46 protein-coding genes and 3 pseudogenes (1 of these 49 running past the window's edge) are annotated in these 57,671 nt (G+C 39.8%); 34 read left to right on the top strand and 15 right to left on the bottom strand.

The features are described 5' to 3' along the window. The 6 genes from ACFIMG_RS01190 to ACFIMG_RS01165 form a co-directional block, all read left to right on the top strand. Nucleotides 1–269, top strand: the 3' portion of a protein-coding gene (locus ACFIMG_RS01190) for an ERF family protein (RefSeq protein WP_375678294.1). 523 nt of this gene lie to the left of the window's left edge; the window shows 269 of its 792 coding nt (coding positions 524–792); the start codon falls outside the window, past its left edge; its stop codon occupies nucleotides 267–269. A gap of 1 nt (nucleotide 270) precedes the next feature. Beyond that, a complete protein-coding gene (locus ACFIMG_RS01185) occupies nucleotides 271–894 on the top strand; it encodes a lambda exonuclease family protein (RefSeq protein WP_375678295.1) in 624 nt (207 codons plus the stop codon). A 110-nt stretch (nucleotides 895–1,004) separates the two neighbouring features. Continuing rightward, a complete protein-coding gene (locus ACFIMG_RS01180) occupies nucleotides 1,005–1,763 on the top strand; it encodes a hypothetical protein (protein WP_375678296.1) in 759 nt (252 codons plus the stop codon). Then, a complete protein-coding gene (locus ACFIMG_RS01175) occupies nucleotides 1,760–2,230 on the top strand; it encodes a hypothetical protein (protein ID WP_375678297.1) in 471 nt (156 codons plus the stop codon). The genes ACFIMG_RS01180 and ACFIMG_RS01175 overlap by 4 nt, the downstream gene beginning before the upstream one ends. 124 nt (nucleotides 2,231–2,354) lie before the next feature. Then, nucleotides 2,355–2,603 (top strand): hypothetical protein, encoded by a 249-nt coding sequence (locus tag ACFIMG_RS01170; RefSeq protein WP_375678298.1) that lies wholly within the window; start codon nucleotides 2,355–2,357, stop codon nucleotides 2,601–2,603. Nucleotides 2,604–2,605: 2 nt separating this feature from the next. Continuing rightward, on the top strand, nucleotides 2,606–3,643 hold the full coding sequence (locus tag ACFIMG_RS01165) for a tyrosine-type recombinase/integrase (protein WP_375678299.1): 1,038 nt from the start codon (nucleotides 2,606–2,608) through the stop codon (nucleotides 3,641–3,643). Nucleotides 3,644–3,997: 354 nt separating this feature from the next. Here the strand turns inward: ACFIMG_RS01165 and ACFIMG_RS01160 are convergent, their stop codons facing one another. The 4 genes and pseudogenes from ACFIMG_RS01160 to ACFIMG_RS01145 all read right to left on the bottom strand — a co-directional run bounded on the left by ACFIMG_RS01160 (nucleotide 3,998) and on the right by ACFIMG_RS01145 (nucleotide 7,488). Beyond that, nucleotides 3,998–5,056, bottom strand: a complete 1,059-nt coding sequence (locus ACFIMG_RS01160; protein ID WP_375678300.1) for a hypothetical protein — start codon at nucleotides 5,054–5,056, stop codon at nucleotides 3,998–4,000. Next, nucleotides 5,025–6,251 carry a hypothetical protein gene (locus tag ACFIMG_RS01155; RefSeq protein ID WP_375678301.1) on the bottom strand — a complete coding sequence of 409 codons (1,227 nt, stop codon included), beginning with the start codon at nucleotides 6,249–6,251 and terminating at the stop codon, nucleotides 5,025–5,027. Before ACFIMG_RS01155 ends, ACFIMG_RS01160 begins: the two co-directional genes overlap by 32 nt. Nucleotides 6,252–6,255: 4 nt before the next feature. Further along, a pseudogene (lexA, locus tag ACFIMG_RS01150) lies at nucleotides 6,256–6,867 on the bottom strand (transcriptional repressor LexA); the annotation flags it as partial. Between the two features lie 114 nt (nucleotides 6,868–6,981). After that, nucleotides 6,982–7,488 (bottom strand): GIY-YIG nuclease family protein, encoded by a 507-nt coding sequence (locus ACFIMG_RS01145; protein ID WP_375693554.1) that lies wholly within the window; start codon nucleotides 7,486–7,488, stop codon nucleotides 6,982–6,984. 563 nt (nucleotides 7,489–8,051) lie between these two features. On the opposite strand from ACFIMG_RS01145, the gene ACFIMG_RS01140 reads away from it, so the two are divergent. The 11 genes and pseudogenes from ACFIMG_RS01140 (at nucleotide 8,052) to ACFIMG_RS01090 (ending at nucleotide 12,802) form a co-directional block, all read left to right on the top strand. Continuing rightward, a complete protein-coding gene (locus ACFIMG_RS01140; RefSeq protein WP_375678303.1) occupies nucleotides 8,052–8,273 on the top strand; it encodes a hypothetical protein in 222 nt (73 codons plus the stop codon). Next, a pseudogene (locus ACFIMG_RS01135) lies at nucleotides 8,266–8,714 on the top strand (DUF2924 domain-containing protein). Before ACFIMG_RS01140 ends, ACFIMG_RS01135 begins: the two are co-directional and overlap by 8 nt. Continuing rightward, entirely contained in the window at nucleotides 8,711–8,923 is a 213-nt protein-coding gene (locus ACFIMG_RS01130) for a hypothetical protein (RefSeq protein WP_375678304.1), read from the top strand. Before ACFIMG_RS01135 ends, ACFIMG_RS01130 begins: the two are co-directional and overlap by 4 nt. Further along, nucleotides 8,905–9,252, top strand: coding sequence for a recombinase family protein (locus ACFIMG_RS01125; protein ID WP_375629542.1), 348 nt, complete (start codon nucleotides 8,905–8,907; stop codon nucleotides 9,250–9,252). The genes ACFIMG_RS01130 and ACFIMG_RS01125 overlap by 19 nt, the downstream gene beginning before the upstream one ends. 72 nt (nucleotides 9,253–9,324) lie before the next feature. After that, nucleotides 9,325–9,939 carry a recombinase zinc beta ribbon domain-containing protein gene (locus tag ACFIMG_RS01120; protein WP_375693553.1) on the top strand — a complete coding sequence of 205 codons (615 nt, stop codon included), beginning with the start codon at nucleotides 9,325–9,327 and terminating at the stop codon, nucleotides 9,937–9,939. Further along, nucleotides 9,939–10,085: a hypothetical protein gene (locus ACFIMG_RS01115; protein ID WP_375678306.1), complete on the top strand. Its 147-nt coding sequence runs from the start codon at nucleotides 9,939–9,941 to the stop codon at nucleotides 10,083–10,085. Before ACFIMG_RS01120 ends, ACFIMG_RS01115 begins: the two co-directional genes overlap by 1 nt. Then, nucleotides 10,078–10,488, top strand: a complete 411-nt coding sequence (locus ACFIMG_RS01110; protein WP_375612852.1) for a hypothetical protein — start codon at nucleotides 10,078–10,080, stop codon at nucleotides 10,486–10,488. Before ACFIMG_RS01115 ends, ACFIMG_RS01110 begins: the two co-directional genes overlap by 8 nt. 197 nt (nucleotides 10,489–10,685) lie before the next feature. Then, nucleotides 10,686–11,234, top strand: coding sequence for an RNA polymerase sigma factor (locus ACFIMG_RS01105; protein WP_375678307.1), 549 nt, complete (start codon nucleotides 10,686–10,688; stop codon nucleotides 11,232–11,234). 195 nt (nucleotides 11,235–11,429) lie between these two features. Beyond that, nucleotides 11,430–11,987 (top strand): hypothetical protein, encoded by a 558-nt coding sequence (locus ACFIMG_RS01100; RefSeq protein WP_375645430.1) that lies wholly within the window; start codon nucleotides 11,430–11,432, stop codon nucleotides 11,985–11,987. 87 nt (nucleotides 11,988–12,074) lie between these two features. After that, nucleotides 12,075–12,212 (top strand): hypothetical protein, encoded by a 138-nt coding sequence (locus tag ACFIMG_RS01095; RefSeq protein WP_375678308.1) that lies wholly within the window; start codon nucleotides 12,075–12,077, stop codon nucleotides 12,210–12,212. 152 nt (nucleotides 12,213–12,364) lie between these two features. Next, nucleotides 12,365–12,802, top strand: a complete 438-nt coding sequence (locus ACFIMG_RS01090) for a lysozyme (RefSeq protein WP_375612856.1) — start codon at nucleotides 12,365–12,367, stop codon at nucleotides 12,800–12,802. Here the strand turns inward: ACFIMG_RS01090 and ACFIMG_RS01085 are convergent. The 4 genes from ACFIMG_RS01085 to ACFIMG_RS01070 are packed head-to-tail and all read right to left on the bottom strand — an operon-like array spanning nucleotide 12,799 to nucleotide 19,039. Next, nucleotides 12,799–14,172: a DNA methyltransferase gene (locus ACFIMG_RS01085; RefSeq protein WP_375678309.1), complete on the bottom strand. Its 1,374-nt coding sequence runs from the start codon at nucleotides 14,170–14,172 to the stop codon at nucleotides 12,799–12,801. The two genes, ACFIMG_RS01090 and ACFIMG_RS01085, sit on opposite strands and share 4 nt — an antisense overlap. Next, complete coding sequence (locus tag ACFIMG_RS01080; protein WP_375678310.1) at nucleotides 14,156–16,063, bottom strand: DNA methyltransferase; 1,908 nt, start codon at nucleotides 16,061–16,063, stop codon at nucleotides 14,156–14,158. The genes ACFIMG_RS01085 and ACFIMG_RS01080 overlap by 17 nt, the downstream gene beginning before the upstream one ends. Then, nucleotides 16,051–18,834 carry a DEAD/DEAH box helicase family protein gene (locus ACFIMG_RS01075; RefSeq protein WP_375678311.1) on the bottom strand — a complete coding sequence of 928 codons (2,784 nt, stop codon included), beginning with the start codon at nucleotides 18,832–18,834 and terminating at the stop codon, nucleotides 16,051–16,053. Before ACFIMG_RS01075 ends, ACFIMG_RS01080 begins: the two co-directional genes overlap by 13 nt. Further along, complete coding sequence (locus tag ACFIMG_RS01070; protein WP_375612860.1) at nucleotides 18,827–19,039, bottom strand: helix-turn-helix domain-containing protein; 213 nt, start codon at nucleotides 19,037–19,039, stop codon at nucleotides 18,827–18,829. Before ACFIMG_RS01070 ends, ACFIMG_RS01075 begins: the two co-directional genes overlap by 8 nt. Before the next feature lie 92 nt (nucleotides 19,040–19,131). Between ACFIMG_RS01070 and ACFIMG_RS01065 the strand changes: the two genes are divergently transcribed. Genes ACFIMG_RS01065 through ACFIMG_RS01040 form a run of 6 tightly spaced genes read left to right on the top strand, consistent with a single transcriptional unit; the run spans nucleotide 19,132 to nucleotide 22,815 of the window. Next, on the top strand, nucleotides 19,132–19,386 hold the full coding sequence (locus ACFIMG_RS01065) for a hypothetical protein (RefSeq protein ID WP_375678312.1): 255 nt from the start codon (nucleotides 19,132–19,134) through the stop codon (nucleotides 19,384–19,386). Between the two features lie 15 nt (nucleotides 19,387–19,401). Next, the gene (locus ACFIMG_RS01060; protein WP_375678313.1) at nucleotides 19,402–20,499 is read left to right on the top strand and encodes a TM0106 family RecB-like putative nuclease; all 1,098 of its coding nucleotides are present in this window, start codon (nucleotides 19,402–19,404) and stop codon (nucleotides 20,497–20,499) included. Beyond that, nucleotides 20,474–21,643, top strand: coding sequence for a ribonuclease H-like domain-containing protein (locus tag ACFIMG_RS01055; RefSeq protein ID WP_375678314.1), 1,170 nt, complete (start codon nucleotides 20,474–20,476; stop codon nucleotides 21,641–21,643). Before ACFIMG_RS01060 ends, ACFIMG_RS01055 begins: the two co-directional genes overlap by 26 nt. A gap of 57 nt (nucleotides 21,644–21,700) precedes the next feature. Beyond that, nucleotides 21,701–22,156 (top strand): hypothetical protein, encoded by a 456-nt coding sequence (locus ACFIMG_RS01050; protein ID WP_375678315.1) that lies wholly within the window; start codon nucleotides 21,701–21,703, stop codon nucleotides 22,154–22,156. Beyond that, complete coding sequence (locus ACFIMG_RS01045) at nucleotides 22,140–22,499, top strand: AAA domain-containing protein (RefSeq protein WP_375678316.1); 360 nt, start codon at nucleotides 22,140–22,142, stop codon at nucleotides 22,497–22,499. The genes ACFIMG_RS01050 and ACFIMG_RS01045 overlap by 17 nt, the downstream gene beginning before the upstream one ends. Next, nucleotides 22,492–22,815: an HNH endonuclease gene (locus ACFIMG_RS01040; protein ID WP_375612865.1), complete on the top strand. Its 324-nt coding sequence runs from the start codon at nucleotides 22,492–22,494 to the stop codon at nucleotides 22,813–22,815. The genes ACFIMG_RS01045 and ACFIMG_RS01040 overlap by 8 nt, the downstream gene beginning before the upstream one ends. 721 nt (nucleotides 22,816–23,536) lie before the next feature. Here ACFIMG_RS01040 and ACFIMG_RS01035 read toward each other — a convergent pair. The 5 genes and pseudogenes from ACFIMG_RS01035 to ACFIMG_RS01015 form a co-directional block, all read right to left on the bottom strand. Beyond that, entirely contained in the window at nucleotides 23,537–24,757 is a 1,221-nt protein-coding gene (locus ACFIMG_RS01035; RefSeq protein ID WP_375693552.1) for an MFS transporter, read from the bottom strand. Then, nucleotides 24,750–24,995: a hypothetical protein gene (locus tag ACFIMG_RS01030; protein WP_375677673.1), complete on the bottom strand. Its 246-nt coding sequence runs from the start codon at nucleotides 24,993–24,995 to the stop codon at nucleotides 24,750–24,752. The genes ACFIMG_RS01035 and ACFIMG_RS01030 overlap by 8 nt, the downstream gene beginning before the upstream one ends. A 1,125-nt stretch (nucleotides 24,996–26,120) precedes the next feature. After that, nucleotides 26,121–26,450 (bottom strand): annotated as a pseudogene (locus ACFIMG_RS01025) (YqcI/YcgG family protein). A gap of 390 nt (nucleotides 26,451–26,840) precedes the next feature. After that, a complete protein-coding gene (locus tag ACFIMG_RS01020) occupies nucleotides 26,841–28,046 on the bottom strand; it encodes an ATP-grasp domain-containing protein (protein WP_375678318.1) in 1,206 nt (401 codons plus the stop codon). Then, complete coding sequence (locus ACFIMG_RS01015; RefSeq protein WP_375678328.1) at nucleotides 28,043–29,233, bottom strand: hypothetical protein; 1,191 nt, start codon at nucleotides 29,231–29,233, stop codon at nucleotides 28,043–28,045. The genes ACFIMG_RS01020 and ACFIMG_RS01015 overlap by 4 nt, the downstream gene beginning before the upstream one ends. A gap of 1,094 nt (nucleotides 29,234–30,327) precedes the next feature. Between ACFIMG_RS01015 and ACFIMG_RS01010 the strand changes: the two genes are divergently transcribed. From ACFIMG_RS01010 to ACFIMG_RS01000, 3 genes are all read left to right on the top strand, one after another. Then, nucleotides 30,328–30,534 (top strand): hypothetical protein, encoded by a 207-nt coding sequence (locus tag ACFIMG_RS01010; protein WP_375678319.1) that lies wholly within the window; start codon nucleotides 30,328–30,330, stop codon nucleotides 30,532–30,534. 73 nt (nucleotides 30,535–30,607) lie between these two features. Next, nucleotides 30,608–30,973, top strand: coding sequence for a dTMP kinase (locus ACFIMG_RS01005; protein ID WP_375693555.1), 366 nt, complete (start codon nucleotides 30,608–30,610; stop codon nucleotides 30,971–30,973). A gap of 600 nt (nucleotides 30,974–31,573) precedes the next feature. Next, nucleotides 31,574–32,785 carry an MFS transporter gene (locus ACFIMG_RS01000; RefSeq protein ID WP_375678320.1) on the top strand — a complete coding sequence of 404 codons (1,212 nt, stop codon included), beginning with the start codon at nucleotides 31,574–31,576 and terminating at the stop codon, nucleotides 32,783–32,785. A gap of 319 nt (nucleotides 32,786–33,104) precedes the next feature. Here ACFIMG_RS01000 and ACFIMG_RS00995 read toward each other — a convergent pair whose 3' ends face one another. Continuing rightward, a complete protein-coding gene (locus tag ACFIMG_RS00995; protein WP_375678321.1) occupies nucleotides 33,105–33,374 on the bottom strand; it encodes a hypothetical protein in 270 nt (89 codons plus the stop codon). Nucleotides 33,375–33,376: 2 nt separating this feature from the next. After that, a complete protein-coding gene (locus ACFIMG_RS00990; protein WP_375608751.1) occupies nucleotides 33,377–33,823 on the bottom strand; it encodes a hypothetical protein in 447 nt (148 codons plus the stop codon). A gap of 494 nt (nucleotides 33,824–34,317) precedes the next feature. Here ACFIMG_RS00990 and ACFIMG_RS00985 point away from each other — a divergent pair, with 494 nt between their 5' ends. The 8 genes from ACFIMG_RS00985 (at nucleotide 34,318) to ACFIMG_RS00950 (ending at nucleotide 57,520) form a co-directional block, all read left to right on the top strand. Then, the gene (locus ACFIMG_RS00985; RefSeq protein ID WP_375678322.1) at nucleotides 34,318–34,824 is read left to right on the top strand and encodes a helix-turn-helix domain-containing protein; all 507 of its coding nucleotides are present in this window, start codon (nucleotides 34,318–34,320) and stop codon (nucleotides 34,822–34,824) included. Between the two features lie 982 nt (nucleotides 34,825–35,806). Continuing rightward, nucleotides 35,807–41,524, top strand: coding sequence for a Vomp family autotransporter (locus tag ACFIMG_RS00980; protein ID WP_375678323.1), 5,718 nt, complete (start codon nucleotides 35,807–35,809; stop codon nucleotides 41,522–41,524). Between the two features lie 624 nt (nucleotides 41,525–42,148). Beyond that, nucleotides 42,149–46,873: a YadA-like family protein gene (locus ACFIMG_RS00975; RefSeq protein WP_375678324.1), complete on the top strand. Its 4,725-nt coding sequence runs from the start codon at nucleotides 42,149–42,151 to the stop codon at nucleotides 46,871–46,873. Between the two features lie 374 nt (nucleotides 46,874–47,247). Beyond that, complete coding sequence (locus ACFIMG_RS00970; protein WP_375678325.1) at nucleotides 47,248–47,529, top strand: hypothetical protein; 282 nt, start codon at nucleotides 47,248–47,250, stop codon at nucleotides 47,527–47,529. 49 nt (nucleotides 47,530–47,578) lie between these two features. Further along, entirely contained in the window at nucleotides 47,579–47,854 is a 276-nt protein-coding gene (locus ACFIMG_RS00965) for a hypothetical protein (protein WP_375611460.1), read from the top strand. Continuing rightward, on the top strand, nucleotides 47,844–48,161 hold the full coding sequence (locus ACFIMG_RS00960) for a hypothetical protein (RefSeq protein WP_375678326.1): 318 nt from the start codon (nucleotides 47,844–47,846) through the stop codon (nucleotides 48,159–48,161). The genes ACFIMG_RS00965 and ACFIMG_RS00960 overlap by 11 nt, the downstream gene beginning before the upstream one ends. A 435-nt stretch (nucleotides 48,162–48,596) precedes the next feature. After that, a complete protein-coding gene (locus tag ACFIMG_RS00955) occupies nucleotides 48,597–53,996 on the top strand; it encodes a Vomp family autotransporter (RefSeq protein WP_375693551.1) in 5,400 nt (1,799 codons plus the stop codon). An 827-nt stretch (nucleotides 53,997–54,823) separates the two neighbouring features. Continuing rightward, nucleotides 54,824–57,520, top strand: coding sequence for a hypothetical protein (locus tag ACFIMG_RS00950; RefSeq protein WP_375693550.1), 2,697 nt, complete (start codon nucleotides 54,824–54,826; stop codon nucleotides 57,518–57,520). Nucleotides 57,521–57,671: the final 151 nt, after the last annotated feature.

The raw sequence follows: 57,671 nt of genomic DNA, 5'->3' as shown, positions 1-57,671 counted from the left end.
AAGATGATGATACGGATGGGAACACACCTATTAAAAAGGCTTTTCCACAACAGATCAATGAAATCAGAAGACTCGTCGTACAAACCCAAACAGAAGAAGAAAAAATACTTGCTTATGTCAACGTCAAAAAGCTTGACGATATGTCTGAAGGACAAGCACAAACGGTGTTACATCTTTTGAAAGATAAACAGAACAAGCAAAAGGTAGAAACAGATTCTACACAAGATACCGATATAGCAACGCCACACGAACAGGGAACGGCGGTGTGAGATGGAACAAAGAACAGCAGAATGGTTTCAAGCGCGCTTAGGAAAAGTCACTGCTTCAAACGTTTACAACGTACTCAGTAAGACAGCAAAAGGTTTGCTTACAAGCAAATATGAAGACTACAAAACGAAACTCATGGCAGAACGCTTAATAGGGGAAATAAGCCAATCTTATACAACACCTGCTATGCAATGGGGCATTGAACATGAAGAGAATGCCTTAAGAGAATATGAATTCATTTATGACGCAGAAGTCACAAGATGCGGGTTTATCCCACACCCAAAAATGGAAATGGCGGGGGCAAGTCCTGATGGGTTGATTGGAGAGGACGGTTTAATCGAAGTCAAATGTCCACAATCAACAACCCATCTTCGTTTTTTTATTTATGACGAAATCAAGCCTGAATATATCGCACAGATGCAATTCCAAATGGCATGCACTGGACGCAAATGGTGTGATTTCATGAGCTATAATCCAAACTTTGTAGGCAAATCTACTGGTTTGAGAATGAAAATCAAACGCGTCCACCGTGATGAGCAATACATTGAAGAGATCAATAAAGCGGTCGAAATCTTTTTAGGGGAAATAGAACAAGAGATGCAAAAGATTTTGGCAAAAGCTGCTTAAACATATGGGGGTGCTCTCTCCTCCCAGCACCCCCGCCCTTTCCTAACAACTTTTAAATAATGCATGCTTCACGCTACGGGTGGATTGTGCGCAAATCAAGGAAATAAACCATGGAAAAGAAATACGAACTTACTGATGAAACAACTGAGGTTGATGGCAAAACTCTCCACCGCATTCGTGCCTTACGAGACTTTGGTGGTATTAAAGCAGACGACCTAGGCGGTCTTATAGAGCATGAAGGCAACTTATCCCATGAGGGCAATTGTTGGATTTGGTATAAGGCTTGTGTTTTTGGAGATGCCCGTGTTTATGGCAATGCACGTGTTTACGAGAGCGCACACGTTTTCGATGAAGCGCGCGTTTACGGTCGTGCAGAAATTTATGGAGAAGCAAAAGTTTACGGTGATGCATGCATTTACGGCAGGGCAGAGGTTTACGATTGTGCACGCGTTTACGATTATGCAAAAGTTTTAGAAAATGCACATGTTTACAGTTATGCATATGTTTCCGATAAGGCAGAAGTTTATGGCAATGCAAAAATTAAAGACGGGCATGTAGGCGATAGTGCAAGGATTTATGGTGATGCTAAAATTTATGATCATGCAGAAGTTTACGGTAATGCATGCGTTTCCCATAATGCAGAGGTTTATGGTTATGCCAAGGTTTTTGGTGATGCCTTGGTTTTTGGCAATGCACATGTTCATGGGCGTGCAAAAGTTTACGATGATGCACGCATTTACGATGATGCACGTGTTTACGATAAGGCAGAAATTTACGGAGAAGCAAAAGTTTACGGTGATGCAGAAGTTTACCGTAGCGCACACGTTGATGACTATAACGCCATATCAACTGGAGAAAAGACCAGATGAAAAAATATGAACTGACAGATGAAACAATCGAAGTTGGGCGCAAAACGCTCCGCCGCATTCGTGCATTGAGAGATTTTGGGGACGTCAAGCAAGGTGATCTTGGCGGCTATATCGAGAAAGAAGACAATCTAAGTCATGATGGCAATTGCTGGATTGGGGATTATGCAAAAGTCTATGGTTATGCCAAGGTTTTTGGTGATGCTAAGGTTTACGAAAATGCACAAGTTTACGGTTATGCACATGTTTACGGCAATTCTCGTATTTATGGCAAAGCAGAAGTTTATGGCAATGCACAAGTTTACGAAGAGCCATACATTTACGATAGGGCGCGTGTTTACGGCAATGCGCATGTTTACGGTGATGCGCATGTTTACGGTCATGCAAAAATTTACGGTGAAGCATGTGTATGTTGGGACGACTGGATTGATGACGATAGAAGAATCTCAACTAGAGAAAAAAACAGATGAGAAAATACGAACGACTAGTCTTATAGTATCTCTATAAGCCGTTTCTAACACTGAAAAACAAACTTTTAACACCAGCGTGATTCACGCCACGGGTGAATTACATCTAAAATGAAGGGGAATAAACATGCCACACCGCCCACCTACTATCACGCAACCAGCTATTGCTCGTGCTTTAAGAGAAGCTAAAAAACAAGGATGTGAACTCATAGAAATCAAACCTACAGGGGAATTATTAATTCATATCAATAAAACCATAACACCAACAACGATAGATAATACTTATAGCATTGACGATTTTCCACCGCTTGAAAACGAGCAAGAAGACTACGAGACCAGCAAAAGCTGCCCCTCTGTCGACGGTATAAAGTTTTAGCCATGCCAAAACGCCGTCCACCGCATCTTGTTCGTGAACGTACACGCCATGGTAAAGTTATATGGTATGTACGTATTGGTCATGGACCACGGTTTCGGATTGAAGGAACCTATGGAACGCAAGAATTTGTTGACAATTATACGCTGGCTATTAAACAAGCGCAAAATGGCTCCTCCAAAACAAAGAGATGTACCAGACTCACAGAAGGGTCTTTCGATTGGTTGTTGCATCAGTATTTACAAAGCATGCAATGGCATAATCAATCAGAATCTACTAAAAAAGTTAAATATCGAATTCTGAATAATGTTTCTAAACATATCGGTGATCGTGCATATAAAAGCATAAACAAACAACACATTCTTGAAGCCGTAGATAGAAGGCGAAAGACCCCCGCGGCAGCAAAACATTTTTTGACCTCTTTAAACGGTCTCTTTAATTGGGCGGTTGATAATGCCCTTTTAAATAGAAATCCTGCCTTTAATATAAAAGCACCAAAATCTTTAAACAGTGAGGGATTACTGCCATGGCTAGAAGAGGACATAGACAAATATTATCACCGTTGGTCACATGGTACACATGAACGCGTCTGGATTGATGTTCTTCTTTATACAGGCTTGCGTCGTGGTGATGCCGTTCGTATCGGCTGGAAAGACGTCAAAGATAATATCATTTATCTCAAAACAGAAAAGAGCCAATTTAAAACAGATGTTTTTCTTCCTATTTTACCAGAACTAGAGGAAACCCTTAAAATTGGTCCCATAGGTAATGAAACATTCATTTGTGGTAAAGGTGGAAATAAGCTTGTCAAAGAAAGTTTTGGCAACCTCTTTCGTGAAGCATGTAATGCGGCGGGTATTAAAAAATCAGCGCACGGATTGCGAAAATTAGCAGCAACACGTGCAGCCAATGCTGGTGCGACAGTTTCGCAAATGAAAGCGCTTTTTGGCTGGACAGAAGATAAAATGGCATCCCTTTATACCAAAACAGCTGATAGAAAACGACTTGCAATAGAAGCAATCAAAAAACTTCAAAAAAATTAGGGATAGGTGGAAAATAAGTTAAAAGAATCAACGGAATCAAAATTCCCGAACTTTTATATAACCTATTGATTTTATATAAATATAACGCTCCCTCTCTCTCCGCCATTAACCTAAAACGAACTTTCATATGCCTTATATGGCATAGCCTCAAAAGCCCAGCATTTGCGGGCTTTTTCGCTATTTGCAATTGACTTCCTCTCTATAAAAACACCCCGTTTTTCTCTAATTTTTCTCCTATATATGCCCCTTTCCTGAAAAACACCGTACTTGGAAAAACGAAGTACGGAGCTTTTAGTCATGGGAAATCAAGGGTTTGGCAATTGACCAGTTCGCAGCAGTCTATGCCTAGCATTGTCAACCAGTGAGCTGACGCAGGACATTATCATCTGCGCGAATGATGAAGCGGGCTTTATAGCACTCCTCTTTACGCGACCATCGAAGCGGGTTTTCAGAAAGGCCGAAGGTCTGTTTGAGTTTGTTTGCTAATTCCTGCTTCTGCTTTTTTAGCTTATCATCTGCATCGCTATCCTGCCACGAGAGGCTTCCCCCGGTTTTTGCAAGAACCAATAGGAGTGTCCACTGGTTCGTTCTTTTTCCAGATCTCTGATCTTTCATCTTCAGATGCTCAGGTTCCAGACGTTTCTGAGTTTGTCCGCATGTCACTGACAACATCTCTGTTGCGGTAAATTCGAACACAAACTGCTCCCATGTTGCGCCTGCTGGTGTCGGGAATTGGTACTCAGATCCCGGTTTAGCTGATTTCGGCAACACCGTTTCCAACCAATTGGAGATGATGGTTTGAGCGCTGTCTCTCGCCGTGACCTTGCCTGCAGCATCAACGACGAGCACATCATTTATGCCGATGAGCTTGGATTTATGCCTGATGCTTGCGTCAGAGCTGGCAGTGCTGATAAGACTGCTGGTGGAGGCAATTAACAGAAACGTCTGATCAGCCATGCAAAGCTGATTGACAATTTTATCCAATTGCGAGGATGTCTGGCCCAAAAAGCAATAGACAGGAAAGCTATGCTCGGCTTGTGGATTGAGCACACCAAATTTCCAAAGAGCCGTTTGGCCCGTGATCTTTTCATTTTCCTCAGTAAAACCAATGGCCTCAGCAATTTTGGTCGCCAGCTTTTTATGATCTATGCGATACAGCGCCAGTTCTGATTTTTTGAGCGTGCGTCGGTCGAACTGCTTGGTATCTGATGTGCAGATGCCAACAATATCGCTAGACCCATGTTGCACGACATTCATGTAGCACCCAGCTCGGCCATTACAGGGAATGGCAGATGCCTGCTCATTGGTGATGGCAAGCAGTTCTTCTGGAAAGTCTAGCCATTCAGCTTTTACACCCTTGCCACCAGAAAGCTCTATGAGTTTACGCCATGGCGGCGATTGATACGGCGTCATGACTCTCCTGATGTGCTACGGGTTGTTTGCTGTCTTCTTCCTCTTTCTGCTCATTTACAAAGCCACGTTTCCGCAGCCATGTTTCAATCAGGTGAGAATCTTCCTTGCGATCAAAGTTGGCCATATTCGGTGTTCGCACCTTGACCATGCGTGGACGTTTGGCATTTTCAAATTTCACCGAAAAACTGGCTGAGACTAGTCTGCCAAAGTTCGGGAATTCACGATCTCTTGAGGCTAAGGACGCAAACACATCATTTGAGCGTAGCGTCTGCTTGTCATTATACGGTCCAAGAAACTGGTGCTGGATTTCTACCAGCTTTATATCTTCCAGCCCATCAATATCGGCACAAGCCAAAGCATCAACGCCGTTATCGATCAGTGGCTGCAATGTATATTTTTCTGCGCCGGGGAAATATTCAGCCTGACCGAAGAGATGTTGGCTGAACAAATCTAAATACATGGTGCGCTCTTTCTTGGCACCGGACTTATTAAAGACGGCTAGTTCATTATTGGCACGATCATAGACAATCACGTCATGAAACTCTGGGCGGTAAAAAATGGTCTTGGATTGTCCAGATTCAATCTTGCCCTCACGCTTAAACGGCATGCCATGACGGATCAGGAAGTATGTCTTGTCTTCGTCCTCTGCGCTGACAGGCAAAATTCGACAGTCAGTGCCGCGTTTATTTTTCAAAAACCAAGCGTCCATATCAGCTTCCAGCGTTCGCATGGTTTCTGATTTTGAAAGAGTAAACGTATCAGGGGACCTTTGATCAGACTGGAAATACATGAATGATTTTGGCTTGAGGATCATCGCCTCTGCGTGAGGACGCTTTAAAAGCTCGGGATCGTGCAGCCATAATGCTAAGGCCAAATCAGCTGCTGTTGAATCTTCATGCGTGTCAATATTATTGGCTTCAGCCTGTTCACTCAACTCTTCAAAATGTTCACCATCGGACATTTCTTGAATGAAAAACAAGGCTTCAACGAATTCAATGTCCATATCCTCTGATGGATTCATCAGAACTTGGCAGAGCGTTTCAAAATCCAGCTCATTATCTTCATTCAGTTCAAAGCTGAACCCGCGTCCGGTCAGGTAGCTTTCATACCGTTTAAGAAAAGTAATCAGATTATCTTGTTCGATGTGTTTCAAAACATCAGGTTGGGCAAAACGTCGTAAATTATAGGTGCTCATGTAGTTATCTTCCTTGGGGTTCGTCTAGGAGGGCCTCGGTGTCAACACCCGAGCAGACGTGTAAGACCTTCCCAATTATTTTAAGTTCATCCTGTTGTCCTATGATGATGGGTTTTCGTTTCTGATTTTCAGGGCGCAGCTCAATATGCTCCCCTTCAATACTCAGCCGTTTTACAGTGGCCTCTTCGCCAACCATGGCCACCACAATATCGCTGTTTTCAGCAATAGATTGCTGGCGCACAACAACGTAATCTCCCTCGAAAATATCAGCATCGATCATGCTGTCGCCGTGCACTTTGAGCGCAAAGCACTTCCCGCGTAGAACATTATTCGGCACCATGACCTGACCAATCTTGTTTTCAAGAGCAAGAATCGGTTGGCCAGCCGCAACCATCCCCAAAACAGGAACAGCCGTCAAGTTGGTCTTATCCGGTGTTTGTGCATGGAGGATTTCGATGGACCGCGCTTTTCGCGCCTGTCTGCGAATATAGCCTTTATCTTCCAGTCGCTTGAGCCCTTCAAACACACTGGGTGCTTTCACCCCCAATTCCACAGCAAGCTCTTGTACCGTGGGCGACATCTCCATGGCACGTTTCAGGCGCTCAATGGCCTGTAATAAACTCTGGTGCTTGTGTTAATCTATCCATCTTACACTCAGTTATGGTTAAGCCCTTGCTCGCCTCTTGTGAGCAAAATGCGTTTCCAGAAGACTTCTCTTTCCAGTATTTTTTCATCGGGGGGGGGTGCTAAGCCGCTGCTCAAGCAACGCAAAACGGAAATGAGAACGGCAGTAATCAATTCGCGCTTTGTTTATCATATCATGAATGCTTTTGTTTTCCCCATGACCCGTTTCAATGTAACACTTCCATCGTGACCATATGCCTTGATCACCATAAGCAGAGCCGATGTAGCGTTTTCCCGTATGTGTATCGGTAATCGGGTAAATACCCTTAACGCATTCTAGTGCTGTTTTCCAATCTGGCCTGTCATTCTTGATCAAGACTTCGAGCTCTTCAAATGATAAGTCTATTTTATCGTATCCGCAGAATGCTCTCCCGGAATATGGCTCACGCAAAATCTCTTGCACTTCAAACTTATGGTAATGTGGCTCCATATTGGTCCTAGTCGTGCGGTTGCGATAAGATGATCGGATTTTCAGACGCCCAATAAACTCTTTGCCCAAATCAGTAAGCTCAACCTCATAGCGGTCTGCATGTTTCTCCAATACTCTGAACACACCACCGAACAGCCAGATGTCGGTTTCGTAGTGAAATTGCATGAGTGAGAAAATAAGCGGCCTGTTAAAATCATTGCGGCCCGGCCAGTATTCCTGCCAGCCTTGCCATTCTTCTTTGCTTCTTCCCCATACTTCTAGCGGCTGCGAGTGCTGGTTGTATCTCGCAAAGTGAATTTTATAGTCGGCCAAATTTTCAATCGGCCATATATCTTTGAGCAAAATTGACATTTTCAAACTTCAACTATATCTTAATTAACAACCTAATATAAATTAGGCTTATGATTTTCACAAGCCTAATTTGATTCAATGCACAGCACTGACTGAACCGACAGTTTTCAAGTCATTTCAGTAAGTAACTCCTTGAACGACGCAATAATTCTCAAGGAGGTTCGCCATGTCTTCACTTTCCCCAAACCTAATAAATGAACGAGATTGCCGCAATGAGGTAGCGCGTTTGCTGACACTTGGCATCCTGCGTCGCAAGATACGCCTGAACCGTCAGTTCGAGCCAACACATCCCTCTAATTCATTGGACTTCAGGTTTTTTCCAAGCGTTCATGTCCATGACGAAGAACCAAAAAACCAAGGAGTTCCTGATTAGTCATGAAAACAAAGAGCTCACCGAACGGGAGCGATTACAAATCAAGCTGGGCCAACTTCCTGCCGGACTTGTGTCCGATGCAGATCGGCAAAAGGAAGTTGCCCATATTGTCGGCTTGGGCTGGCAACGCCTCCGCTTGAAGCAAAAGAAAAAAGCAGAATCGCAGGAAGTGAAGAATGGATAAAACACTTCTGGCGCGTGTGGCGGCGCTCCCAAATATGCCGTTATCCGACTTAAAGGCTTTATGGCGGGATGTGTATCAGGACGAACCACCTGGTGGCCATAAAAGCCACATTGTCCGCAGACTGGCTTATCGCCTGCAGGAGCTTGCTTACGGCGTTGATCCACAGATTGAGAACCGGATCGAACAGCAGGCCAATGATTTATTCGGCTCTGGCAAAAAAGCCAAGCCGAAACGCAAGACACAATATCAGCGGCCCATCCCCGGTATCAAACTGGTGCGGGAATATAAGGGCATCAGGTCACCATTTTAGAGGAAGGTTATGAATATGCAGGCTGCCTATACAAAAGCCTGTCCAAGGTTGCACTGGCCATTACAGGCAGCAGCTGGTCTGGACCTGCCTTCTTCGGATTAAACAACAAAGCACAAAGAGACAAACATTGAGCACAACCACACCGAAAAAACGCTGCGCGATTTATACGCGCAAATCCACCGAGGAAGGCTTAGACATGTGGTTCAACAGCCTTGATGCTCAGCGAGAAGCTTGTGAATCCTACATCGCCTCACAAAAGCATGAAGGCTCTGGTTCCAGCTTCCCGATAATTACGATGATGGCGGCTTTACAGGCGGCAATATGGATCGCCCAGCTTTAAAACGCCTTATGGACGACATCAAAAGCAGCCTGATTGATACAGTTGTCGTGTACAAGGTTGACCGCTTGTCACGCTCCTTGGCTAATTTTGCCAAACTGATTGATCTGTTTGACGAGCACAAAGTGTCCTTCGTTTCCGTTACTCAGCAATTCAACACCACCACATCAATGGGCCGATTGACGCTGAACATCCTGTTTAGCTTTGCCCAATTTGAACGTGAAGTGATCGGCGAACGTATCCGCGATAAATTGGCAGCCTCCAAACGCAAAGGCATGTGGATGGGGGTGTCACACCTATGGGCTATGTGGTCAAAAACCGTGAGCTTGTGATTGAGCCCGATGAGGCTGAGGGTATCTGCAAAATATTCGATCTATTTTTGATGACCAGAGTCGCCCACGGAAATGGCAAAGATGTTGCCGCGCATGGGGGTAAGCAAAAAGCGCACAACCAAAAACGGACGTGTTATCGGTGGTAAAGCACTGGATAAAGACGGCCTTTATAAGATTCTGCAAAACCCCATCTATATCGGAAAAATCAAACATAAAGATAAAATCTACGAAGGCCGCCATCCAGCCATCATCGATATAGACACGTGGAATAAAGTCCGCGCCACCATGAAAGAAAATACCATCAACCGAGGCGCAATCACGCGGAAGAAAACCAAGGCCATTTTGATGGGGCTTTTGAAGTGCGGTGAATGCGAATGTGGATTGGTGGCAAGTCATACCCGTAAAAAAGGTGGCAGGCTTTATCGCTATTACACCTGTGAACATTACCGCAAAGGTATCAACCCGGATTGCAAGGTTCGCAATGTCAGCGCCAATGAAACGGAGGCATTGATATTGAATCAGCTTCAAGCTGTTTTTGCCTCGCCGGAGATGATCATGGAAACGTGGCGCGAAGCACAAAAAGAGGATGAGACCATCACGGAGCATGAGGTTTACAGCAACCTGAATGACATCGTCCCGATCTGGAAAGAACTTTATCCTGCTGAAAACAACGCATCCTTGAGCTGATGATTGAAAAAGTCATCGTCAATTATGAATTTGTCGATATCCGGATCAGGGCTGCAGGCATGGATAGTTTGGCTCGGGAATTGGACGAGCAAGACAAGCGGCTGCAAGGCATTTCAACAAAAAACTGGAGGAGAAAGCATGGATAAATGCGTAAATATGATGGCGAACAACAGCATTTCAATCCGGGTGCCAATGCGGATCAAGAAATATGGTGGCAAGAAAATGATTATTTTGCCCGAAGGCTACCAAATGACCCCGCCACAAGAAGCACCCAAGCAAGACGAAACATTCGTAACGGCCTTGGCCAAAGCCTATTACTGGCAAAACCTGCTTGATACGGGGCGCTATAAATCCATTGATGACATGTCACGCCAACGCCAGATCAACACCTCTTATATGTCGCGGATACTGCGCCTCAATCAACTTGCTCCCCAGATCAAAAAGGCCATCTTGGATGGCACGCAGCCGCGCCAGTTAAGCCTGCAGGATATACAAACCCCATTTCCCGATATTTGGGATGAGCAATTAAAGCATTTTGGATTTGCCTAATCTCCCTTCGGTGAAATTTCACCGACCACCCTGAAATTTTTTTCAAAAAAATTTACACCCACCAAAGCCCCGGCATGCGGGGCTTTTTTGTTTTTGCGCCTTGAGTAACGCACCGATTTTCAGGGTCTCCAGTGAGTTTTCGCCAGTCCCAGTTGACCCGCCCGCGTGGCGGCTAACCGCAACTGGAGACGAAAACCATGAGCAAAAACAACTATGAAGGCATCTATCCTTATGTCGTAAACCAAGTCCGTTATCACGCACGCAGCCTGATGCGGCACTCCGCCATTCATGGCGTAGAAGTCGAGGACCTCGAGCAAGAGTTGATGCTGGATTATTTATTCCGCAAGCAGGCTTATGTTCCTGAAAAAGCAAAATGGTCGACCTTTGTTGACCGCATCCTCAACCACAAATGTGCCAGCCTCATTGAGGCCGCCCGCGCCCAAAAACGTGGGTCCGGCATCAGTGATTTTTCACTTGATGCGTGGCTTGAGGATAAGGACGGCGACGACAACGCTCTGCCTGACCCTGCAACCGAAGACCTGACCAACCGCGACCTTCAAATTGACCTTGAACAAGCTGTTCAGCAGATGCCGTCGCATCTGGTGTTTCTGCTGGTTGATCTGCGAACGCTCAGCATCAGTGAAATCTCACGCAAAACCAAAACCCCACGCTCAACCCTCTACGGGGCGCTGTCCGAACTTCGCGGATCGCTGAAGGAGCGTGGCTTTGCGAAATATCTGCACTGAGCCGCCGACAAGTTTTTGAGCCCTCTCGGTAAGTAACTCCTTGAAGGCAAGAAAACATGCCGGGTTCTCGCGGAAATACAAGACCTGAAGCAGGAAATACCGCGACCGCTTTGCTCTTTGGGCGGCGTCAGAATCCGGCAGCCGAAACGACATGACCAAAGAGCAAATTTTAACCTACGAAATCAAGGAGGTTTCATGTTTAAACCATCGTTACAAAAGCTGATTAAAGACAGCCTTTACGCCAAATATGTTTCGGCATTTATTCAAATCCCGGCACTTGGTGCCATAGAAGAAGACACCACCAAACCTATCCATGAGGCCACTCTGGATGATCTGGCCTTTGCCGCACAGGCTTTGGATAAAGAACAAAGCGCCATTTACAAGCGCCTGTCTGCCATCCGTGAGCTTTATATGGAAGCGCAACGTCAAGGCCATACGCAGCGTCTTGAAGAAATACAGGTGCAGGCCGATGTGGCAGAAAGCAAAGCGCTCTATGCTCATGCCAGCCAGCCCAGTGGGGTGAAATGGGTTGAGGCTCTGCGTGCATCTGTTCGCCCGATTATCACCTATGCGTTTTTCATTCTGTTCGCCACCGTCAAAACCGCTGCACTGTTCAAGTTATTGGATCAGGGTGTCGGAATTACCGACGGACTGATCGCCCTGTGGGATGCTGAAACACAGGCATTATTTGCCGCTGTCATGTCCTTCTGGTTTGATCAACGTGCCTTAGCCAAGTTCCGCTCAAATCCTTGAAAAACAAGATCTTATTCACTTGATAAGCGCCCGGAATGAAGCGTTACTGTAAGTGTAAAAAGTAATTGAAAATAGGGAGATAACACCATGAGCAAACTATTTTACAAAGCCGTGATTGAAGATGTTCAAAATGAGAAGTGTACCGATGCAGAGCTCGAAGCACTGCTCGATGCTTTTGAATACACGGCCAAGAAAATGGCCACCACACTGGTCCGTAAAGCTTAGTACGCACTGGAAGATTACGCCACGGCCAAGCAATACGGCATTGACCGCTTTACGCTGATGATTGAGCGCAAAGAAGTCCTCGGGCAAGAGCAATGGCATGGCGTTTTTGAATATGGGAACAAGAACCTTAAAGTTATAGGAACACTGGAAAAATGAGACATATCACACAAAACGAATTGGACCTGATCAAACGGTTCGAGGGCTTCTCTCGAACCGTTTATTTTTGCCCGGCTGGCTATCCCACAATCGGTTATGGCCATGTTGTGAAAAACGACGAGGACTTTTCGGCAGGCATTGATGAAACACAGGCTGAAGAACTCTTGCGCCAAGATGCCCAGATCGCAGAGCGTGCCGTCCTGCGCCTAATCAATGTGCCGCTGACAGATGGCCAATTCGATGCGCTAGTGTCATTCACCTACAATCTTGGCGGCGGAGCACTCCAGCGTTCAACACTGCGCCGTAAAATCAATCGTGAGGAATACGCCGAAGTACCAGAACAGTTCATGCGCTGGGTTTGGGCGGGCAGACGTAAGCTCAAAGGGCTAGTTCGGCGTAGGTATGCCGAATGCTTGCTTTATCAAATACACTAGAGTGGTTTTTCTAGTACAATTATTGTTTCTCTAAGCAGCTCTTTGAGTCTTGGGTTCATTTTCAGCTGCTGGCCAGATGTGCTAGCTCCTCGGCAAACAATCATTTCCCTTACTTTGAAACCTGTATCTTCTGCTATCTTAGCTAGGAGTGTATCTGTGGGTATGGGTATTCCTACATAAGCACTTTGGTCGACAACGATGTGCATAAATCCGCCTTTTAATAAAACATCGTAGCAGTTTTCAATAATTGTTCGCATATCATAAAAATATGATCGAAGCATACCCGGCACGAGACGTGTACGACTGTCACGCTTGCCAGTCATTCTCTCTTTTTCAGGAATCTTTTTTTCGATTTCAACACACAGCGTATCAACTAAATCAATATCAGTTGTTTTTTCAGCAGACTTTTTAATTCTATAGTTTCGTACAAGCCTTTCCCTGTATTTGCCAAGTTTGCTTAGTAGAGAATATTCTCCAAAAACAATTTCCAGCTTATATGATTCAAAATAATCGAATGAATTTGCATAGGGCGGAGAAAATATAATAGAGCCAGCGTGATCGCCAGATATAGCACTTAAACTCAACTTTCTTGCATCAAATTCTACGCCACGTGCTAAACTGTCCTCATTGTGTGGGTTATCTTCATAATCAATCAGTATTAGTTGCAGCTGGTCCAAGAAACGCTTTTTAACGTCGCCTACAGGTGAAGGTCTTGTTGCCAGCCCATTACCATCACGTTTTCGATTAGAACAGTCCTCCAAAATTGCTAATAAACAAAAATTCAAAATGTTGAATATGCGTTTATTTGATTCTTCGTGAATGCGACGCTTTATTTTAACAAGTTCAGTAAAGTTGCCTTGATCAAAATATTTACTAATTTGATCCTCATACTCGTTGTATTCATATTTTTCATGGTCAGTACATTTATTCCAATTATTTATTATCTTATGAAGTTTCTGCAGTTCACCTGTAGATAAAGCGTAAGATTTGACTTCTGTAGATAATATTGCGAAAGGATTAACGTCTAGGCCGACAGACGAAATGCCTAGCTCTGACGCTGCTACAGAGGTTGAACCTGAGCCGCACATGGGATCAAGAACAATACCGCCAGAAACGTTTGGGTATCTGGATAAAATTTCTTTAACAAGATCTCCTGCATAACCTTCGCGGTATCTAACCCACCTGTGGTATGGCTGTAATTTTGAAACAGAAGTGTTAACTAGTTTTTTAAAGAAAGATTCTTCATTTGAAACATTATATTTTTCTTCTAGATATTCTAAAGATTTACAGAGTTCTGTAGACGAAAATGTATCTTCCAAATCCGACCATATCAAACGTGGTTGATTTTCTGATTTAGCAAGCTGCAACATCCGCTAAGCCCTCCGTTTCTTGATTAGTTCTTAGATCTATCCGCGCATAGGCTTTTTCTAGCGACATCGAATTAAATTCGTTTTCGATATCCTCAATATTTGCTCCATCTTTAATCTGACGTATTAGGCAAAGGGCCGAGTTAGCATAAAGCTCAACTAAAAATTCCCCGAATGACACACTGCAGTCTTTTTCTTGAAGCTTTAACATCGTATCATTGAGACATTCATTGAAACTGCCATTATAGTCTTTCTCATTAGGCAGACTTTTCTTGCTGAATGTATAAATAAAATCACCCTGTGGAGTTCCATCGTGACGGAGGTGCGCCGTATCTCGATAAGCATGAATGGCTTCTTGGTAAAAAATCCCTTCCGGTTCAATATGAAATCCTGCATCCAAGGTTGCTTTGATAACGGCATACCATGCTCTAATATCTTTATTGTTAAAGGTGTAAACCAAGCAACCGTCTGATTTTAATACTCTGTTACATTTTTGAAAAACGCCGAGTAAAAGTTCATAGTAATCGGAAAAATCTTTCTGGTAGGTTTTATCTTTTGTTTTTCTGTGAACAACGGCTTCAGAAGCAAGCTTATGCTCTGGAAATGGAAACTTAGTTCTGCCTTCTAACCAGACCTGCCAAAAAGCACACAATTCACCATATTGGACATTACTTCCATATGGTGGATCAGTTATAATCATGTCGACAGAACCATCTGGGATATCGACCTGTTTTGAATCCACGCATTGCACCATGAAGTCCGCAGAGCCCTTTTCAAGGTCTGAGAAGTTCAGAGTATTTTTCTTTGAATTAAATCTAGAATCTCGATCTTTTAGGCCAGACTTGATCGCCTTTAATCTATTGTCAAAATATTCAAATGGATTGGTTTCAATAAATTGATTTGGTATCCAAAACGCATGCTTTGCCCACGCAACAGGTCTTCCATCCATCCAAGATGAAGTTGAGAAGTTCATGTTGTTGGTGTACCTGATTAATGAACTCAATATAAATATTAAAAAATCATACTCGGGATCACTCATATCTTTTTGAATTTTAAGCTTCTTGGCCATTTCAAAAAAGCTCGCCGAAATCAAAAGGTTTCTTGGGGTGAAAAAATCCGTAAATTTCACAAAGCCTTTTCTATGAAGACAATCTTCCTGTTGTCGGTCCCATTCAGCCGGAATTTCAAAATCAGGAAAATGAAGTCCTAAACTAGTTTTTAATTTCTCTAGGTTTTCGCTATATTGTTTATGTTTCTCAATATCGTCTCTAGACGGTTCCTTTGCATCATGTGCTCCGCATTTCTTGCATCGATATCTTAAGCTAATTATTTCACTGGAAATTCTGGGAGCGTCTGCTGCTTTAATATTTGAGCTGCAATGGTCGCAGACATATATGCCATTCTTTTGTTTTCCAGCATCGTTAAGCGCTTTATTGTCATTACGAAAGGACGTGTTTTTGCTACAATGTGGACACTTTATTAAATATGCATGCTCTATCCAACGAACATGTGCCTTGTCGTTTTTACAGTCTCCGCATTCTGTTGTAAAAGAATCTTCAAAATGACCTTTAACCATTTTCTTAAGGTCAAGTGCATAAGAAAGAATTTTAGCGGCATCAACGTCACAAATTTGGCAATACTGGATGAAAGAGGCTACCGGATTAACATCGGTCGAAACAATTTTTCGATTAAGAGTTAACCCTTCAATTAAGGTGACACCCCCTCCACCAAATGGATCAAAAATTATTTGACCTTCCTTCGTATAAAAGTCGATGAGTTCACGAAATACATTGTGAGGTCTTCTCGCGAAATATTTATGCATTTTATAAATCGGAGTGTGACCAAGTGACTTTAAATGTTTGCTAAAATATTTTTTTTGATTTATTTCGCCCATAGCGTATCTCCATAATCTTTATGTATGTGTTTTTCTGACTCCGCAAGGAGTGACGCTAGGAACGCTTCTTTTTCCTTTATTATCAAGAAGATATTTTTATTTGAGGTAAAGCACTCATCAAAGATTTCTAGGTGCCGCATAAGGTACCGATACTGGTTTCCAGCTGTAGTACGATCTGTCCATACATTATTGTACGAAAAAGCCTTTTCATATCTTGAATTTAAGTCTTTAAGTATCTCATTTTTATTTGCTTCGTTTGTAAGCAAAATATTAGGGTATGCAGCTTCTATTTCCTTGGCAACCGATATTGCAAGTTCTAAATCAGGCTTTCCATCATTGAATTGAATTGAAAATAAGCTGTACAAAAACTGGATGTAGTTCAGGCTCTTTATTTCAAGCATGAAGCTAATCGCCTCCCTATATGGAAAGAGAATACCGTCTTTATGTTCTTCCCTGTACAAAAGAAACTGGTTTCTAAGAGCGTCTAAAAAGCTTATATGGCCTTGCTTGTACAAAAGGCCTAGTTTACTTAATTGGTATTTGTTTCTCTCTACTTCATGAAGGAAGCCGACCCTTTTACAGTGAGATACATTGTTATTGTTTATTCTGATCTCTTTTGACGTGTATATTGCATCAGGGTTATCAGTGATAATTTCAAATGTAGGAGTTATTAAGCTTTCTTCTAATTTTATTGGTGTATAGTCACAAAGTGTCTTAAAAATACGTGTGAAGTCGCCTTTTCTTTCATTTTTTCCAAGTTTACTACCGACACCTATGCTACCCGTTGGGTTTTTGTTTACGTTTGCAATTCGTAGCAAAAGCGCATCTTTAAAGTCCGAAGTGTTCAATTCCGTTGGCAGATTTATAACTACTTTTCCCGGAACAGAACTACTACCTTTTATTCGACCTTTTGCAGCAGACAAATTGATTGAATCGATCCATTCTGCAAGAGCTTCATCTTGATCTCGCATAGCTTGAATGAGATTAAATAAAGCTTCAAATCCAGCTCCAGAAAGTACATCTTCACCTTCTTGATCGAGTAACACAGGAACGATTATATACGAAAGCCTGCCTGTTTCTCCAAATTTCTGTCTTACAGCACGACCGACAGCCTGCACAATGTCAATCATTGAACCTTTAGGGTCAGCAAAGAAGACAGCATCAATTAGAGGAATATCTATTCCTTCAGTCAAGCAACGAACATTTGTGATCACGCCCAGTTCTGAGTCTTCAAAATTTTGTATTATCTCAGCACGATCTTGAGCAGTCATGGCTCCGTTGATGTGTGCAATAGCAGTCTTTTTATCACCAAAAGAGCTCTCAGCAGACAAGCGATTTGCAAAATCACGAGATTCAGAAATCTTGGAGTGAAATGATATAACCTTTGTTAATCCAAGATCTTGTATGGATTTCTTTAGCAAAGCTATTTTATAAATATTTTGAACAGTTTCTGTATGACTATCATCATCAGTCACATAAACATTGTTTTTTATAAGTTGATTATATTCAGAACTGCTAATTCCCGTAAATACAATGCGATAATCTGAGATAATATTTTTCTCTATTGCTTCACCAAAAGTAAGCCGGTGAAAAACATCACCATAGATACTTTTATCATTCATAGAAAAAACAGAGAGATTATGTTCTTCGAGTTTTGAGCTTAGTTTTGGTCTAACGAGGCGCTCTGTAGCGGTAAGAAAAAGTTTTTTCTTTGTTTTAATGGCAGCATCGTCAAGAGCAATATTAAACTGAGAGTTTGAAACTCCCGCAGTTCTGTGCGCTTCGTCATAAAAAGCGATATCGAATGAAAAGCTATTTTCATTCTCGGATAGCGCATTCTTTATTACTTCCGCAGACTGATATGTACTAAAAATAAACTTCTTTTTATTAGAAGGCTGGGCAATAAAATTACGTACAGCTTCTGCTGAGGTAGTCACAGGTATATCAATATCGCCTATATCAATGTTATTGCTATCAACTTCTGCATCAACTGTTTGATCACTGCAAACGCACAAATACTGAAATGGCGATGAAGACTCAGCGGACCACTCCTCGAGTGCTTGCCTAACAAGTTGCAGGCTTGGGGCAAAAAATATTACGTTGTCAGCTTGAAGATGCTCAAGGGTCCACAGTGCGATGAGAGTCTTTCCTATTCCACAAGCCGCAATGAGCTTTCCTCGATCACTTGATGAAAATCCAGAAATAATGTCTTGAAGTATCTCAGATTGATATGGTCGAGGACTCTTCTTATCTCTTTCAATTTGAATATTTTGAGAAATGGCAGACTGATATAAAGAAGAAAAGAAGTCTTCGTCCAAAGAGGTAAATCGGTCAACTAATGCACTTAGATGCCCGGTTTTTTTATGAGCTACATTCGGCAGAATGTGAGTGTTAGAAATAATCAACCTGTAATCAGCGTACTCTGCTTCAGCCCAAAATGTTGAAAGTTCGCGTGATGTAAGTGCTGCTCGCCCAGACCGGAACTTGGCTTGCCAAGCGATATAATCTCCTGCGTTGTTGATAAAAACTCCATCTACGCCATAGTCTGTTTTCTCCAGACGAAGCTTATCAACAACATGCTTTGGAAACGGACGGTTATCAACAATTGGGCAATATATCTCTTTAATCTGATGTAAGTCAGATAAGAACTTCAAATAAAAATAACAGAAATATTCAAACGCATCGCCTTTAGCTTTGTTGTCACCAATAGCCTCAAGCGTTCTCTCAAGAGAATTCCAATCGCTGTATTTTGTCTTAAAAATATCAATCATCTTTGTTGGTTCTTTTTTCTTTTGATTGTTCGTTAACGCCTTCTTCTATCCACTTTTCGAGCTGCTCTCGTTTGAAACGCCAAGCTCCACCAACTTTGAACGCGGGTATCTTCCTGTCTGACAGGAGTTTATAGACGTGCCGTTCTGTTACTTTTAAGTAACGGGCTACTTCCTCAACTGTCAGAATATCGTGCTCGTCAGACATGCCTTCTCACTTATAATTTGGTCATTAAGATGTAAAATATTCTAAAATGTTCATAAGCACAAGGACAATGATAAAAAATGGCAGGGATGTAAGTGCAGCAATACGGTAACGATCAGATTCTCTACTCACCATCGGACTTGGTCACCTTTTTGGGGTGTCACCATGCGAGCTTCCTTGATGTGAAGGCGCTAAGCGAGAGCATGGATAAGGCCGAAGCCAGCACTACAGCTCAGCTACTGCAGCAAAAAGGCTTGGAACATGAGGCGGTGTATCTCCAGCAGCTTAAAGACGAAGGTAAATCCGTCGTTGAAATCCCTAAAGACTGCAATCTGCAAGATCGTGCCTAGCTAACACTGGAGGCCATGCAGTCCGGTGCGGATGTCATTTATCAGGTCGTTTTCTTTGTGCCGCCTTGGCGGGGTGATGCTGACTTTCTGATTAAGTGCGATACGTCGTCAGACTTAGGGGATTTCAGCTATGAGGTGCTGGATACCAAACTGGCGCGAACGGCTGAGCCCAAGCATATCATGCAGCTTTGCGTCTATTCTGAGCTGCTGACTGACCTGCAAGGATTGCGCCCGGCTGATATGCATCTGTTTCTGGGCGACCATGAAAAACACAGCTTCCGCGTGGCTGACTTTTTCTATTACTACACCCGCGCCAAAGGCCGCTTTGAAAGCTATCTGCAAAACCTGCCTGCGGACTCATATCCTGAGCCTTGTGGCCATTGCAATTTCTGCCCGTGGCGTGATGGCTGCAAAGCGCAGTGGGAGCAAGATGACCATTTAAGCCTTGTAGCCAACATTCAGCGCTCACAGATGGACAAGCTACGGAAGGCTGGTATCCGCACCGTTGCAGAGCTTGCCGCCACTGCACCTGACACCAAAATCCCTGATTTGAGCCGTGATGTATTTTTACGCCTGCGCTCCCAAGCTGTCCTGCAACACCACAAAGCCACCACTGGCGAGAATAAATGCGAGATCATTCTGTTTCCTCCGGGCAAGGGCTTTACCCGTATGCCAGTGCCGGATAATGGTGACCTGTTCTTTGATATGAAAGGCGCTCCGCTTTACCCGAATGGCTTGGAGTATTTGTTTGGGGTGTATTATTTCAAAGATGGCAAGGAGCTGTTCCTTCCGTTCTGGGCGCATGACCATGAAGAAGAAAAAGAGACCTTTAAGCGCTTCATGGGCTTTCTGGCTGATCATCTTGCTAAACACCCACATGCCCATATCTATCATTACAACCACTATGAAACCACAGCCCTGAAACGATTGGCCTGCCGTTATGCGGTCTGCGAAGAGCAGCTGGATAATCTGCTTCGCAACCAGAAATTCATTGATCTGTATCTGGTGGTGCGTGAAAGCATCCGCACCTCTGAACCCGGCTATTCCATCAAAAACATGGAAACCTTCTATATGGACAAGCGTGCCAATGCTGTGGCGACCCGCCGCCGATAGCATCATCGTCTACAACGAATGGCGTGAAACAGGTGCTGATGAATTGCTGCAAGAGATTTCTGATTATAACGAGGTGGATTGCGTTTCCACGCATTTGCTGCGTGATTGGCTGCTGACACTTAAGCCGGAAGATGCGCCGTGGTTTAAGGGCCTTCCGGAATATGCCGAGGAAGAAAAGCTACAGCGCAAGGACTGGGAAATCGAATATGAGGATTACCAAACCCGCCTTGGCGTGATCGAGGATAACCCACCGCCGATCAATGAGCGGCTATCGCATCTGCTGGAGTTTCATAATCGGGAAGCCAAGCCGCAATGGTGGAGCAGCTTTGAACGGCAGAACAAATTTGAAGATGAGCTGGTTGACGATACGGAGTGCCTTGGTGGCCTGCGGCAAGTTGGCAGCCCCGAGCCTGAAAAGCGTTCCCTGATATACAGCTATTGCTTTCCTTCACAGGAATACAAGCTGAAGGTCGGCGCTCAGGCTGTTGATATTGCTGTCATGGAAAATGCAGGCACGATTGTTGAAATCGATGAAGATGCCTGCATTGTCAAAATCAAGCGCGGGGTCAGCAAAGAACCATTGCCGGAAAGCCTATCAATTGGCCCACCGGGACCGATTGACAGCAAGATCATCCGCTCCGCTATTTACCGCTATGCCGACCATGTGCTGGAAGCGCCAGAAGGCACTCATGCCGCGACAGAACTACTGGCGCGAAATGTACCACGCATTCAGGGCAAGCAGTCGGGCGAAGCGGTTATCACCTCTGATGATCTGCAAGGCGATGCGCTGGAAGCCATCGCGGCATTAGATAACAGCTATCTCTTTATCCAAGGTCCACCGGGCGCAGGTAAGACTTATACCAGCAGCCATATCATTGTGGACCTGATCAAACGCGGCAAGAAAATCGGCGTTACCTCCAACTCGCACAAGGCCATTCACAACTTGCTGGAAAAAGTGGAAAGCGTTGCCGCTGAAAAAGGCGGGAACTTCCATGGCATCAAAAAAACCAGCAGCGGTAATGATGAAACCGTCTTTGATGGGCAATTCATCCGCTCAGAAACCAAGATCGAGAATATGAGCCTTGGCACTGATCTGTTTGCGGATACCGCATGGACATTTGCCAGCCCGCACTTTGATGGTTAGCTGGATTACCTGTTTATTGATGAGGCCAGACAAGTTGCGACCGCCAATGTGGTGGCGATGGCCACCGCGACCAAGAATATCATTCTGGTAGGAGATCAAATGCAGCTTGGTCAGCCTATCCAAGGCACTCATCCGGGCGAGGCTGGATTGTCAGTGCTGGAATTCTTGTTGGGCAATTATTCCACTATTCTGGCTGAGCGCGGCATCTTCCTTGGCCAGACACGCCATATGCGTCCAAGCATCTGCCAGTTTATTTCTGATGCCTTTTATGATGGTCGCCTGACTGCTCATGAAAGCACTGCTGAGCGCGGCCTGAATCTGCAAGGCGTTGATCTGCCCAATGCAGGGATTGTCATGATCCTGGCAGAGCATGAAGGCTGCTCACAAAAAAGCGTTGAGGAAGGCGAGATCATCAAAACCAAATATGATGCCTTGCTTGGCCAAGAGTTTACCGACCGTAATGGCATCCGCCCGATCCACCGAGGACGATATTCTTGTGGTCACGCCATATAATGTGCAGGTCAATTATCTGCGCTCCATCCTGCCGGACAATGCTAAGATCGGCACCGTTGATAAGTTCCAAGGCCAAGAAGCGCCGATCGTGCTGATTTCTATGGTGACATCCAGCGCCGAAGATCTGCTGCGCAACATTGAGTTTCTCTACAGCAAGAACCGTTTGAATGTTGCCGTGTCACGCGCACAGTGTTTGGCGGTCGTGATCGCTAATCCAAAATTGCTGGAAATCCCATGCGACTCTGTAGAGCAGATGAAACTGGTCAACACATTCTGCTGGCTGGATGAGTATGCAGCCTCTGGAGATACGCAACAAATTCCGAGGAGAAGTAACCTTGGCTAATAACTGGAACATTCCTGATTGGTTGGAAAAAGAAGTGCGGGATCGTGATAAGATTTGCGTCTATTGCAGGTCAGAATTTACGCCAGTAAACGTTTCCAGAAAAACGGCGGCAAGTTGGGAGCATATCATTAATGACGCATCCATAATCACACGGGAAAATATAGCGCTCTGTTGTTGTGGATGTAATTCAAGCAAGGGACAAAAGCCTTTGCTTGAATGGCTTAATTCTAAATATTGCTCTGACAGAAATATATCTAAAGATTCTGTTGCTCCGATTATTAAGACAGCAATAGCTACAGCACGTTGCGGTGAATAACTGGCTTAATCACCGTATATTTTGCGGCGATTATCCGTTTCCAATGAAGGCAAGGCAGGATTCGAACCCTCGGTATAGTACCGTAGTAATCTGCATTAAAGGGTTCATGCTACCCAGTATTTGAAATGCAAACCCTCAGTACCGTAGCAACAAAAACCTTGATTTTGTTATCTTTCAGGACGATTATTGTTGCAACTCAATGGTAGGTGTAGAGGATTCGAACCCAAAGGGGGTCAATACCCCGCCATTAATTTAAAACGAACTTTCATATGCTTGATATGACATAGTTTAAAAAGCTCAGCATTTGCAGGATTTTTTATTGTTTGAAATTGACCAGTTCGCGTCGATCTATGCCTATCATTATGTACACCTAGAAATTGCTGTTGAATTTCCATGAATTTTATACTTTTTAAGCTCCTCTCCTCTCGATCTTTAAATAACCTGATCTAGCATAAACGATCTCTTCAAATATCATTAAAGGATTTTTGCCATTATCACTAACTTCTGGTAGAGCTTTTAGAATTAATGGTGATCATAGTGCTATTTGCAATTTCGTTGATTAACGGGCTAAATGCGTTTTATCCACATGAGAGGTAACGAACACCTCAGCTTTTCTCACGCAATGTGCTCATTTAAAATTAATGTCATGAATATTTGTACAAAATTTTTATCTATACGATAATCAAAAAAAGGCTGACGTAATATAATAATTGAACATCATTCATGCGGCGCTTTCTTTTATCTTTAAGCTTTGTATGTAAATAGATAGTCCGTGCAAAATAAATAAAGGGGCGCAAAAGCCTATAAATACACATAGGACGTATAATATAGAAAATGAAAAAAAATTTCCTGCATATAAAAGCACAATAGAGAATAAAGCTGTTATGATGCGTACACTGGCATCACCTGCCAAAATCACCTCGGCTAAATTTTCACTAGGTGTGATAGCTTGTCCAATTGTTATTCCCGATACCCTAAAATAAAATTGCCCAATACCTAATAAAAACCCCATAATATAAAGGGAATATTGAGTAAAATTTAAATATAAAACAAAAGAGATTGCGATCACGGCAAAAGCCGGTGCCCCCCATACAAAAAAACGAATTAAAGATGGAAATTTCCGTAAATAATAAGATGAGATAAGACCATTGATCACAAAACCCAGTGCTGACAAAGCAAAAATAGAATTTTGAATAGCTGTAAATTTTATATTATCTGATGTTATAGAAGCAAGAACAAGTGGCAATAAAACAATAGGCCCCGTATAGAGAGAATTATTCAAAATACGATTAATCGTTAAAAACCGCAACGCAGAAATCCGCCAAAGGCATCTAAAACCAATTCCATAAGCCTTTTGAGATGGCTTTTTTAATAGCTCTTTTACTCTGTTTAGGTGTTGTATAGACTTTATACGAAACCATAAGCTGGCATTCAAAAGATAGATAAATACAATAAAGGCTATGGCTATTTTGTGCCCCAAATGCGCAATTATAAAATATATAAGCAACGGGGATATAATAACAAAAAACTGACAGCAACTAGTATAAAATGCAAAAATTCCAGCTTTTTGTTTGGGAGCTGGAACTAGCAGATTCAAGGCACTATTGTTATTTGGATTATCAGCCCCCATCAAGAGAGCAAGTAAAAAAAATACAAATAAAATAAGTACTGGATTGTTCATAAATAATAAGAAAGACAATAAACAAGCGCAAGTAATTTGACTATAAAACCCAATTATAAAGCCTTGATAGTGCGCCAACACGTTTCCCAAACATAAGCCAGCAATTCCAATTGCGATTAAATTAACGACATTTAAAGTAGCAGACGCTTCTCCCGTTGTATCTTGGAATTGTAACAAAGAAAGGCCAATAGATAATACACCACTAGCACAAAAACTCGTCAAACAACCAATCACAATCATAAGAAAAACAGAATTACGCAATAGCCTCTTTCCTTTTAAACAGAGACTCAAGCCATTTTATGATTTTCTCCATTGTCGAATATGGTTCGGTACTAAATTCCAGTTTTTCATAAAAGTTTAGTTCAAATGCGTTATAGGCACTTATTTTTTGAAAGTCATCTGTCAGCATGAATTCTATACTTGGTAACGTTGTACCTATAGATTGAGATAAATAATAGGAAATTACTTTCCAATACATATAGGTACGCTCTCTTGCCAAATAATTTTCCAAGGCATATTTCAAGTGACAACCACTTAAAATATATTTCGGACAATGGTGCAACGGATAATAAATACAAATAGCACCGGCTTCATGTCTGGGACAAGAAGAAATATTAATATTTTTATCATTTCATAATATTATAAAAACGCTCAGTGAGCAGATCTTCCAAATTTAGTCTAGTCACAACAAGATTGGTTGCTAATTTTTGAGAAACATGAGACCAAGCCAATCTACTGTTAAAGTTCTAATAACCTTTAAGTCAGATTCTGAATAAGCTTTTTTAAAATTCTCCACCCATATGTCTCTGTGACATATAATAACGGGCTCATCTCGTCTGAATGAACAAGATGTAATTCTAAACCAATATTATCACAAAGTTTTGAGCTCTTGAATTCTCCGTATCCTAATCTGGTATTCCTAAATCATCATAGGAACTAAGAATTTTTAAGTATTCCAACTTTTATTAAACTTTGTAACAATCTATTGGAATCTCCCCTTCACTGACTTCGACAATTATTTTCTCACCACTACAAGAACAAAAAATTATCTTTGAATTTGCTTACTTTTAGAAAAAAATGAGCAACACTCTTTCTTAACTATAAGAAACACGCTCTCTACCTTTTTCTTTATGATTATCAAAAAACTATCCCGTTACAATTAACCATCAATTATTAGGAGAATATTCTGCGTTTAGCCTAATAAACTGTTATAATCAATGTTTCTCTCTGTTCTAAAAATCAGAGTTTTTTCTCCTAGAGATACTCATAATTTCTTTACAATTTTTCCAAAAAAAGCCCCCCTTTAGCATTGCTATTAATACGATCATCCTGAGAAGTTTTATACATACACACTTCATTATACGGAATTCTATGTATTTTTTAACTTACTCAACTAACAAACATCTTTTAATGGACAAAATAAATCACGAAATTTGTGTGCTGTCACAATTTGAAAAACAATCATATATCTCCCTTTATAATTAAGAGAGTTTCATCGACCTGGTGAATATGCCAATCGTGTATTTTTTTTGGAAAATCCCTTTGAATCTCTATCGAGCCTTGTTTTGGCAGTATCATTTTTAATATATCATAAATATTTTTATTTAATTTAATTTTAGAAAACTTAGTCATTATCGTGTTTCATTAGATGATATGAGCAAGGTAGGGATTCAATAGTGTTGTCTTGCAGAAAATATTGCGTCCATTCTCTATTTTGGGGGTCGCCATATTTTCCTAAAAAAGGAGATTTTGTGATAATATCAAAAGGTTCAAGCTTTTTTTCTACAACGAGAATGCATTTTGTTCTGCAGAGGGAAGATTATAAAAAAACACTTAAGCTGGAAAGTTAACATAAATATAGAACTTACTTAATTCTGTTTATATAAGACGGGGTATTGCAAACTATGAATATAGGTTCGCTATGAAAGCAGAACTCCCATAGACGATTGTACATATTTTTTGTATATACTTAGGTCATTCTCGGTTGTCAAAAGCTCGCAAATTTTTAAGCATAGATCAGAATTTTTCTCTATAAACTTCGATACTTTGTATGGGGCTGGCTCCTCGAATGCAACAAAAGATGTGTTCTTTCCAAAACTTTTATAATTATCGCAATAAGTTATCAGGTTTTCCATTATATTTTTTGAGGTTAGCTTGTTGTAGAACCCAAATCTAAGCATATTTTTAAGTATCCATTTACACCGAATAGGCAGAAAAGGCCTAATTGTGTTATTCATGGTTGCATTGAATTCTTTAAAAATGACTTGCTTCCATTTTTAATATTTGTCTATATTTTCAATTATTTGCGCTTCTGAATCCATGTTTTCCTCCCAATTGCTGTATTTTATAAGAAATTGCTACGAATGATCCTCTCCAAAGCTGATAATTCATCATCACTGTGTCCCCAAATTGCTATAATAGCTGGGCAGGTATTTAAATCGATGGTTAGGGGGAGGGGCTCGTTTTCTTTAAAAAAGAGCATAAAATGAACCACATTTTCCCAAGAATGAAGCTTTTGCTGCCATACGTTAACATCTTTTATAATATGACCGTCGATCTCGTTGATAAGGAAGATAATACGCCCTTTTTTCTTAAAGCGACTTGGGGTTTGCGAAAACACGCCTGCAATAAGGTTAACGGAGCTTTCAAGTAAACCATCTTCATAGCAATGCGCGAACAAGGTGGGTGCAATTCCTCCGTGGAGGCGGGCTCCTACTTCGATCATCACTGGACCACGAGCTGTTTGCATGATTTCCATATGCGCAGGTCCATATTCAATCTCCAGCGCGCGAATGCATTGTTTTGCATAAGAGATAAGAGGGGCATAAGAGGGATCTTGAGAATCAAGTACATCAAGCGTTTCATAAACAAAAGTACTTCCATTATGAATACCTTTTTTATATCGTGACAAACTACATATTTTTATAGCCTCTCCCTTTACAACGGCATCGACGATGTATTCCTCTCCCTCCAATCTTTCTTGAAGCAAATAGGCCTCGTTAGGTGCGCCAAAAATATTTTTTTTCTTCCAGTCGATTTCAGAGGCCCACGTTACTACTTCCTCAAGATTAGAGAAAAACAAAACACCATCACTCCCTGCAGAATCATTTGGCTTTACCACATAGCCGCTGTGGCTTTCAAAACCATCGAGAGTACAATCGTTTTTTGTAAGAATTTTTGATCGGATGTAAGATAAACCATTTTCACAAAGACGTTTTTGCATCGCTGCTTTTTTCCGTCGCCAATCGGTAGTCAAGGGGTTATTCCCAAGACAACCATAATAAGCCGCCAATTGCTCTGCACAATAGATACCTCTTTCGGCACCCGCTATTACAGCCTCTATCGTGCCGATAGGAAAGCGTTTCTTTATCTCATCTACACTATGAAGCTTCGCTTCTGCCATGCCCTTTCCCTGATAAGAAAGCATAAAGTGTGAAAAAGGAGCTGCTTGAGAGACAACACCATAACAAGCATAGCCTAATTTTTGCAAAGCAGGGCCATAGAGGGCACCCGTGGAGAAAGGGTCGACAATAAGAATAGGTTTTCTCATACTTTGTTCCGCTGTGATAAAAGGAAAAGAACATAAATAAAGATTATTAGCCCTATAAGGGGCAGAAGATAAACAGCTGCTTGAGGACCCATAAGGGCAGAGCTTGTAAGAAGACCAAGAATGACATAACCTGCCGACTGGGAGAGAGTATAAAGCATGCCGCTATAGCTTCCCACCAGCTCTGCTTGAGCCTCTGTTTTGGTCGCTTCAATCGTATGTTTGCGGGCATTAATTCGCATGGTATTCATTGAAAAGCCAATAAAAAAGCAAAAGACCACAGCCAAATAGGGCGATTGTGTGGTGCTAAAAATAAGATCAGCTACGCTCAATATAAGGGCTGGGAGAATAAATTCAAAACGAGGGATTTTGATAAAAGCAGCCAAAAAAGCGCCCATGCCCGCAACCGCACTGCAAAGCCCATAGTATTCAGAGCCAAAATTTTTCACACTCTGAAAAAGAATGGTTGCCAGCGTATTATAAGCGCAAATATGAAAGCCAATAAGTCCTATGCAGACGCATAAAAGTTTAAGCTCACGGGAGAGTCCATCCGCTTGCGGTGTAGGTGCTGGCTTCTTACCAGTTGCAAGTGCTGTGGTATCTGTAGCGTTGTATTCATCGCAAAATATAATATATCCGGCTATAAGGCTTATAATGATGTCAAACACACAAAGTGTCACAATCAAACCATTATAACCGATTTCAGCCGCTGCCCCTCGAGGGCTGGTCGCTTCTAAGAGATAACCACTTAGTGCTGCTCCCAAAAATGCGCCAATTTGCACCACTGTTTGCATAATGTGGGAAGCCTTTTGGGCGCTAATATAACCACTAAGTGCTAGTTTAGTATTATAAGTCTCGAGTGTGCTTAAGGTAATCAAAGAGAGATAGCCGATAGAGATAGAGACAGCGATAAAACCAAAGGGGGAATCAGCGTAATGGAAAAGAGCAATCAATAAAAGAAGGCTATAGATAATGATCCGCCTTTTGTATAAATCGACCAACCGCAGTGAGGCTTTAATGCGCACAAGACCGCTTTTTTTCAAAAGATAGGGCATAAGGGTGCCCAAAGCCATGGTTACGCCCAGGAAAACCGATGAGGATGTTATGCGATAAGCATTCCAAAGATTACTTAAAAATAAAACCATATCAGAAAGATACAGCAGGACAACAAGCCCATAAAACCGAAACATCAGTTGTTTGTGCACATTATCCCCCCATGTTAAATACACATGCTATACATTATACATTTTTACAAAAAGCTAATATATGTGTTGTTAGGCATGTCAAGTTTTTTCGATAGAAGCATGATACAGATTTGAACGATAACGTTTATCATAGCGATAGCTAATTTTGGAGAAACTGAGAGCGGAGGCGGTTGGTATTTTTACTGTATCTCTTGTGAGGTGCTTTTCCAATGAGGAGTTTCTTCGCTAAATGACCAGTATAGCTATGTTCTTGGGAGGGCTGTGTTTGCACTCTTAAGATTTCCTCCATTTATACTCAAGGTTTAGGTTTTTCTATTGACCGTTGTTAGATGTTGTTGTGACAATAAACTTCGTTATCTATCAGAAACATTTATGGCATTAGCGCTAAGGTATTGTATTAAAACCTTTACATGGTAGTCTGTCTGATAGAGAGGTATTATTGGTTCAGTTTTAGGAGGCTTTATTACGGCTGATTTGGGCGTCGTCGTTGTTTGAGGTCTTATTATAATATTCTTAATTTCAGTTTATGAATATACCGAAAAATATAGTGAAACATTTGATTTAAACGCTTTTGCAAGGCATATTTCAATATCTCAGCGATGTTTTCCAAGAATTGCTCTGCTGCTTTTTGACGGGATCGGATATCAAATGCTTATAGCGAGGGCAGTGGTTTGAGAAAAGATAGAGCTGATTTCATTAGATTTCTATGTAGAGCAATCCAGTACCAGCTCTTAGGACAATAATATACTGAGATCGAACTCATTTCTATACATTTACACGACGCTATAGGAGTAATCCTCAGAAACTCTACTAGAATTCGTTAAAAAAATGGCTGGGTATGGAGTGTGATCAAAAAAATATATTTTTTACAAATACTTAATCTCATTTTAAGTTGTCTAAAATATAACTTTATCTTAAAACTAAGTCTATATACCGCCATTTATCATAAAGTTAATAAGTTATACAAAATGCGGGAGTATTGCGTTTTTCTGTTTAGAGACGAGTAAAAAAACACCTTATTAAACATTAAGAGATTTTAGACATAAAACAATTTAACTTATGGAGAGTATATAGACAAAATGTATCTTGATAAAAAAGTTTATAACTCCATGCGGTCTTCAAAGAAATTTTCTGGTTCTTTTATTGTCTTATGCGGGTTTGATGGGAGTGGAAAGACAACACAAACAAAAGAAATTGCTCGCCATTACTCAACAGAAAGACATATAATACAAACTTTTAACACAGTTATTGGTATAGAAATAATCCAGAAATTAGAGATTACTTAGATAATGGAAAAGCAATTGATCCGTTGCTTTTAGCACTCTTAGCAAGGCAGATAGACGCAAACATACGCTTGAAATTATTGAACCTTCCTTAACGTCATCGCAAAATTTATTAATTAGCGATCGATATGTTTATTCTAGTCTTGCTTATTTTTATGCTCGAGAGCTTTCTGTTGAAAGTGTCGTTAAATTAAATCAATCTATTCCAAGACCTCATATTACATTTTATCTTCATTTACCGCCCATTACTATACTGGAACGGTTGCAGAAAAGGGATGGTTTAAACTTAAAATACGAAGAAAAACTCTCTTTTATTGAAAAAATTTACAAAGTATACAAAGTTTTATCGGAAATAGATGAGCGGTTTATAACAATTGATGGAACTACTCCTGTTTCTTTAATTCATCATCAAATACGACATCATATAGATAAGTTTTTTTGATTATGAATAAAATCATTTATTAATCAATTTATCCACGATAAATCCTCCTTTATGTATTCGTACTCTAAATCTGAAACTTTAGAGATGTGATTGCAATAATTTAACTGCTCAGGAAAAATATCACGTTATATATTTTAATTAGAAAACTAACTGTAATGGGCTTGTTTTAAAAGATTTAGAGAAGGGGAGTAGAAAAGTTAGCAATATTTATTGTGAGGATAATAGTATGTTTATTCTTTTAGAGACGAAGTGTGGTGATAGAAGAACGACATGGAGGAATATACTCGAGCATATTTTAGTGCACAGAATAATAAGGACAATAATGTGAGTGAAGCTTCCATACCGTAAAATTGTTTCACAGATGTATAAAGGTGTAGCTTCTGAATAAAACGCACATAAAATATTAATTTTGTTTTTGTCCATAAATGTTCCGTTTTCATAGAAGAATTAATCATAAAACAGCACAAAGATTGTAAAAGCCTCAAAAAAGAAATTTTGCTTTCTTAAATTTAATGATCTAAAATAAAAATTGTAAGAATGCCTGTTTTTAAACAGGATGTATCATGCATATCGACTGGTATTCATTTTAGAGGATAATTTATGTTCACTTCAAATTTGAAGGAACGCATTGCTTTATTTGAAAATAGAACTTTTCTCTATTTTACTTTGAGCGGCTTATTTGCTACATTTGGAAGTGGACTAAATTATATTACATTGTCATGGCTCGCTTACAATCAGACGGGCTCAATCCGTGGTGTAGCGTTGATGATGCTTTTTCTTTGGACGCCTGGCATTATTTTTGCGCCTATTTTTGGCATATTGGCAGATAAATATAATCGTAAAACGCAGATTATTATTTCAAATCTTGTGAGAGGTTTGGTAATTGTAAGCTGGGTAATGCTTTGGCATTTTGGTATAGAAATTGAATTGATGGTCTTATCTGCTCTTTTGGGTATTTTTATCCCTTTTTATATGCCATCAGCTATTTCTTTAATTCAAAGTATTGTGCTGAAGGAACAGCTCATCAATGCAAATGCGACCATCGATATGGTTTATGAACTTGGCACTATCGTAGGTATGGGCTTAAGTGGATTTATACTGTCCTATGCAGGAACAAAAGGAACTCTTCTAATAGGTGGTATATTCTTTATCATTGCTGGTTTATTTAATTTTGCAATGAAGGTACCTAAAAACCGAAGATCTAAAAAACAAAACCAGCAAAATTGGTGGGAAAATTATACAGCATCCCTTCATTATTTTAAACAGAATCCAGCTCTTGTTGTACCTTATATAAGCCAGATGATTATTATGACTCTTTTGATGACCATTCCTGTTATTCTTGTTCCTTATATACAAGAGGTTTTACATGCGGATAGCACGACCTTTGCAATATTTGAGGTGCTTTATTCTATGGGCGTATTGACAGGTGCGTTTTTTTCACCACTTCTTTGTAAAGTTTTATCCATAAGGAAAACATTAGCCATTTTATTAGCTTTTATGGCTATTGGCCTCGCTATTTTATCTGTTAATACACACAATTTTATTGTTTTTCCTGTTTACTTTATGATTGGATTTGGACTTTCGAGTTGGGCTCTTTCGATTTCTTTATCACAACTCTCTTGTGATCCTGAATACCAAGGAAGATTGCAGGCAAGTTTTAATGGTATCTCTGGATGCTTGATTCTCGGAGTCTACCTCACTATGGCAAGCGATAACAGTAACATATCACCTCAATCGATATATTTTTTTCAAAGCATTGTTGCGTTTGTTGGAATACTCATAGTGCTGTTTTATAAACATGAAAAACAATAAATTACATTTAAGTGTGGTCAATATACGCTATTTTATAAATATCTACGCTGCAGCACATTTCATATTTTGCTTTTAAAGGAGAGTTGAGAAAATGTAAAAGTTGGTGCTTAATGAACAAAGCATAAATTGATGTATGCTAGAGAATACTCTCTATTTTTTGATAATGATCTAAAAAAATTGATGCGTTTCTTTAATTCATCTCACTGTTGTTAAGAAGACGAAAACGTAACACTTTAAATCTTCTTGAAAGTTTTTTGTTTAAGCGTAGTAGAAAGTAAAGCAATAAGGTAATATCGTATCATATGGGGAGAGTATTGTATTATTTTTGTTTTTCAAAATCCATATGAAAAATTGTATCAATTTCATCTTCATTGGAATGAGTATTTCTACGACGATGCAAGGTTTGCACAATCTCTTTTTTTAAAACAGCATCTGTTTCACTTAAACGGTGAATACAGAGTTCCAATTCAAGAGATAACGCCAAATCCACGCACAGTTTAAGCTCTTCTCCAATGTCGAAACCGCGTTGATAGTCGTCATAAAGACCAACTAGTGTATCAGATAATTCTTTATCGCATAAAGAGGTCATGCTTAATTCCTCAACGTTGCGGGTTTCCATGCAGCTTTTTTAAGTATCACTCCACTATCATCACTTAAAATTGCCATGTATACGAACCTCATGGTTTTGTCAATTTTCTGCAAAATACGCGCTTTTAAATCAAAGCCTATTAAAGATTTTATTACTCCAAGATTTTGAAGCGCCCAATTGTAAATATGGATGGCAATGTGTTTACTATAGAATTTATAGCATTTAAAATACATTGCCAAAAGGCTTTTAATATGCGTAGAGGAAGAGTATTCTGACGATAAACCAAACACCCTGAAATCTCTATTGCCAGTTACAGCTAAATCAGTGCCATTAATATATAAAATAAGCAAACAGGGTTTGTAAACGTCTAACTTTTTAATAACGAGTGATAATCTCATTTTTTGTAGAATACCAATTATTTTGCCTATTTTATATTGATTTTTAGACATTGATAAACTTTTTACCTTATAAAAACCTATGGGAAATGCATTAGCATATTTTTGTAATAAGATTTCAGTGGTATATTACACAGCATGAAATGAAGAGAATCGTATTAGGCTTTTTGCTTTTGAAAGAATATGACTGCAACTTTTGAGAAAGCAGTTGGCAAGAATTGGCTTGGCATGCAAACTGATAGAGTTGGCAGTGGCGCATTTAGTTTTTTCATTGGCCTGTGTCCAAATGTTTTTGACTCTGGAAAATAGCCTCTGATAGGCTTGAGTTTTTCCAAGGTTATATTACAGGGGCGCAGCTCAGAAAAATACCACGGCGATTGCATTTTTTGTAATTGTCATAATTTTCGCTCCTGCTTGAATGGATGCTGTAACATCCGTTTTTGTGGGGTTATGTATGTGATAACTGCTCTTCTTAAGGGGCAGTAACAATAGATGTAAATCAATATAATTATTTAGTCAACAATTATATTGATTTTGGAGTGTTTTTTTTGGCTCGTCCGGAAGCAAAACCTAAAACTGAGTTGGCAAAACGTTTTCGTGAAGTGCGTCACGCTCTTGGTTTTACAGAGCGTAAGCAGTTTGCTGAATGTCTTGGTATCACTGCTGGCTCTATAGGAACTTATGAAACTGGTATAAGTGAGCCTACAGCCTCTGCGCTCTCCAAATATCAAGAAATTTGTGGTGTTTCATTAGATTGGCTAGTAACGGGAAATGGTGAGATGTTTTCAGATGTGGCAAAGGCGAAAGCAGCTGGTTTTAAACCGCAGGCGATTCCTACTGGGCTGATGAAAAAGCTGGGACATTTAGTTTATACGACCTATCATGATGCAAAAATAACACTTTCTCCTGAAGATGTTGCGGAATTAGCAGCAGAGCTTTATGGAAGATTGCAAGAGCTTATTCAAAACCTCAATGATATAGAAGAAGTCGAAGCCACTTTGCCACTTTTAAAATTACATTTAAAGCGTAAAATTGAAACTGAAAAGCACATCTAGAAATTTCATAAGATACGAATGAACAGCCTTTAAAAAAATAAAACTTTTTTTATTTTCTGCTGTATAACCAAGTTTGGAATGTGAAAATCTCACGATTTTCGAGTCTCTTATTCAACCTAAAAAACGAGAAACTATCATTATAAATCAATATATTTCTCTGATTAAAGATAAAATGGTTCATAAAAAGAATGACGAGTAGTGATACAAACAAAATTTCTTCAAAAAGAAGCTAATATAGTGCCATTCCTGAAATATTTGTTGGTTGAAGAAAAGATACGGACAACAGTGAAAATACAATGACGATGTTTTGTTCCTATAGAAGGGTAACAGATATATAAGAGAGAAGAACGAAAGACTATTTATAGGCGCGCTTTTGTCTTTTTATGAAGATGATAAGATGAGCACGTTAAAACTTTTTACAGATCGTGCATCATTATATTTAAGACAGATTTCTTTCAAAAAGATATATAATATATTGAAACAGTTTACCTTGCAACAAAAAGTGAGATTATGATGATAATCATTATCTATTACATTGTGCAATAAGTTAAAAAAATCATAAATTTGTGCTTATAAGAACAGCTAATTTATTGAGAAGTATTTTTACAAATTTATAAAAAATAATTTTTACACTCTTGCCATTCTTCTGATGCGCTTTATTTGAAAAGTAGAATTGCTCTTTAGTGAAACTATTTTTGTTAAGAGATAAATCGCAGTATTTTTGAATGGAGATAACGGTATATTTTCAAAGTCTTGTGTTTTTATTTATTTTTTAGCTTGAATCCCTCTAGCTAAAAGGGTTGGGGACTTTTCTAGATTCGATGTTGTTGCAAAGATTGTAGGACGATGCCGTAAAAATAGCGGTATCGTAGGGGGGAGTTTTGTCTTGATTTATTGGTTTTTGAAGTGCGCAAACTAAGGGTTTTGCTATGTGTGTTTTCGCGCGTTGTGATGATGTTGAGCTCTGTAGGAGGAGATTCTTATGAAAAAAAAATATTCCACACCAAATTTAATTAAAGTTGTCTCTCTTAGTACGGTAATGGCCACACTCTTATCGAGTGTTTCTCCCGTTTTTGCGGCGAACCTTGCGATAACAGGACAAACGGTTAAAAGCTCTAATATGCCGCAGGTTGAGTATCCGCATGGTAGTCATGGGAGTGTTGTTTTTGCTGGTGATGATGACTATTGTGGTGCAGACAATGTTATTGGTCGTGGCGGCAAACAACAGCAGGCAATTCCTGATACTGGACGAATAACCGCAGAGCAACAATATAATAGATTTATTACTGATCAAGAGTTTAACGGTCGTCATCCTTATGGTACGACCACTGAACAGGTTATTTGGGGGGGGGATGGATACACGACTAGCACTAATGGTAGAGTTTTAGGTGGTTATATGGGGGGACTTACTGGTGGTATCGCTAATGCTATGCCTGAGGCTTATGGTGTTTATTCTTTTGCAACGGGTTGTGGATCTGCTGCAACGGGTAACTATTCAACCGTATTTGGTGCAGGTGCAACAGCAAAGGCAGGGGGAGCACAAGCTTTTGGTGTTTCCGCACTTGCAAGTGGTATAGCAAGTGTTGCTATGGGTGTAGGCTCAGAAGCATCAGGCAAATCTGCTGTTGCTTTTGGTGGACTTGCAACCGCTTCTGGTAAAAATAGCATTTCTATAGGTGTGCGTTCCCAAGCTACGTTGGATGATGCGATTGCGGTTGGTTCAGATGCAACAGCGAGCGGTATAAATAGTGTTGCTATTGGTAAGTTTGCATCTGCGTCTGGTTACAATAGTGTTGCGTTAGGATTAAAGACCAAAGCAAGTAATGATTATACGGTTGCTATAGGTTCGAAGGCTGAAGCGGAAGCTCTTGGTTCTATTGCAATAGGTGGCGGAGAACCTGCAGAAAATGGGCAGGAAAGAAAAGTAATAGCTAAAGGTAAAAATTCGATTGCTATAGGTTCCCATACTTATGCTGAGACGGCTCATTCAGTTGCAATTGGTATAAATGCACAAGTACATGTTATAGATGGCGTTGCTGTGGGTGGGGGATCTGTCTCTCGTGTTGATGGGAAAGTTTTAGGGTATGATCCTGTAACAAATACTACAACAACAAAAAGTGATCTTGCATGGAAAAGCACTGCAGGTGATTTTAGTGTTGGTAATACTAACCAGAATTTAACGCGACAGATTACAAATGTCGCAGCAGGGAGTAAAGACACTGATGCAGTGAATGTTGCCCAGTTGAAAGCTATGAGAGATGTCATAGCAGGAGGAGGAGCTTGGAAACTTTCTGCGAACGATACAAATCCTATAGACGTGAATTCAGGCAATGTCGTAGATTTTTCAGTGAAAAGTGAAAAAGAAGCGGGAAAAGACAACTTAAAGATTGCAAAAAACACGACAGAGAATAAGCATAAAATTGAATTTACTTTAAATGATCATCTTAAATTGACAAAAGTCTCCACAGGCCAAAGCACGATGAGTGATGATGGCTTTTTTGTTAACGGTGGAAACGGTTCACGCATGACTGTAGATGGCTTTTTTATTAATGGTAATGATGGTCCAAGCATGACTATTGATGGTATTGATGCAGCCAAGCAAAAGATCACAAACGTAGCAGATGGGGAAAAAGATACTGATGCTGTAAATTATAAACAGCTGAAAGCTGTACAAGATGCAACCAAAACGAGTTGGCAGCTTGCTGTTAACGGTGGAAATGCTACGGCTATTGGTCCAAATGGTACAGTAAATTTTCAGTCAGCTGACAATAACGGTGCAAAAAATATCAAGATCGAAAAAGATAAAGATAACACTGTCACGTTTGATCTAGCTGATGATATTCAGGTAATGACTGTCACAGCAGGAGAAAGCATTATGAGTGCTGTTGGCTTTGGGTTTACTGATGGTAATGGGCCGAGCATAACTGTTAATGGTATTCATGCTGGTGATAAAACGATTAAAGGAGTAGCGGCAGGGGAAGAAGATACTGATGCTGTAAATTATAAACAGTTGAAAGACTTTACAGCAGGGATGGCAACAGGTTGGAAACTTTCTGTTGATGGTAACAATGCTACAGATGTTAAAGCTGGGAGTACAGTAGATCTTGTTGCGGATGCGGGTGAGGACGGAAGCAAAAATATAAAAATTGCAAAAGACAGTAATAAAGTCACATTTTCTTTGAATGATACTCTTAAGCTCACGAGTGTCACGACAGGCAACAGCATTATGAGCAACGATGGCTTTAAGTTTGTTGATGGTGGTCCAAGCATAACTGTGAATGGTATTGATGCTGGTGGCAAAAAGATTACAAAAGTGAAAGCTGGTACTGATGATACTGATGCAGTAAATTATAAACAGTTACAAGATTTTACAGCAGGAATTAAAACAGGCTGGAAGCTTTCTGTTGATGGTGATAATGCTACAGATGTTGGGGCAGAGAGCATAGTACAGTTTGTAGCTGCTGCAGATAAGGATGACCACAAAAATCTCAAAATTGTAAGAGGCAATAATAACGAGGTAACATTTGATTTAAACGAATTTATCACAGTTAAAAAAATAAAAGTAGGGAGTGAAGTTACTATAAATAATAGTGGTTTAGTGATTAGACATGGTCCAAGTATAACATATGGCGGTATTGATGCGGGCGATAAAGTAATTAGAAGAGTGGCAGAAGGCATTTTAGATACGGATGCAGTTAATCTTACTCAGTTAAAGATAGTAGAAGAGAAAATAAAAGAAGTAGCGGACAATAGTCTTGTTAAATGGAAAGAAGATCAGAAGCTTATCACTATTGGTGCTGAAAAAGGCGGTACGAAAATTGATATCACAGGTACTGAGGGAGAGCGAACCATTGCAGGTGTAAAAAATGGTGAAATTTCCAAAGACTCCATGGAAGCTGTAAATGGTAGTCAAATTAATACAGTAGCTGGAGATGTTGCAAAATTCTTTGGTGGGGATGCAGCATTTCAGGATGGTGCTTTTGTAGGCCCTAGATATAATCTATCTAAAGTGTCTGCAGATGGTAGCGTAGAACAGAAAACCTTTGAAAATGTTGGTGATGCTTTGACAGAGCTTGATGCGAATGTCAAAAATGTGAATAGTCGTATAAAGTATGTAGATAATAAATTTGATAAGTTCTCTCAAGATGCTTTGCTTTGGGATGATGGTAAACAAGCATTTGCTGCACGTCATGAAAAAGACGGGCGTAAAACAGATAGTAAGATTACTTACCTTTTAAATGGTGATATTTCAGAAGAGTCAACAGATGCAATAAATGGTTCTCAACTTTATAAGATGGGCGATAAGATTGCGAATTATTTTGGCGGTGGTGCTAAATATGAGAATGGAGAATGGATAGATCCTACTTTCAAAGTTTCTCAGCGTAATGAGGATGGCACTATTGTTGAGAAAAAGCATCATAATGTCGCTGATGCTTTTGAAGGTGTCGATAGTTCTATTACGGATATCTATAATCAGATTAACAATGTAACAGAAAATAGCCTTGTAAAGCAGGAGGGAGAAGATGGTCTTATTACTGTGGGTAAAGCAACTGGTGGTACTGAAATCAGCCTTGTAAATAAAGATAATCAAGAAAGAACACTTTCTGGTGTAAAAGATGGAGAACTTTCTCAAACATCAACGCAAGCGGTAAATGGTTCACAGCTTTTTGCTACGGATAAGAAGGTTACAACTGTTACTGACAATCTTAAAACAGTCGCTCAAAATACATCGAAATATTTTGGGGGTAGTACAGATGTACTGAATGGTGTAGAACCAGCTTTCCTTATTCAGGGGAAGACCTATCATAATGTTACGGAAGCGTTTACAGGTGTTAATACTTCTATCACAAATATTGATAATAAGATTTCCGATGTGGTAAAAAATAGTCTTGTTAAGCAAGAGAAAAATACAGATGTTATTACCATAGGTAAGGATACAGCTGGTACTGAGATCAATATTGCGGGATATGCTGGTGTAGCGCGTTCTATTTCTGGTGTTAAGGCAGCAGAGAAGGGTGATGAAGCTGTTAACAAAGACCAACTTGATAAAAGCATAAAGGATATTACGAAAGATATTGAGACAGTAACTGCTGCTGCGGTTCTCTATGATAAGAATGACGATAATAGTGTTAATTATGGTAGTGTAACTTTGGGCGGCGATAAGAACAACGGACCAGTTGCTCTTCATAACATAAAAGATGGTAGCATTTCTGAAAATTCCAACGATGCAATCAATGGTAGTCAGATTAATAAAATATCAGCAGATATTGCAAAGTTTTTTGGTGGTGGTGCAAAGTTCATTAACGGTGCTTTTGAAGGGCTGAAATATACTTTATCCGCTATTGTAGGTGGTGAAGTAGGGAAGGCTAATTTTTACAATGTTGGTGATGCTTTAACAGGTCTTGATAAAAATGTTCAAGATGTGAATCAACGCTTAACGAATGTATCCAATGAGTTTAACCAGAAAATTGAAGATTTCTCTAAAGATGCTTTACTGTGGGATGATGAGGAAGAAGCATTTGTGGCACGTCATGGAAAAGATGGCAAGAAAACAAACAGCAAATTGAAGTATCTTTTAGATGGTGAGATTGCTCAAGGTTCAACAGATGCCATTACGGGCAACCAACTTTATTCCATGAATAACCAACTTGCAAATTATTTCGGTGGCGGTGCCAAATATGAGAATGGCAAATGGACAGATCCTACTTTTAAGATTGTTCAAGTCAATGCTGATGGTACGACTGTTGAGACAGAGCATCATAATGTCGCTGATGCTTTTGGTGACGTCAATAAAAATATGTCAAATATTAATAACCGTATTGATGATGTCATCAACAAGGTCGATTCAGATGCTTTAAAGTGGAATGATAAAGAAAAAGCCTATGATGCTGGTCGCGATGGAAAGCCGAATAAAATTATCAATGTAGCTGATGGTAAAGTTGAAAAAGGCTCGAAAGATGCCGTCAATGGTGGGCAACTTTGGGAAACCAATGAACGTGTCACTGGTGTCGAAAAAGATGTGAAGCATCTTACCAACAGAGTTGATACCATTTCCAATACGATTGCTGATATTGGTGATACAGTTATCAATATTGATGCCAAAGTTGATAACATCAATAATAGAGTTGACGGCATTGAAGAGGATGCTGTTCGTTATGATAGAGATGAAAACGGCAAAAAAACCAATAAAATCACATTAGCGGGGGGGGATGCCAGTGAACCTGTTCTGATTGATAATGTAGCTGATGGTAAAATTGAAAAAGGCTCGAAAGAGGCTGTAAATGGTGGTCAACTTCATGATTATACTAAAGAACAGATGAAGATTATTCTTGATGAATCCAAGCAGTATACAGATCAACGGGTTAATAATATTGTGATTGATGCGATTGATGATGCTGTTGATCGGGCTAAGCAATATACAGATATGAAGTTTGATATTTTAAACTATAGTATTGAGAGTGTGAAAAAAGAGGCCAGACAAGCAGCGGCTATTGGTCTTGCGGTGTCTAACTTACGCTACAATGATACACCTGGAAAATTAAGCGTTGGATTTGGTACTGGTTTATGGCGTAGTCAGTCTGCATTTGCCTTTGGTGCAGGTTACACCTCAGAAAATGGAAAATACCGCTCTAACATATCCGCAACAACTTCTGGAGGTCACTGGGGTATAGGTGCGGGATTCAATATGACATTGAATTGATAATAAACAAAATACATAAAAATTCCTTTTCACCCTTGTCTCATGAGGCAGGGGTGGAATTTTTTTTACGTATGTAAAAAAATATATAAATTGATAAGCGCTAACGATAAATACAGGTTTAAAAAACAGAAAGACCGGACGCTTTCAACAAAATGAACTTCTTATTTCAAAATAAGATAGTGAGTTTTTTCATAAATTATAAGTTTATTATTTTCTTCTTTAATTTTTAAATCTGAAAAATCTGTAGCACTCTACAGATAAAAAACCTTTTGCTCTCTACAAATCTATTAAAAAGCTTTTAAGACAAAAATATACATTCAAATGTATTTCAACTTTACTGGAAGAAGTTATAAAACAATACGCTAAATTAACTCTACCCCTTGCAAAAAACAACCAATAAGTTTAAAGGTAAAAAAACCAATCACCACAAAAAAATTTACTTTCTTAGGAAATGTAAAAGAGTAAAACGCATTAACCATAAAACCTAAAACACAACTTCTCTATCTTTTCAGTCAGGTACTAAATTTTTGAATACGTTTAGAAAAACCAATTTTAAAAGACCTAATAGCGTTTAAATGTGTCTTTTTTGTGTTTATAGTTATTTCTTTCATTGGGGAGTTCATTATGAAAAAATTATATACAAAATTAGCAGGGAGCAATTTAAAGTTTTCTCGTTTTCCTTTTATTAAAGTCCTATCCTTAACTTCAATAGCGGCACTTTTAGCCAGTATTTCCCCTGTTTTTTCGAATGATTTGGATTCTTCTAGTTCATCACAGGAAAATTATTTAACAGCGCTGAATGTTGCTTTGACATCCAAGGTAAGTGCTGCTGATGACTATGAAAATTTTTTAACCAAAACTCTTACTGGTGTAAGTGATTATAGTCCTATAGTGAATGTTTTGGCAGAAGCCAGCGATTCGATACGTTCAATTGATATGAATGCTGGAAGTAAAAAAATAACAAGAGCAGCTTTAACTCCAGGAGTTGTAAAGGGAGATCAGATAACTAGCAATCAGGATTTGGGTAATCCTCTTATTTATGGTGAACGAGCTCAGGGAGAAGCGCATGATGCTATTGTTTTCGGGCAGGTAGCGCAGACGAGGGCTGACCAAGGGATTGCTATCGGCTTAACTGCTTTAGCTGGTAGTAGTAGAAATACTAAAAATAGCATTGCAATCGGCTCTTCTCTAACCGATAGTTCTGATGAAAAAGAGAGAACAGTTTCATTTGGTGATTATAGTAAGGGTATAACCAGACAAATTACAGGCGTAGCAGCTGGTTCTAATGTTACCGATGCAGTGAACCTTAGACAGTTGCAGGACTTAGAACAAGTTGTAAGACAAAACGGTTGGAAATTCTCTGTTGGAGATAAAAATGCTACCACTGTTCTTATGGATAGCGCGGTAGATTTTTCCGCAGGAAGTAGCAACCTAAATATTACAAAGGGCGAAGATAACAATAAAGTAAAATTTGATCTGGCTCAAGACATTATGTTAACAAGCTTAAAAGCAGGTACAAATACCTTCGATGCCACGGGCTTAGTAATTACTGATGGTCCGAAAATAACCACCGGTGGTATTGATGCTGGAAATAAAAAGGTAATGGGTGTTACATCTGGTGATCTTAGTGCAGATTCACAAGAGGCGGTAAATGGTAGTCAGTTGAATGTTGTAGCTACCCATATAGCTGGATATTTAGGCGGTGGTGTTAAATTTACGAATGGTCAATGGGATAATCCAGAGTTCAAAATTAAAACTTTAAATCCTGAGACGAATGAGATTGAAGAAGAAAGTTTTCCAAATGTAGCCAAAGCCTTTGAGGGTGTGGGTAAGTCTTATGTAAATCTTCACAATGAGATTAAAAAAGCTGCCGATGATAGTGTCTTTAAATGGCATGCCGAAACGGAGAGCATTACAATTGCTGCCAGTGAGGGAAAAGGTGGGCAAGAAAGTATTGCTATAGGTAAGCTTTCAAGTGCAACTGCTAACAATGGTATTGCATTAGGTGGTTCTGCAAATGTATCTGGTGAAAATAGTATTGCATTAGGTGGTTTTGCAAATGCATCTGGTGAAAATAGTATTGCATTAGGTGGACTTTCAGCTGCAACAGCTAAAAATAGTATGGCATTAGGTTCAAATGTACAAGTACTTCCTGAGGGTGGTGTTGCTGTGGGTTATAAATCTGTTTCTCGTAACTCAGTGTCCGCAGTTGGCTATGATCCTTCCATAGGGAGCCAGTCAACGGATGATGGTGTGATATGGAAGAGCACTCAAGGAGCTTTTAGTGTTGGTGATACTCCGAATAAGATAACACGACAGCTTACAGGTGTGGCAGCGGGTTATGCAGACACTGATGCCGTCAACATTGCACAGCTGAAAAAATTAAGAGAATTTGTAGCACAAGGGTGGACACTTTCTCTTAATGATAAGGCTGTTTCAAACTTTCAGCCGGGTGATATATTAAATTTGGTTTCTGGAAGCAAAAACTTTGAGATTAAAAATAGTGATACAACAGACAATAAAGACAAAAAAATAACATTTGATTTGGCACAAGATGTCACATTGAACAGTGTAAAATTAAAAGACATCACTTTAGATAAAACGGGCTTAACTATTGAAAATGGTCCCAAAGTAATAGCGGATGGTATTGATGCTGCAGGTAAAAAAATAACAGGTCTTGCGGGTGGAGATCTTAGCACAAATTCGACAGATGCCGTTAATGGTGGCCAGCTTCATACAATCACTGGGGATTTATCAAAAATTTTAGGTGGAGATGTATCCTTTGATGGAAAAAACTTTAAAGTACCAGAGTATAAATTATCGAATATTGATGAAAAAGGTGTTGTAACAGATAAACCGCATACCGATGTTGGTTCTGCCTTTAAGGGACTTGATGACAATATCAAGAATGTGAATGCTCGCATTAAGAAAATCTCAGAAGGAGTTGCACAAGATTCTTTATCTTGGAGCGATGCTGACAAAGCTTTTGTCGCTCAGCATGGGGAAGGTGATGACAGAAAGGCAAGTAAAATCACATCGCTTGCTGTAGGAGATATTACGAAAGAATCGATGGATGCCGTAAATGGTTCTCAACTTTATTCACTGGGCGATAAGGTTGCAAAATATTTTTCTGATGATGCTGAATATAAGGATGGGGAATTGAAAGTTCCTGATTTTAAGCTAAAAATTATCAATGATGATGGCACTGAAGCTGAATCAAGCTATAAGAATGTATCAGATGCATTTTCAGGTGTGGGTAAACTTTTCACAAAGGTTCAAACTGCGATCAGCGATGTAATCAGTAATCTTCTTGTTACGAAAAATGAAGGTATTATCAACATTGGTAAAGGAGTAGAAGGTAGTGAAATCAATATCGCAAACAAGAGTGGTAAGGATCGAACTCTTTCTGGTGTAAAGGCAGCAGAAAAAGCCAATGAAGCTGTGAACAAAGAACAATTTGATAAAGGTTTGAAGGATCTTTCTGATACCCTTCTGTCGGATAGTTCTTCTGTTGTTCTTTACGATAAAACAACAGATAATCAAACTGATTATACAAATGTAACTTTTGGGAAAGGGAAGGATGCTACACCTGTTGCGCTCCATAATGTAGCCGCCGGATCGATTGCGGAAAACTCAACGGATGTTATCAATGGAGGACAGGTTCACATTCTTTCAATGGATATAGCAAAATTGTTGGGTGGAGATGCTGAATTTAAGGATGGTGCTTTTAAAGGGCCAACTTATAATTTATCCAGTATTGATAAAGGTGGTGAAGTAACAGATAAACCGCATACCGATGTTGGTTCTGCCTTTAAAGGGCTTGATGAGAATATCAAGAATGTGAACGCTCGCATTAAGGAGGTCTCAGAGGGAGTTGCACAAGATTCTTTATCTTGGAGCGATGGTGACAAAGCTTTTGTCGCTCTGCATGGGGAAGGTGAAGACAGAAAAGCAAGCAAGATCACATCACTTGCGGCTGGCTCTATAGTATCAGGCTCGAGTGATGCGGTTAATGGTGGACAGATTTATGATCTGAATCAGTCGCTAGCAAAGTATTTTGGTGGTGATGCTAAGTATGATGGTGATGGCTGGGTCCTTCCAGGTTTCAAGATAATGACTTTCCAAGAAGATGGAAGCTTTGTAGAGGAGGATTATGATAGCATTGCAGCCGCGTTTGCCGGTGTAAATAAGGTTTTCAAGAATCTTCATAATGAGATTTCAGACAACATTGAGCAAAATGCGTTGTTGTGGAGTGATGATGCAGGTGCGTTTGTAGCACAGCATGAGGAAGAAGGTAAAAAGGAAAACAGCAAGATCACGTTCCTTGCGAAAGGAAAGATATCAGAAGATTCGACTGATGCGATTAATGGTGGTCAGATTTATACTCTTCAACAGACATTTTCCTCATATTTTGGTGGAGGAGCTGGTTATGATAAGGAAGGAAACTGGCGAGGACCAAAATTCACCGTTCAGGTCTTTAATAAGGATGGTACGAAAGGTGATAAAGAGGAGCGTAATAATGTCTCTGAAGCATTTGATGTTGTTAATGACAGCATGAGCACTATCAACGATCGTATAAAAGAAGTTGAAAAAGGTACCTCTTCGAATAGTCTGAATTGGAATGAAGAAAAAGGAAGCTATGATGCATCTCATGTTGATGCTCAGGGTGTTAAGAGTCCAAGTAAGATTATCAATGTAGAGGATGGCAAGGTAGACAGAGATTCAAAAGAAGCTGTGAATGGAGGACAGCTTTGGGAAACTCAGCAAATGATTACAGATCAGGTCAAGGATATTGAAAATAAAGTTACGGAGGGATCTGTACAATACGATAAAGATAAAAAAACGGGCAAAAAGACCAATAAAGTTACATTAGTTGGTGGAGATGACAGTTCTCCAGTATTAATAGCCAATGTAGCCGATGGAAAGATTGAAAAGGATTCGAAAGAAGCGGTTAATGGTGGTCAATTAAAAGATAAGATGGATTTTGTGCTTGAAAATGCCAATAAGTATACGGATGAGCAAGTTTCTCATCTTGTAAAAGATGGAGTTAGTGAGGCTAATTCGTATACGGATATGAAGTTTTCGACATTAAGTTATGCTGTTGAGGATGTTCGAAAAGAGGCAAGACAAGCAGCAGCTGTTGGTTTAGCGGTAGCTGGTTTACGCTATAGTGATATTCCTGGAAAATTAACAATCGCATTTGGTAGTGGTTTATGGCGTAGTCAATCTGCTTTTGCTTTTGGTGCAGGTTATACTTCAGAGAACGGTGATATTGGTTCCAACTTGTCAATTACCACTTCTGGAGGTCACTGGGGTATAAGTACAGGGGTTAATGTGATACTCAACTAATAAACGACTAAATCGATAAAATTGATTTGCCTTTTTCTTATTTAAGAAAAGGGCAAATTTTTTACTTTCTTCCAGAGCTCTCTAAAGCTATTCTAAATGTATAAAACTCCCGTAATTATATAAAATCCGGATATAAAAAGCCTCTGACAACTTTGTTGAGAATAAAGACCTTAGTGGTAAAGATTCAAAAAATTGATTGCTATTATTTTGATTTGTTAAAATGCTTCACGCAATGTCAATACGAATATACCCTTTATTAAAAGGAGACAGTTTTAGCTTTTATTTTCGTATAGTTTTAAACGTATGCTTTATAATGCAACGATCTACAGATATGCAACGTACTCCAAACACAAGTATTGCTTTAGGGTAGTGGAGTGCAAACGGAAAAAGAATGGAGCGTTTCTGTAGGTAATATGGCTTACGCTTTAGAGAAAAGCAGTATCGCAATAGGTAGTGAATATAATAAGAAGAGCGAATACGGGGAAAATGATTATACTCTTTCGAAGAGTGATTATTCAACAGTAGTGGGAGCTGTTTCTAAAGTTTTAGAATATGGTTCGATTTCACTTGGTTACTCCGTGCATATACATTTGCTCAAGAAGCTATTTCTATGGGCTTCTATTCAAAAGCAAAAGGGGTTGGAAGTATCGCTTTAGGTTCTTATTCTAAAGTGACGGTTGATGGGGGGCTATTGGGAACAACTCTGTGTCCGGTAGGGCTGATGGCGTTTTTGGGTATACGTCTCTTCTGAAAGGACCGGCTAAAAACACTGAATCTCAATGGAAAAGTACGAAATTTGCAGTAAGTATTGGTGTTCCTAGTAAAAACATAACGCGACAAATTATAGGTGTAGCAGCTGGTAGCAAACCTGCCGATGCAGTGAACCTTAGACAGTTGCAGGATTTAGAAGAAGTCGTAAGAAAAAAAGGTTGGAAACTGTCTATTTCTGGTGAGGCAGCTAAAGATATGGGTGCTAGATAGTACAATAAATTTTTCATCTGGAGGAAGTAACTTCAGGGTTAAAAGAGATAAGGATGATGAAAATAAGCTCATATTTGGTTTGGCTAATGATATAGCATTGAAAAGCATAACATTAGGAGAGAAAAGAAAAGTCGATGCAACAGGCTTAGTAATTACTGATGTCCCGCAAATAACCACCGGTAATATTAATGCGGCAAGTAAAAAAGTAACAAATGTTGCAGAAGGAACTAGCAATACTGATGCAGTGAATTTTTCACAACTGAAGGGAATAAAAGAACAAGGAGCAGTGAGTATTTTTGTAAAATAGGATACAGCAACGAGACACATTACCATTAGTAAGGATATAGATGGGGCATTTTAGTAAAAAGCTTTCATAAATCCTCTAATGAAATAAAAAATCTTATTCACGAAAAATAAACTGATGCCTAAGCGGATGATCAATAGGCACAAAAATTATACCTCTTTCAAAGAGATCAAAGCTAAAAACGACACACAACCCTTGATAGAAAAACAAAATCCATTCTAATATTAAGTATTTTTTTACCTTCCTCAAATTGACTTTCACGAACCTACCCCTAATTACCCTCTAAAGGCGTTGCAGAAACAACAGCTTACGTCTTAATTTTATTTATGTCCTAAAACACGCTGTAAAAGCAGGAACACGCAAGGGAAATAGGAAAGCTTTAGAGCTCTAGATCATACCTTTTTTGTGCTTTTAATCTATTATTATGAAGGGGGTATTATGAAAAAATTATATACTACACAAAATCTGCGTGATTTGAGTTTTTCTCGCTCACATCGTCGATCATCATTGTTTAAAGTAGCTTCGTTGGGAACTGCGGTTGCCTTGTTTTTATCGAATGCTGCTCCTGTTTTTTCAGCAAATCTCGATTTAACAAAAGCATCTCTTGAAAATGTGAAGAATGCTGCCGTGGTTTATCCGCAAAGCATTATTTCTGCGTATGATTACTATGATGGTGATAAGGAAAATTATTTAACAGCATTGAATGTAGCAATGATGCCAAAAGTTAACGCTTCTGATAACTATGTAAATTTTTTAACCAAAACCCTTTCTGGTATAAGTAATGATGATCCTATTGTGAATGTTTTGAGGGCAGATGGCAAAAACTCATCGGAAAGAACATTAGATGCAGGCTGGCAATATAAAAAATCGATCATCAGTGTACAGAATGGTGAGAATACAGCGATTATTGATGCATTGAATCCTTTGCGCAATGACTCTATGACTAGAATGCAGCGCGATACCGGACAGCAACGTGACGTAGAGGGTACTAATGTCATATTTGGTAATGATATAACAAAGGCTGAAAAACTCCATGGAAATAGTGATATTGTTGCTCTTGGTGCCAAGATAATAGTAAACGCTCCAGATTCGGTTGCTGTTGGTTACGGTGCGCAGGTGGATAATAGCTTTACTGTTGCTGTAGGTCATTTGGCGTACGCTGTAGGTAAAAAAAGTATCGCAATAGGTGGTGAAGGTAGAAGTGGTAGTAAGCCGATTCCTATTGAGGGCCGTACAATAGCGACGGGCGAAGAATCAATTGCCATTGGACATCGTGCTAAGGCGGACAGTGAGGAATCTATAGCTTTTGGTGCTTATTCAAAAACGACGGTAAATTTAGGTGTTGCTCTTGAGAGCGAGTCTGTGGCTGATGTTGCTGCTGGCGCTATCGGGTATAATTCTTTAACTAAAGGCCCTTCAGATTCTGACGACATGATATGGGCGAGTACGCTAGGTGCAGTGAGTGTTGGTGATGCTAAATCAAAAAAAACGCGCCAGATTGTAGGAGTGGCAGCTGGTAGTGGCGACACTGATGCCGTTAATGTTGCACAGTTAAAATCATTACAAAAATACGTAGACCAAGGTTGGACACTATCTGTTGGAGGTAAAAATGCTAAAGCTGTTGGTGTACAAGATACTGTAGATTTGTCGGCTGCAAGTGACAACCTTAAGATTACAAAAGGTGAGGAAAACAATAATGTAACATTTGATCTAGCTAATAATATTACAGTGGAACGAGTTACCGCTGGGAGAAGCTCTATCAGTGATGATGGCATTTTGTTTGCTGATGGGGCTAAAATAACTGTGGATGGTATTGATGCTGGCAATAAGCAGATTACAGGAGTGGCAGCTGGGGAAGAACCTGATGATGCAGTGAATTTTGCGCAGTTGGAGCAGGTTAATCGGGATGTTGCAAGTGTAAGTCAAAATACATCACAATATTTTGGTGGTGGTGCAGATGTATCTAATGGTAAAGCACCAACTTACACAATTCAGGGTAATTCTCATAATGATGTTGGTTCTGCTTTTAATGCTGTTGATACTTCTATCACGAATATCCAAAATCAGATTGCGAATGCGACAAAAAATAGCCTTGTTAAGCAGGAAGGAGATGCAGGTACTATTACCATTGGTGTGACAACAGGGGGTACAGAAATTAATGTTGCAAACAAATCTGGTGAAGCTCGTACAATTTCTGGTGTAAAAGCTGCAGAGCGAAATGATGAAGCTGTTAACAAAGCCCAGCTTGATAAAAGTATAGAGAAGATTTCTAATGATATTAATCTTACAAGTGCTGCTGCAGTTCTTTATGATAAAGAAAACGGTACCGTTAATTATGGTAGCGTAACTTTAGGTGGGATGGATAACCAAGTCCCTGTTGCTCTCCATAATGTTAAAGATGGGAAAATTGCTGAAGATTCGCATGATGCGATCAATGGGAACCAAATTAATAAAATATCTGGAGATATAGCAAATTATTTTGGTGGTGGTGCCTCGTTCGAAAATGGTGCTTTTAAAGGACCAAACTATAGTTTATCTGTTATTGTTGAAGATGGTCAGGTGGCAAAAGCCAATTATCATAATGTTGGCTCAGCTTTGAGTGGTCTCGATGCAAATGTGAAGAGTGTGAATAGTCATCTCACGAATGTGGTCAATAATTTTACACAACAAATCAATGATATTACACAAGAAGTCAAAGGGGATGCTTTGTTGTGGAGCAATGATGAGCAGGCATTTGTAGCACAGCATGGAGAGGAAAAAACCAATAGCAAAATTAAGTTTCTTGCTAATGGAGATATTTCTGCTAATTCAACCGATGCAGTAAATGGTTCGCAGCTCTTTGCTACTAATCAGAATGTTATCACTGTTACGAATAATCTCTCAACAATTTCTCAAAATACATCACAATATTTTGGTGGTGGTGCAGATGTATCTAATGGTAAAGCACCAACTTACACAATTCAGGGTAATTCTCATAATGATGTTGGTTCTGCTTTTAATGCTGTTGATACTTCTATCACGAATATCCAAAATCAGATTGCGAATGCGACAAAAAATAGCCTTGTTAAGCAGGAAGGAGATGCAGGTACTATTACCATTGGTGTGACAACAGGGGGTACAGAAATTAATGTTGCAAACAAATCTGGTGAAGCTCGTACAATTTCTGGTGTAAAAGCTGCAGAGCGAAATGATGAAGCTGTTAACAAAGCCCAGCTTGATAAAAGTATAGAGAAGATTTCTAATGATATTAATCTTACAAATGCTGCTGCAGTTCTTTATGATAAAGAAAAAGATACCGTTAATTATAATAGCATAACTTTGGGTGGTGATAAGACTACAGCACCAGTTTCCCTCCATAATGTTAAAGATGGGAAAATTGCTGAAGATTCGCATGATGCGATCAATGGTAGGCAGATTGAAAAAATATCTGGAGATGTAGCAAACATTTTGGGTGGGAATGCGGAATTTAGCGACGGTATTTTGTTCGGTCCGCTCTATCATTTATCGCGCATTTCTGAAGATGGCGTAGCAGTATCTAAAGACCATAATAATGTTGGTGATGCTTTGACAGGGCTTGATGACAATATCAACAATGTGAATAGCCGCTTAACACATGTAGCAAATGAATTTACTCAGAAAATTGAGGGTGTTTCTAAAGATTCTCTATTGTGGAGTAATGATGAGCAGGCATTTGTAGCACAGCATGGAGACGGAAAAACCAATAGCAAAATTAAGTTTCTTGCTAATGGAGATATTTCTGCTAATTCAACCGATGCAGTAAATGGTTCGCAGCTCTTTGCTACTAATCAGAATGTTATCACTGTTACGAATAATCTCTCAACAATTTCTCAAAATACATCACAATATTTTGGTGGTGGTGCAGATGTATCTAATGGTAAAGCACCAACTTACACAATTCAGGGTAATTCTCATAATGATGTTGGTTCTGCTTTTAATGCTGTTGATACTTCTATCACGAATATCCAAAATCAGATTGCGAATGCGACAAAAAATAGCCTTGTTAAGCAGGAAGGAGATGCAGGTACTATTACCATTGGTGTGACAACAGGGGGTACAGAAATTAATGTTGCAAACAAATCTGGTGAAGCTCGTACAATTTCTGGTGTAAAAGCTGCAGAGCGAAATGATGAAGCTGTTAACAAAGCCCAGCTTGATAAAAGTATAGAGAAGATTTCTAATGATATTAATCTTACAAGTGCTGCTGCAGTTCTCTATGATAAAGAAAACGATACCGTTAATTATGGTAGCGTAACTTTAGGTGGGATGGATAACCAAATCCCTGTTGCTCTCCATAATGTTAAAGATGGCATAATTGCGCAAGGATCGCATGATGCGATCAATGGGAACCAAATTAATAAAATATCTGGAGATATAGCAAATTATTTTGGTGGTGGTGCCTCGTTCGAAAATGGTGCTTTTAAAGGACCAAACTATAATTTATCTGTTATTGTTGAAGATGGTCAGGTGGCAAAAGCCAATTATCATGATGTTGGCTCAGCTTTGAGTGGTCTCGATGCAAATGTGAAGAGTGTGAATAGTCATCTCACGAATGTGGTCAATAATTTTACACAACAAATCAATGATATTACACAAGAAGTCAAAGGGGATGCTTTGTTGTGGAGCAATGATGAGCAGGCATTTGTAGCACAGCATGGAGAGGAAAAAACCAATAGCAAAATTAAGTTTCTTGCCAATGGAGATATTTCTGCTAATTCAACCGATGCTATAAATGGTTCGCAACTTTATTTGATGAGTAATCAGCTTGCTGCATATTTTGGTGGTGGCGCTGGCTATAATAATGGAGAATGGACTGCTCCTACTTTCAAGATAGCACAATTCAAGGCTGACGGGAGCTCTGGTGAAAAGAAGGCTTATCATAACGTTGCCAGTGCTTTTGACGGCGTAAGTGAGAGTATGTCTAAGATAAACGACCGTATTCAAAGTGTTGAAAACAATGTCTCGTCCAATGGTTTAAATTGGAATGAGCAGAAAAAAGCTTATGACGCTAGCCATGATGGTCAACCAAGTAAGATTATCAATGTAGCAGATGGTAAAATTGCAGAAGGTTCAAAAGATGCAGTCAATGGTGGACAGCTGTGGGAAACCAACGAACGTATCACTGGCGTTGAAAAAGATATTAAGCATATTGAAAACAGAGTCGACAATATTTCCACTACGGTTACGAATATTGGTGAAACGGTTTTCAATATTGAAGACAGAGTTGATAATATTGAGAACACGGTTAATAATCTTTCTGATGGTGCAGTTAACTATGATAAAGATGCTGATGGTAAAAAAACCAATAAGATCACTCTAAAAGGTGGCAACGAAAGTGAACCTGTTATGATTGATAATGTTGCCAATGGTCGCATTGAACAAGGTTCGAAAGAAGCTGTGAATGGTGGTCAACTGCATGATTACACTCAGCAACAGATGAAAATTGTTCTCGATGATGCAAAAAAATATACGGATAGTCGGGTGGATAATATTGTTATTAATGCCATTGATGATGCTGTTGATCGGTCTGACCGATATACAGATATGAAGTTTAATATTTTAAGTTATGACATTAAGAGCGTACGGAAAGAGGCAAGGCAAGCAGCCGCCGTTGGTCTAGCAGTATCCAACCTACGTTATTTTGACGAGCCGGGATCTTTGAGTGTCTCATTTGGTAGCGGCGCATGGCGTGGACAATCCGCATTTGCTCTTGGTGCTGGTTATACATCTGAAAACGGAAAAATCCGCTCTAATCTCTCTGCCACGAGTGCTGGTGGTCATTGGGGAATAGGTGGTGCAATTACTCTGAAAATAAAATAATACGAACAACGAAAAGAAAACAAAACATCCACCCTTATTTATTGAAATAAGGGTGGATGTTTTTTTATAGATGCACAGTATTTATCTAAAGATAAGCATAATATTTGATGACGCTATAAACTGTGAGGTTTTATAGAAGATTTTTCTATATTTTGTTGAAAAAAGATCACAGTAGAATCCATATTGCTAAAAAGTTATATTTTTATGTTGCTATTTTCTTGAACAGCCTATAGCTGTATGAAAATGTATATTAGTAAGACTCATTTTGATAAAATAATTCAAAGGGGGGATAAGTAGTGCGTAAAGATAAAAGGTACACCACGGGACCACGCATATATCATTATATGATATATTAAAAAGAAAAAATCTAACTAAAAAGCCAATTATCCAAGGAAAACTATATTCCGTAAATATTACAATTTCTTTTTACTTTACTTATTATTAATAAAACCATGCTTTCTAATAAAAATAAAGTCTATAGTTAGGAAAATACATACTAAAACCTAGTACAAAGGATTTTATAGTAATCACTACCAAGTAAAAAGTAATATCAAATATACAAGGCCTCTTTTTTAGTTAGGAAAAAACAGCACACTAAAACCCTTAGACTCTAAATGTGTTATCTTTATGTCCAAAAAACATAATCAAAAAGACAAGCATTTAGATCTCAATACAGAGAGCACAAACAGAACAAGACTAAAGACTCAAAACGTTCACGCCCTAAGCAATGATCGTCTACTCTAAATTCCAAAAAGATCAATAATGCTAAAATGTGTCTTTTTTATGTTTTGGAGGTGTTTCTAAGTTTTTTCATTGGAGAGTTTGTTATGAAAAAATTATATGCCCCACAAGCAGCGAGTGAATTAAAACGTTCTCGTTTTTCTTTTGTTAAAGTTCTTTCGTTGGCTATAGCGGCTACATTCTTATCGAATGTTACGCCTGTTTTTTCAGCAAATCCTGATTTTAGAAACACGTTTCTTGAAGGTGTAAAAAGTGCTGGTGTCTCTTATCCACAAAGCCTTCTCTCTGTTGCTGGTTTGAATGCTTCTGAAGATTACGCAAATTTTTTAACCAAAACCCTTTCTGGTAAGAGCGATAAGAGTTCTATCGTAAATGTTCTTGCGGACGATAGCAAAAATTTATTGGTAAGAACTCTAGATACAGACGAGCAATATAAAAAGTCTCTCATTAGTCCACGGTCGCTTGTTCGTGATAGCTCTACAGCCCAACAGTTTTCAGGGAATAATGAGAATGCAATCCCTGTTAATGTTTCTGACCTTTTGCGGGGCGGAACTGCAGGAATGCAACGTTCTCAAAATAACAATGTTATTTTGGGTAGTGGGATTAATTATACAAACAGCAAGTGGGGTGTTCTTATTGGTGACGATGTGGTTGGTAGTGTTGATGGGAGAGGTGCATACGGTTCTGTTGCTATCGGGTATGGTGCAAAAACTAGAAACGGTTGGAATGTTGTTGTCGGTTTTGAGGCAGAAACATTACCAGGATCGTATGGTTCTGTTGTTTTGGGGCGGGGGGCGAAAACGGAAGGTGTTTATAGCATTGCAATCGGTGGTGTTGGAGCTACTTCTGGATCTGAAAAACAGAATATTGATGAAAAAAATAGAGTACTTGCAGCTGGTGATTATGCAATGGCTCTTGGTTACGGCGCGAAGAATTATGCAGAAAAGGGGATTGTTCTTGGTTACAATGCATCTGTAACAAAGGAGGCGCTGTATGGTATTGCTATAGGTAATCAGGCAAGTGGGACAGGTGAATCTAGTATTGCTATAGGTTCCATGTCTCACGCTTTGGGACCAAGCAGTATCGCAATGGGTGTCAATTCTATAGTTTCTGTACAAGGTGGTGTTGCTATAGGAAGTGATACTATCGCTGATAGGGCTGCAGGTGTTTCAGGATATACTTCTTCGCTGCAGGGGGCAACAGAAAGCACTGAAGCGCAATGGAAAAGTAAGCAGGGTGCCGTTAGTGTTGGTAATTCTAGTAAGGGCATAACGCGGCAGATTACAGGTGTAGCAGCTGGTAGTGAACTTACTGATGCAGTAAATGTTGTACAGTTAAAAGACTTAGAAAGTGTCGTAAGAAATGGTGGTTGGAAACTATCTGTTGGGGGTAAGGATGGTAAGACCGTTATCATGGACAGCGCGGTAGATTTTTCTGCTGGAAGTGCAAATCTTACGATTACAAAAGGTGATGAAGACNTCTCTGTTGCTGGTTTGAATGCTTCTGAAGATTACGCAAATTTTTTAACCAAAACCCTTTCTGGTAAGAGCGATAAGAGTTCCATAATAAATGTTTTGACAGAAGGTAGCCGTTCTGCGCGAGTTGGAAATGTTGGTGATAAGAAAGTGCCACAGCTTACAAGAATAGCGGTTAACGATAAAAGCATGAGTGCGGATAATATTGCTGTGCGAAAATTGCCAAAAACATTTGTTAAAAAAGGGCGGATGCTGCCTGTTGGGGGAGATAATAGTGATGATATTTTGCTGTCTGGCGTTAATAGTTTAGCAAGGAGGGTGAGTACATATGCAACTAATGATGATATAAAACTGGGGAAAAGTCCGAATGCGAAGGGTAATAGTATTATTGCTATTGGTAACAACATACAGGTACATTCACAAAATAACCTGTTTGAGGCTGTTACTATTGTTGGCAACAACGTGCACGTCAACAGTGCTGGTACTACCGCTATTGGTGGACGGTCAAGAGCGGAAGCGTTGCACAGTGTTGCGCTAGGTGTAGATGCTGTCGCTGATAGGGCTAGTGGTGTTTCTGGCTATTCTCCTAATAAGAAAGCGAGTGCAACAAGTGCTGACGCTCAATGGAAGAGTGGTTATGGTGCTGTGAGTGTTGGTGATGTCAGCGAGAAGAAAACGCGACAAATTATAGGGGTAGCAGCTGGTTCTGAACTGACTGATGCTGCTAATGTTGCGCAGATAAAGTCATTACAAGATTACGTAGATAAAGGTTGGCAGCTGTCTGCTGGTGGTGCAGATGCTACAACTATTGGTATAGAGAGCAAGATCGATTTATCAGCGGCAAGTACAAATCTTCAAATTAGCAAAGGCAAAGATAATAATAATATAAAATTTGATCTAGCTAAGGATATTGCAGTCAATAAAGTAAATGCAGGAAGCAGTACCTTAGATGCAACAGGCTTAGTGATTACAGGTGGACCGAAAATAATCATTTCTGGGATAGATGCTGGGGGTAAAAAGATTACAGGAGTGTCTGATGGCACTGGAGCGAACGATGCAGTTAATTTTTCACAGTTAAGCAAAACCAATGAGAGTCTTTCGTCCACAGCGAGAAATCTGGAAACGGCTATGGCCAATACATCAAAATATTTTGGTGGAGGTGCAGGCGTTGCTGGTTCTGCCATGACGGGACCAACTTATAACTTATCCAAGATTGATACAAAGGGTAATATAACAGAGGGCTCTTTTAAAGATGTTGGGAGTGCTTTTGCAGGTCTTGATANCTGCCATGACGGGACCAACTTATAACTTATCCAAGATTGATACAAAGGGTAATATAACAGAGGGCTCTTTTAAAGATGTTGGTAGTGCATTTACTGGTCTTGATGCAAATATCAAGAATGTGAATGCACGGATTAAAGAGGTTTCTGAAGGAGTAGCACAGGATTCTTTGTTATGG

Origin of the sequence: Bartonella sp. AP11XZML, assembly GCF_042196445.1 — a bacterium.
In the GTDB taxonomy this organism is placed as follows: Bacteria; Pseudomonadota; Alphaproteobacteria; order Rhizobiales; family Rhizobiaceae; genus Bartonella.
Note: the sequence above shows the minus strand (reverse complement) of the source record. Positions and strands in the feature narration are given on the sequence as shown.

Bases quoted from the DNA above. Each gene is read 5' to 3' on its own strand.
- ACFIMG_RS01185 (WP_375678295.1), top strand. From the start codon at position 271: ATGGAACAAAGAACAGCAGAATGGTTTCAAGCGCGCTTAGGAAAAGTC.
- ACFIMG_RS01180 (WP_375678296.1), top strand. From the start codon at position 1,005: ATGGAAAAGAAATACGAACTTACTGATGAAACAACTGAGGTTGATGGC.
- ACFIMG_RS01175 (WP_375678297.1), top strand. From the start codon at position 1,760: ATGAAAAAATATGAACTGACAGATGAAACAATCGAAGTTGGGCGCAAA.
- ACFIMG_RS01170 (WP_375678298.1), top strand. From the start codon at position 2,355: ATGCCACACCGCCCACCTACTATCACGCAACCAGCTATTGCTCGTGCT.
- ACFIMG_RS01165 (WP_375678299.1), top strand. From the start codon at position 2,606: ATGCCAAAACGCCGTCCACCGCATCTTGTTCGTGAACGTACACGCCAT.
- ACFIMG_RS01160 (WP_375678300.1), bottom strand. From the start codon at position 5,056: ATGACGCCGTATCAATCGCCGCCATGGCGTAAACTCATAGAGCTTTCT.
- ACFIMG_RS01155 (WP_375678301.1), bottom strand. From the start codon at position 6,251: ATGAGCACCTATAATTTACGACGTTTTGCCCAACCTGATGTTTTGAAA.
- ACFIMG_RS01140 (WP_375678303.1), top strand. From the start codon at position 8,052: ATGACGAAGAACCAAAAAACCAAGGAGTTCCTGATTAGTCATGAAAAC.
- ACFIMG_RS01125 (WP_375629542.1), top strand. From the start codon at position 8,905: ATGGATCGCCCAGCTTTAAAACGCCTTATGGACGACATCAAAAGCAGC.
- ACFIMG_RS01120 (WP_375693553.1), top strand. From the start codon at position 9,325: ATGGCAAAGATGTTGCCGCGCATGGGGGTAAGCAAAAAGCGCACAACC.
- ACFIMG_RS01115 (WP_375678306.1), top strand. From the start codon at position 9,939: ATGATTGAAAAAGTCATCGTCAATTATGAATTTGTCGATATCCGGATC.
- ACFIMG_RS01110 (WP_375612852.1), top strand. From the start codon at position 10,078: ATGGATAAATGCGTAAATATGATGGCGAACAACAGCATTTCAATCCGG.
- ACFIMG_RS01105 (WP_375678307.1), top strand. From the start codon at position 10,686: ATGAGCAAAAACAACTATGAAGGCATCTATCCTTATGTCGTAAACCAA.
- ACFIMG_RS01100 (WP_375645430.1), top strand. From the start codon at position 11,430: ATGTTTAAACCATCGTTACAAAAGCTGATTAAAGACAGCCTTTACGCC.
- ACFIMG_RS01095 (WP_375678308.1), top strand. From the start codon at position 12,075: ATGAGCAAACTATTTTACAAAGCCGTGATTGAAGATGTTCAAAATGAG.
- ACFIMG_RS01090 (WP_375612856.1), top strand. From the start codon at position 12,365: ATGAGACATATCACACAAAACGAATTGGACCTGATCAAACGGTTCGAG.
- ACFIMG_RS01085 (WP_375678309.1), bottom strand. From the start codon at position 14,172: ATGTTGCAGCTTGCTAAATCAGAAAATCAACCACGTTTGATATGGTCG.
- ACFIMG_RS01080 (WP_375678310.1), bottom strand. From the start codon at position 16,063: ATGGGCGAAATAAATCAAAAAAAATATTTTAGCAAACATTTAAAGTCA.
- ACFIMG_RS01075 (WP_375678311.1), bottom strand. From the start codon at position 18,834: ATGATTGATATTTTTAAGACAAAATACAGCGATTGGAATTCTCTTGAG.
- ACFIMG_RS01070 (WP_375612860.1), bottom strand. From the start codon at position 19,039: ATGTCTGACGAGCACGATATTCTGACAGTTGAGGAAGTAGCCCGTTAC.
- ACFIMG_RS01060 (WP_375678313.1), top strand. From the start codon at position 19,402: ATGCAGTCCGGTGCGGATGTCATTTATCAGGTCGTTTTCTTTGTGCCG.
- ACFIMG_RS01055 (WP_375678314.1), top strand. From the start codon at position 20,474: ATGCTGTGGCGACCCGCCGCCGATAGCATCATCGTCTACAACGAATGG.
- ACFIMG_RS01050 (WP_375678315.1), top strand. From the start codon at position 21,701: ATGGCCACCGCGACCAAGAATATCATTCTGGTAGGAGATCAAATGCAG.
- ACFIMG_RS01020 (WP_375678318.1), bottom strand. From the start codon at position 28,046: ATGAGAAAACCTATTCTTATTGTCGACCCTTTCTCCACGGGTGCCCTC.
- ACFIMG_RS01015 (WP_375678328.1), bottom strand. From the start codon at position 29,233: ATGTTTCGGTTTTATGGGCTTGTTGTCCTGCTGTATCTTTCTGATATG.
- ACFIMG_RS01010 (WP_375678319.1), top strand. From the start codon at position 30,328: ATGTATCTTGATAAAAAAGTTTATAACTCCATGCGGTCTTCAAAGAAA.
- ACFIMG_RS01000 (WP_375678320.1), top strand. From the start codon at position 31,574: ATGTTCACTTCAAATTTGAAGGAACGCATTGCTTTATTTGAAAATAGA.
- ACFIMG_RS00995 (WP_375678321.1), bottom strand. From the start codon at position 33,374: ATGACCTCTTTATGCGATAAAGAATTATCTGATACACTAGTTGGTCTT.
- ACFIMG_RS00990 (WP_375608751.1), bottom strand. From the start codon at position 33,823: ATGTCTAAAAATCAATATAAAATAGGCAAAATAATTGGTATTCTACAA.
- ACFIMG_RS00980 (WP_375678323.1), top strand. From the start codon at position 35,807: ATGAAAAAAAAATATTCCACACCAAATTTAATTAAAGTTGTCTCTCTT.
- ACFIMG_RS00975 (WP_375678324.1), top strand. From the start codon at position 42,149: ATGAAAAAATTATATACAAAATTAGCAGGGAGCAATTTAAAGTTTTCT.
- ACFIMG_RS00955 (WP_375693551.1), top strand. From the start codon at position 48,597: ATGAAAAAATTATATACTACACAAAATCTGCGTGATTTGAGTTTTTCT.